The following is a 51,972-nucleotide window of genomic DNA, read 5'->3' as shown; positions in this document are numbered from 1 at the left end:
GCACCGGCGCGGCGCCACCCGGTGGGGTCAGCGCCCGCTGCGGCCCTGGGGCCCTCCGTGCCCGGACAGCGGCAGGGTCACGGTGAAGATCGCCCCGGCATCATTATCCACTTCCAGGGAGCCTCCCAGGCGCGCGACAGCCTGGCGCACCAGGGCCAGGCCCAGCCCTCGCGAGCCGGATCCGGGGACCACCGGCTTGGAAGAGACCCCCAGCCGGAAGTATTCGTCGAGCAGGTCCGGGTCCACACCGGGGCCCGAATCGGCGATCGAGATCACCACGGATTCCGCGTCTGCGGCGAAGTCCGCCCACACCCGGCGCAGCTCGGAGCCGGCCGCCGCGTCGAACGCGTTGTCCAGCAGGTTCCCGGTGATGGTGACCAGGTCCCGGGCATCCAGGGCGCCGGAGGGCAGCTGCCCGGAGGCGGTCAGGGTCAGGGCGATGCCGCGCTCGTGGGCCTGGGCGGCCTTGCCCACCAGCAGCGAGGTCAGGTACGGCTCGTCGACCGCCAGCACGAACTCGTCGGTCAGCCGCTGGGATTCCTGCCGGTCGGCCACCGCGAACTCCAGCGCCTCGCGCTCGCGGCCCAGCTCGATCAGCGTCGCCACGGTGTGCAGCCGGTTGGCGTGCTCGTGGGTCTGGGCGCGCAGCGCCTCGGTGAGTGTGCGCATCGATTCGAGCTGCCCGGTCAGCGCCTGGACCTCGGTGTGGTCGCGCAGCGTGGCCACGGTGCCCAGCTTGCTTTCCACCAGGCGGCGGCGCAGCGGCCAGCGCACCTTCGCCCCGGGACCAGTGTCGGGCTGCTCCGCGTTCTGCTGGGAGATCACCAGCACCCGGTCGCTGGTCAGGTGGATCTCGTCGACGGCCCGGCGCCCGGAGGCAAAGAGCTCGGCCACGGTCTCGGGCAGCCCCAGGCGGTCGACCGGCAGCGGGCGCAGCGACCCGGCCGGCGGCAGGCCCAGCAATTGCGCCGCCTGGTCGTTGTAGAGCACCAGCCGCCCCCTGGCATCGACCAGCACCAGGCCCTCGCGCAGCGAATGCAGCGCGGAGAAGTAGTAGGCGTAGAGCCGGCGCAGCTCCTCCGGGCCGTAGCCCAGGGTGGCGCGGCGCAGGTATCGGGCCAACGCATAGGTGAACACCGCGCCGAGCCCCGCCGCCAGCACTCCCACGGCCAGGATCGCCGGAACCAGCGCGGCCTGGGTGGCGCCCAGGGACTGCAGCGTCACGCCCACCGCCACCATCGCGGTGACGTTCCCGCCCGCATCCCGGATCGGGGCGATGGCCCGCACCGAGGGGCCCAGGGTGCCGCGGTAGTCCTCGACCTGGCTGTGCCCGGCCAGCGCCTGCTCGACGCTGCCGACGTACTTGCGGCCGATCTCGCTGGCGGTGGGGTGGGTGTAGCGGGTGCGGTCGGTGTCCATGATGGTCACGAAGTCCACCGCCGCGTGCGACACGATGTTCTTGGCAAAGGGCACCAACGCCCCGGAGGGGTCCGGCTGCTGCACCGCGTTGATGACGAAGGGGTCGTGGGACAGGGTCTCGGCGACGGAGAGCACGCGCTTGGCGGCGAATTCATGGGCCTGGGTCCGGGCGTTGAGGTAGCTGGCCGTGCTGACCACCAGCACCACCAGGGCAACCAGCGCCAGCTGCGCGACGAAGATGCGGGTCGCCAGCGAGTAGGGGGAACGCGCCGGGCTCGCGCTGCGTTCCCTGGATGCGGGGGCGGACGGGCCGCCCGGGGACCGTGGCATCGATGCCACCTTCCGTCTGAGGTGCCCGGTGCCGGGTGCATGGGCGCTGCCTTCAAGGGTGGCACGCGGGCAAGCATGCCATGACCATTATGAACACAAGAGAGATATCGATCACGTTCGCCCCCACCATGGATGAAGAAGCCCGGGCACAGCAAGCGCCACCGCCCCCGCCGCCTCCCCGCAGCAGACATTCGTTCAGAAGGAGCCACCCCATGGCAACGACGCCAACATCGACAGGAATCCTGGACCGGGACCCGATCGAGAACCAGGAAGCACCCGCCAAGAAGGACCGCACCCACTGGCTGTACATCATGGTGATCATCGCCGTGGTTGCCGGTGCCGCGATCGGATTGTTGGCCCCGGACCTCGGCAAGGCGCTCAAGCCGCTGGGCACCGGGTTCGTCGCGCTGATCAAGATGATCATCGCGCCGGTCATCTTCTGCACCATTGTTTTGGGCATCGGTTCGATCGCGAAGGCCGCCACCGTCGGCAAGGTCGGCGGCCTAGCACTGCTCTACTTCATCACCATGTCCACCTTCGCGCTGGCCATCGGCCTGTTCGTCGGCAACCTGATCCACCCCGGGGCGGGCCTGAAGCTGCAGCCCTACGAGGGGGCCGCCGGCGGAACCGAAAACGCGACCGTCAAGTTCCTGCTCGAACTGATCCCGGGCGACATCCCGGTGCTGCCCACCCTGGTCTTGGCCCTGTTCGTGGGCTTCGCCCTGCAGTCCATGGGCAAGAGCGGAGAGCCCGTCCTCGGCGCCATCAAGCACATCCAGGCCGTGGTCTTCCGCCTGATGATGATGATCATGTGGATCGCCCCGATCGGCGCCTTCGGGGCCATCGCCGCGGTCGTCGGCGCCACCGGCTGGGCCGCCATCGGCTCCATGGCCATCCTCATGGGTGCCTTCTACGCCACCTGCGCGCTGTTCATCGTGGTCATCCTCGGCTCGCTGCTGCGCGCCGTGACCGGGCTGAACATCTTCGCGCTGCTGAAGTACCTGGCCCGCGAGTACCTGCTGATCTTCTCCACCTCCTCCTCCGAGTCGGCCCTGCCGCGCCTGATCGCCAAGATGGAGCACGTGGGCGTCTCCAAGCCGGTCGTGGGCATCACGGTTCCCACCGGCTATTCCTTCAACCTCGACGGCACCGCCATCTACCTGACCATGAGCGCGCTGTTCGTCTCCACCGCCATGGGCATGCCGATGAACCTCGGCGAGCAGATCTCCCTGCTGGTCTTCATGATCATCGCCTCCAAGGGCGCCGCCGGGGTCACCGGCGCAGGCCTGGCCACGCTGGCCGCCGGCCTGCAGTCGCACCGCCCGGAACTGCTTGACGGCATGGGCGTGATCGTGGGCATCGACAAGTTCATGTCCGAGGCCCGCGCACTGACCAACTTCACCGGCAACGCCGTGGCAACGCTGCTGATCGGCACGTGGACCAAGGAAATCGACATGGAGCAGGCCCGCGCCGTGCTCGCCGGGGACCGTCCCTTCGACGAGCTCTCGCTGACCGCCAACGAGCACTAAGCTGCGCGGAACTTCCGCACGAACGCCAGGGGCCCCGGACCGGGACCCCTGGCGTTCGCCCGTTGGGCGCGCAAGTGCCTCATGGTCCTTCACGCCCATGGACGGTGCCGGATGCCGGGTGCATAGTGGTCTTGGTGCGACACCGGAACCAAGCGGACCCACCTGGGAGGATGCCATGGCACGAGCGAAGGGGCCGCGACGGCCGGCCTGGGAAAGCCTTGGCCCCGAGTTGCCCGCCCCGCAGGAGGTGCGCGACGCCGAGGACCTGTTGTGGCGCGAATTCTGTGCCCGGTTCCGCTGGTACGAGGGCGCGGCAACGCGCGCCCGCCGCGCCCACCAGGGCCTGCGGATCCTCACTCTGGGCTGCGCGGCGGCCGTCACGGTGCTGGCGGCACTGGCTGCTCCGGCACCGGTGACCGCGGGACTCGGGGCGCTGATCGTGCTGGTCGAAGGGTTGGCGCAGATCGGGCAATTCCATGCCAAGTGGCTGAATTACCGCGGCACCGCCGAACGGATGCGCCACGAGGGATTCTTCTATGCGGCCGGCGCCGGGGGCTATGCCGACCCCGGGAAGCGGCGGGCGAGGCTGGCGTGCTTCATCGACGAGGTGCTGGGCGCCGAGCACGCCGCCTGGGCGCAGTCCACGGCCAGGGCCGCGGAAAACGGCCAGCGCTGACGCGCCCCGGAAACACCCCGCACCGAACATTGGACTTCAACTTCAAGGTAAAGGCTCGCCGTGCAGCCGATTGGTCAAAGCCCGGTGCGCAACCTATACCCTTGATTGAAGTAGTCAAACAGATCGCACAACGAACGGAAGCGTGGTTCATACCGTGAGCGAGGAACAGGGCAGCAAGTCGCGAGGCGCGGGTTTGCTCAAGGAGCCAACCCCCTTGGGACCCACGGGTCGCCCGATGACGATTTTCCCCGAGCCCTTGCCACTGGAATCCCACGGCCCGGCCCGCGTGATCGCCATGGTCAACCAGAAGGGCGGGGTCGGCAAGACGACCTCCACCATCAACCTCGCCGCGGCGCTGGCCGAATACGGGCGCAAGGTGCTGCTGGTCGACTTCGACCCGCAGGGCGCGCTGTCCGCCGGCTTCGGGACCAACCCGCACGAGCTAGACGTCACCGTCTACAACGTGCTGATGGACCGCAAAACCACGATCCGTGACGCCATCATCACCACCGACGTGGAAAACGTCGATCTGCTGCCGGCCAACATCGACCTTTCTGCCGCCGAGGTCCAGCTGGTCAACGAGGTCGCCCGCGAACAGGTCCTCGAGCGCGCGCTGCGCTCGGTCACCGACGACTACGACATCGTGCTCATCGACTGCCAGCCGTCCCTGGGACTGCTCACCGTCAACGCGCTGACCGCCGCCCACGGCGTGATCATCCCGCTGACGGCGGAGTTCTTCGCGCTGCGCGCGGTGGCGCTGCTGGTCGAAACCATCGAGAAGGTCCAGGACCGGTTGAACCCGGCGCTGTCCATCGACGGGGTGCTGGCAACCATGTACGACCCGCGCACGCTGCACGGCCGCGAGGTCGTGGGCCGGCTGGTCGAGGCGTTCGGGGACACCGTCTTCGAGACCGTGATCCGCCGGACCATCAAGTTCGCCGACGCCAACGTGGCGGCCGAGCCGATCACGTCCTACGCGACCAACCACCCCGGTGCCGAGGCCTACCGCCAGCTGGCCAAGGAACTGATCGCCCGTGGCGGCGCCCCGTAATGACGGCACCCGCCGCCGACCCCCTGGCCACCGCGCCGGTCCCCGAGAAGGAACCGGCCGGTGGCTTTCGGGTTTCGCTGGAAAACTTCACCGGTCCCTTCGACCTGTTGCTCTCGCTGATCGCCAAGCGCGAGCTGGACATCACCCAGATCGCCATGGCCGAGGTCACCGACGAGTTCATTGCCTACCTCAAGGCCCTGCAGGCCCGGGGAGGCGCCAAGGCGCTGGATGAGACCACCGAGTTCCTGGTCATCGCCTCCACGCTGCTGGACCTGAAGGCCGCCCGCCTTCTGCCGAACACCGATGCCGAGTCCGACGAGGACATGGCGCTGCTCGAGGCCCGCGACCTGCTCTTTGCCCGGTTGCTACAGTACAAGGCGTTCAAGCACGCCGCCGGCTGGATCTCCGAAAAACTGCTCGACGAGGCCGCCAGCTTCCCGCGCCAGGCGGGGCTGGAGGCGCACTTCGCCGCACTGCTGCCGGAACTGCTTTTCAAGACCACCCCGGGGGAGCTGGCCCAACTTGCCGTCGCGGCGCTGGCGCCCAAGGCCCCCGAGCCCACCGAGGTCGGCATTGCGCACCTGCACGGCGGCAACGTCTCGGTGCGCGAGCAGGCCGCCATCCTGGCCTCGATGCTCAAGGAGCGCGGGACCCTGGTGTTTGGCGAGCTGGTCGCGGACGCCTCCAGCCACCTGGTGGTCGTCGCCCGTTTCCTGGCCCTGCTGGAGATGTACCGCGAGCAGGTCATCGCCTTTTCGCAGGACGCCCCGCTCCAGGAGCTGGCCGTGCGCTGGTTGGCGGCCGACACCGACTGGGATCCGGCCGCACTGCACGAGGAATACGGGCCCGGGCCCGGCATCGACTCCGAGACATCCGCCACGTTGGCACCACCCGCACAGGGGGAAGAACCATGAACGAACCCGTCACCGCCCCGGCCTCGGCACACCCCGCAGCCCCGGCCCCGGTCCCGCCGCGGGAGGCCGCCGAGGGCCAAGGCTCCGTTGATTCGCTGCCCGGGGGACTGGAAGCGGGCATCGAGGCGGTGCTGATGGTCATCGACGAACCCATCTCCGCCGGCCACCTCGCCCGCGTGCTCGAGGTCGGTGAGGAACGCGTCACAGCGGCCCTTGAAAAGCTGCGGGCACAGTATGATGGTGGGGATACACCACGCGGTTTTGAGCTGCGTGAATTGGCCGGCGGCTGGCGCATCTTCTCCCGACGTGAATTTGCTCCCTTCGTTTCACGCTTCGTCATCGACGGCCAAACGGCAAGACTTACCCAGGCAGCGCTGGAAACTTTGGCAGTGATCGCCTACCGGCAACCGGTCTCCCGCGGCAGGATCGCGGCGATTCGCGGGGTCAACGTCGATTCGGTGGTGCGCACCTTACTCACGCGCGGGCTGATCCACGAAGCACCCGACGACGGTGAAAGTGGTGCCACGTTGTATCAGACCACCTCGTACTTTCTGGAAAGATTGGGACTGGGCAGTATCTCCGAGCTGCCCAGGATCTCCCCGCATCTTCCCGGAGTGGGTGACATCGACGACTACGACGTTGATTCGCCCTGGCAATCGGCGAACCACGAAACAACATAAGGACAGATCATGACCCAGGGATCCCGCCCAGGCCGCGGCAACCAGCGCCCACAAGGCTCCGGCAACGGCCGCGGCCGTGGAGCAACCGGTGCTGGCCGTTCCGACCAAAACCCACGCTCCTCCACCCCGCGATCCGGCTCGGAGCGCGGCACCGAGTCCTCGGCCGGTTCCTGGTCCAAGGCCCACGGCGGCCCGAAGCAGTCCAAGAAGGCCGGGGCCCCGGGCAAGAAGAAGTACGGCGGCCCCCAGGCCTTCGGCAAGGAACGCTTCGGCAAGAACCTGGGCCCGGTCAACGCCGAGCGCACCCGGCCCACCCAGCGGGCACAGGCGGCCGCCGCGCACTCGGACCTCGAGGGCGTGCGCCTGCAGAAGGTCATGGCCAACGCCGGGGTGGCCTCGCGCCGCGTCTGCGAAGAAATGATCGCCAACGGCCGCGTCGAGGTCAACGGCGTGCTCATCACCGAACCCGGCATCCGCATCGACCCCGAGCACGACTCCGTGCACGTGGACGGCATGCGCCTGCAGCTGAACGCGGACATGCAGTACTTCGTCTTCAACAAGCCGCGCAACGTGGTCTCCACCATGGAGGACCCCGAGGGCCGCAAGTGCATCGCGGACTACCTGCGCAAGCAGGGCCAGACGCGCCTCTTCCACGTGGGCCGGCTGGACTACCAGACCGAGGGCCTGCTGATCCTGACCAACGACGGCGAGGCCGCCAACCGGCTGGCCCACCCCTCCCACGAGGTCCCCAAGACCTACCTGGTGCAGGTCCGCGGCCCGCTGCCTTCGGGCATCGGCGCGCAGATGAAGAAGGGCATCAAGCTGGAGGACGGCTGGCAGTCCGTCGACTCCTTCCGCCTGATCGACTCCACCCCCGGGCACGTGCTCGTGGAGGTCATCCTGCACTCCGGGCGCAACCGCATCGTGCGCCGCCTCTTCGAAGAGGTCGGCTTCCCGGTGACCCGCCTGGTCCGCGTCCAGGTCGGCCCGATCCGCCTGGGCGACCAGAAGCAGGGCACCATCCGCCCGCTGGGCAAGCAGGAAGTCGGGCACCTGCTGGCAATGGTGGGGATGTAGCCACATGCCCACCACGCACCTGGCCGGACCGATCCTGGTCATCGGCACCGGGCTGCTGGGCACCAGCGTCGGGCTGGGGCTGAGCCAGCGCGGACTGAACGTCTGGCTCGTCGACCCCTCGCCCAGCGCGCAAACCGTCGCACAGGACATCGGCGCCGGCACCATCCACGTCCCGGGGCGCCCGCTGGCCCCCGAGCTCGTGGTGGTCGCCGCGCCGCCGGATGTCACCGCCTCCGTGGTCACCGAGGCGTTGCTGGAGTACCCGATGTCCACCGTGGTGGACATCGCCTCCGTCAAGGGCTCGATCCTGGAGGCGGTGCGTGCCGATGCGCGCATCACCGACGAGCACCTGGCCCGCTACGTGGGCACCCACCCGATGGCCGGGCGCGAACGCTCCGGCCCGGCCTCGGCCCGCGGTGAGCTGTTCACCTCGATGCCGTGGGTGATCTGCGCGCACGCGGGGTCGCGCGGCGACTCGGTGAAGACCGCCGAGGCGCTGGCCATCGACCTGGGCGCCACGGTCGCGCGCATGAACGCGCAGGACCACGACGCCTCGGTCGCGCTGATCTCGCACTTCCCGCAGGTCGCCTCCTCGCTGATCGCCTCGCGGCTGCTCAACGCCCCGGGCCACTCGCTGGCGCTGGCCGGCAACGGGCTGCGCGACACCACCCGGATCGCGGCCTCGGACCCGAAGCTGTGGATCCAGATCCTCAGCCACAACGCCGGGGCACTGGTCCCGATCCTGCGCGGCATGCGCGAGGACCTGGACCGGCTTGTCGCCACCCTCTCGGACCCGACGGCCTCCGGCGCGCTGCTGGACCTTGCCCAGCTGATGGGGGAGGGCAACGCCGGGCAGGCGCGGATCCCGGGCAAGCACGGCGCCCCGCCGCAGGCCTTCGCGCTGGTCACCGTCGTGGTCAAGGACAAGCCCGGGCAGGTCGCCAAGCTGCTGGCCGACATCGGGGATGCCGGCATCAACGTCGAGGACCTCCGGGTCGAACACTCCGCCGGCCACCAGGTCGGCCTGGTCGACGTCTCGGTCATCCCGGGACGTCGCGAAGAATTGATCACAGTGCTTAGTGCACTTGGCTGGAAGGTTGCGCAGTAATGCAGAAAATCACGGTGGCCATCGACGGCCCCTCCGGAAGCGGCAAGTCCTCGGTCTCCAAGGAGGCCGCCCGCCGCCTGGGCGCAGCGTACCTGGACACCGGTGCGATGTACCGCGCCGTGACCTGGCATGCGCTGGATGCCGGCACCGACCTGGCCGATGCCGCCGCGGTCGCCGCGGCGGTGAAGGCCGCCGACCTGTTCATCTCCACCGATCCCGACGTGGAGAAGGTGACGATCCACGGCACCGACGTGACCGAGGCGATCCGCGAGCCGTTCGTCTCCGCGGCCGTCTCGGCCGTCGCGACGAACCTGGAGGCACGCGCGGAGCTGGTGGCACGCCAGCGCGCCATCATCGCGGCGCACCCGCGCATCGTGGCCGAGGGCCGGGACATCACCACCGTGGTGGCACCCGACGCGGAGGCCCGCATCCTGCTCACCGCCTCCGAGGAGGCGCGCCTGCGCCGCCGCGGGCTGCAGCTGGGCGGCACCCAGTCCGCCGCCGAGCTCGAGGCCCAGGTGCTCGCCCGCGACGCCAAGGACTCGACCGTGGTCAACTTCCAGGTCGCCGCCGACGGCGTCGTGACCGTGGATTCCTCGGACCTGGACTTCGAGGAAACGGTTGCAACCGTCCTCGAAGCCATCAAGGCCCAGGCCGCCTAGCTCCACCACTTCGATCCAGCACCAACGGATCACACCATCCCCGCCAGCGGCAGCGGTGCCCAGGCACCGAAACGCGCGGGCGGGAGACATGCTTGAATTGATACCGGCTTCCGCGTTTGGTGGAGGCACGCAACGCAAAGGAACCACACCATGAGTGAGAGCCTGCTTCCGGACGAGGGCGCCGAATACGTCCCGTTCAACGAGGACCACATCGCCGACCGCCTGGCCGAGATCAGCGACGAGGATGCCGACGCACGCGCCACCGCGCTGCTGGCCGGCCTCGACGACTACGAACTGGACCCGGAGGACGCCGAACTGCTGGCGCACCTGGGCGACGACTTCGACGACGACGCCGACGAGGTCATCCCGCCGGTGGTGGCCATCATCGGGCGCCCCAACGTGGGCAAGTCCACGCTGGTCAACCGCATCCTGGGCCGCCGCGAGGCCGTCGTGGAGGACGTCCCGGGCGTGACCCGCGACCGCGTGTCCTACCAGGCCGAGTGGCTGGGCAAGAAGTTCACCATCGTTGACACCGGCGGCTGGGAGCACGATGCCAAGGGCATCCACGCCCGCGTCGCCGAGCAGGCCGAGGTCGCAGCCGACCTGGCCGACGTCATCCTCTTCGTCGTGGACTCGCGCGTCGGCGCCACCGCCACCGACGAGGCGGTCGTGAAGATGCTGCGCCGGAAGAAGAAGCCGGTGCTGCTGGTGGCCAACAAGGTCGACGACTTCAACCAGGAATCCGAGGCCGCGTTCCTCTGGGGCCTGGGCTTCGGCCAGCCCTGGCCGGTTTCGGCCCTGCACGGTCGCGGCGCGGCCGACCTGCTGGACGCCGTTGTGGCCAAGCTTCCCGAGTTCTCCGCCTTCGGCGGCATCATCCCGCGCGGCGGCCCGCGCCGCATCGCGCTGATCGGCCGCCCGAACGTGGGCAAGTCCTCGCTGCTGAACAAGATGGCCGGTTCCGAGCGCGTGGTCGTTGATACCCTCGCCGGCACCACCCGCGACCCGGTCGACGAGCTCGTCGAGCTTGGCGGCGAGGTCTTCCGCTTCGTGGACACCGCCGGCATCCGCCGCCGCCAGCACATGGCGCAGGGCTCGGACTACTACGCCTCGCTGCGTACCCAGGCCGCCCTGGAAAAGGCCGAGGTGGCCGTCGTGCTCGTTGCGGTGGACGAGGTCCTCTCCGAGCAGGATGTTCGCATCCTGCAGATGACCATCGATTCGGGTCGTGCCCTGGTGCTCGCTTTCAACAAGTGGGACCTGATGGACGACGACCGCCGCCGTTACCTGGAGCGCGAGATCGAGACCGACCTGGCGCACGTGGAGTGGGCACCGCGGGTGAACATCTCGGCGAAGACCGGATGGCACAAGGACAAGCTCGTCCCCGCCCTGCACACGGCCCTGGAGTCCTGGGACAAGCGCATCTCCACCGGCAAGCTCAACACCTTCCTGGGCGAGCTTGTGGCGGCGCACCCGCACCCCCTGCGCGGAGGCAAGCAGCCACGCATTCTCTTCGGCACCCAGGTGTCCTCGCGACCACCCCGTTTTGTGCTGTTCACCACAGGTTTCTTGGATCCAGGGTACCGCAGGTTCATTACCCGCAGGCTTCGTGAGACCTTCGGCTTCGAGGGCACGCCCATTGAAGTGGCGATGCGGGTGCGCGAAAAGCGCCAGCGTTCGAAGTAGTCGAAAAAATAGGGTAGGGTAATCACGGAGCTTTTCGCAGACGGCACCTTCACGAGAGTGAGGGAGAACGGCTGCGAAAGCAACCGGGCTATGGCGCAGCTTGGTAGCGCGCCTGACTGGGGGTCAGGAGGCCGTGGGTTCGAATCCCGCTAGCCCGACCGAATCAGGCCCGGAAACATGCAGATGTTTCCGGGCCTGTTCCCATTCTCTGGCCTTGTGTTCCCAAGGTCGATTAAACTAGGGCACATGGCTAGGGTTCGAATCCCGCTAGCCCGACCGAATCAGGCCCGGAAACATGCAGATGTTTCCGGGCCTGTTCCCATTCTCTGGCCTTGTGTTCCCAAGGTCGATTAAACTAGGGCACATGGCTAGTCTCATACCCCGCAAAAACGCGAAGGGGATCATCACCTCCTATCAGGTGAAGTGGCGCGTGCATGGCAAGCAGGACAATGAATCTTTCGAAACACTGCCCGAGGCCGAGATGTTCAAAAAGGTGCTCGAAGCGTGCGACCATGACGCACTCAAGGCAGAGCGCCAGATTCTTGCCGCGTCCTCTGATAGCCCCAAAATTAGAGACGTTGCCGAGACTCACCTCAAGCGACTGAGCGACATCAGCGTGCATAGTCGGCATACCTATGAGCGCATGCTGGTGAACCACATCAACCCGACGCTGGGGGATATGCCAGTGAACCTGCTCACCGAAGAGGACGTAGCCGAGTGGGTGCAGTACATGCGAGGCAAGGGCCTCTCGCCAAAGACGATTGGCAACGTTCACGGGTTCCTGTACTCCATCGTCAAGACGGCCCAGTACAAGAAGTATCGAGCCGACAATCCATGCGAACACACGAGGCTTCCGAAGGCCGACCATACCGAGGATAAGGCCACGTTCCTCACGAAGTCGGAACTTGCTTTGGTCCTCAAGCATCTAGATAGGCATTTCCATCCTCTGATCCTGTTTCTGGTGGGGACGGGGCTCCGGTTCAGTGAGGCCACAGCCCTGATTCCGGGCGACTTTAGCGACGCGGGCGGGGAGTACACGGTGCGCGTCACAAAGGCGTGGAAGCGCGACGACAAGAACGGGCGCACCATTGGCCCACCAAAGACCGAGCAAGCACGCCGGACAGTCCCGATGGACTCTGCCCTAGCGCGGGCCGTTGCGCCCCAGGTGCAGGCGTGTGCGGCCGATAAGCAGGTGTTCCGGATGAAGGCCGGGGGAGAAGTCACCACGCAAGCACTCCACAACAAGGCATGGAAGCCGGCACTGAGGGCAGCCCAAGCGGACGGGCTCAAGAAGTCCCCGCGGATCCACGACCTGCGCCACACGTACGCGTCATGGATGTTGGCGGGCGATCCTCCCTCTACGATGTTCGACCTGTCCAGGCTTATGGGTCACCAGTCGATCAACACCACGTCAAAGATCTACTCGCACCTGATGCCCGAAGCACTCAAGCGTGGGGCCCTAACGATGGGCGCCGCAATGGGAGGGCTGTTCGACATCGAGCCAGTGAAGGCGATCCCCGAGAAGAAGCGCGGAGAACTCACCGCCTGATTCCGGGCACAAAAAAGAAGCCCCCGAACTGTCCGTTGCCGGATGGTTCGGGGGCTTCTTTGCGTGGTCACCGTGCCGGTCAGCTCGTTGGCAACGCATCCCGCATGTGTGCGCGGGTTTTGCGAGTGGTTGGGAACCGTGAATGAGTCGGGTTTGTGAAACTGCTACACCATGACCGGGGCTTGTTTCAATGGTGTAGCGTGGTCACGTTTCTGTAACGATTCACTTTTGACGCCGCTCTACTCGCCGCGGTATCGCTCCGGGTCCGCCTCGGTCGCGGGGTGCGGCTCGGCAACCGGGTAACCGTCCAAGTTGGCCGGGTCGCCGTCGCCACGGGCCGAGGCAGCCAGCCATGGCACGAAGCGCTGCAAGAACGTCTCAACGACCGGGAGGGCCAGCACGCGGGTAATGGCACCAGCGATGGCTAGCGCCCCCGCTGCGGCCCCGGTAGCGCCCTCGGGGTCGGCCTGCGTGATGGCCGAGTAGATCAGCGGCGCCATGGCGGCCAGCGCGATCACGGCAGCCAGTAGCGTGCGGATGACGGCCCGCCACGGGTGCGCGCTCTGTGTGGTGAGTGCGATGTGCTTGGACACGGTGTTGCTCCTTATGCTCGTCGGTTGACTTCGGCGCGGACCTTGGCGTAGGTCGCGTTGGTGACGCCGAGGGACTTCTGCCGGGCCGCGTGGCCGTTCCCGTGCTTGCCCTGGATGACTTCGGTGGCCATGTCCGCGATGCTCTTGCCCGCGGCTTTGCCGTTCACGGCGGCGCGCACCTGCGCATAGACCGCGGCGCTGATCCCGAGGGACTTGCGGCGCACGTCGTGGCCATTGCCGTGTTTGCCGGCGCGGACCTCCGCGGCCATCTGCGCCACGAACTTTGCCGCGGGCTTCGGCTTGACCGGCGCGGGCTTCTCCGCCGGTGCCCCGCCCTTGAGCTTGGCCAGCAACGCCGTGTTCTGCGCCGCGGTGCCCGAGTAGCCCTTGATGCCGTACTGGGCCGCCAGTCGGGCGCGTGCCGCGTAGGACGAATCGCGCTTGCGGGCGTTGAGCCAGTCCACAACCGACCCGCCGCCCGTGGACGGCGTGGCGGAGGTGCTCGGCTTGGTGCTGCCGACCGGCTTCACCTCGGTGTCGTCATCCACCAGATCGCCCAACACCTTCTCCCACAGCGCCACCGTGTCGGCGACACTGCGGTTCGCCGCAGCCCACGACAGCTCCACGTGCAGGTGGTCCACGTGCGGGTTCACTCCCGTGTACGTGCGCCATTCGTCGTAGTAGCCGGACCAGATCCGACGGTTCCAGATCACGCACTGGACGCCAAGCTCGGCCGAGTGCCGGCGGATCAGGTCGGCCAGCTTGGTCCCGTACGCCGCGGAGTACGGCCGGATGGCGGCATCGAAGGCCCGGCCTTCGCCGTGCAGGGACGTGGTGCGGGTGGAGCCGCGGATGGGCCGGCAGTTGTAGATGCCCGCGTTCAGGCCGCCGTCGTCCGCGTACTTGGCCAGGAACCAAGCAATGGCCCCGCGGGCACCAGTGGTCGGTCCCTGCGTGCAGGTCTTGGCGCCAACGTAGCCGCTGTAGATAGCCATGGATCAGCCTTCCTTCCGAGCGCGGGGCCGGATGCCGGCCGCGGGCTCGATGTAGTCGGGGTGTTCCGGATCGGTGACCGGCTCCGGGTTGGGGTCTTCCGCGTCGAAGTCCTCGATCGCATCCAACGGGTCTGGGATATCGCTCATGGCGAGGGCCTCCTGTTTTCGGGCATGAGAAAAGCCCGGACCAGGACGGTCACGGGCTTGGGGGTTCGGGGTGCTAGTTGCGTTTGTGTTGCTCACGGAAGATCGTCCAGCCGAGCCAACCAAGCACCACGATCAGGGACATGTACAGCCCGACGTAGATCCATGGGCGGCCCGGGAACCCGGGGAGCCAGCTAGATATGGTCGCGAGCGTGAGGATCGCCGCTAGCACCCCGAGTAGGCCCATGAGGACCCGGCCAGCAGGGAACCCGGTCCATGCACCATTGGTCATCCGGTGCCAGCCGATCATCACAACAACGGTTTCGGTGAGTGCTACGGCCATGAGGATGCCGGTAAGTGGTTGGATCGTCATACTGGCCTGCTCCTAAACGACCTGTGCAGGCCTTCACTGAAATGGTTTGCCGCGTTGATTTCGCGGATCCGTTCGGACTGTGCGCCGACCTCGCGACGGATTTCCTTCACCGCCGCAAGCTCAACACCTGCCTGGATCTTCGCGGCCAACGCTTCAAGGGCTTCACGGTCGGCTTGCTTCCTGCGCTTGCGGGGGAAGATCATGGCGCGTCACCTGCCCGCGTCGCATCCTGCACAGCCGTCATGACCTTCGCGACGGTTTCCGCGACCACAGACTGGTCCCGGATCGCTTCGGCCTGCGTCTGGATGATCTCCTGCTTTTTCTGTGCGGTGGCTTGCCAGTCGTCGCGGGCCTTCACCATCACGTCATAAGTTGATTTGGGGATGATGCGGCCGGTGAGGACCATCCAGACGACCAGTGTCACGATGCCGCCGGGAGTGAGCCCCCCAATCGCGGCCCACGGTATAGCGTCCATCACGGGGTTACCTCCGGGAGTGGGTCGGGTCAGGCATGGGCGGCACCTTCCGGCGCGAGGATGATGGGCATGGTTGCCTTTCGGGAGGGAGGGTTGCGCCCGCGGAGGGCATCAAAGATGCGCCCCCGCGGGCGCTTGGTTGGCTCTGGTTAGGTCTAGCTTGAGTACAGGTGGGACTCCGAGATGGTCAGCCCACCCGACACCACTGTCAGCTTCGTGCGGATTGGCTGGGACTGGTTTAGGGGAATCCCGAAGGGCAAGTGGATTTTCCGTTGCCCCGTGGCAAGCTGAACGGTGCGATCGGTAGTCCATGTCCCGTTCGCCGAGGCCGCCGAAACGGTTACCGTTGCAGTGCTACTGACATTGACCTTCCACTGCGCCTCACGCACGCCCCCGCGTGCCCACGTCTTACGCGTCATGGGAACGTCATGATAAACAGACGCGCCCGCCGAACTGGAGGTGAACGCTCCAGCCGTTAGCGTAAAGCCGGATCCCGTCCAAGACGCTGGAGTGGAGAGGAGGGGGTCGAGGTGAAGGTCATGCCGGAAGGAAGAGCCAGAGTCTGCGCAGGCCAAACCATCCAGGGTGAGAGGAATGAGTACGCCCTCATCCCGCTTCTGCGCCACGTAGGCAAGGCATTCTTCCACCTGCTCCCAGGTCATCTTGTTGGTCCTGCCGATGAACTCGGGATGGAACATGACCGCCAGGCCAACCTTTTCGGAGATGGCCTCATCGAGCATCGCCTTGAACTCGGCAGGGGTCGCTTCCTCCATGGTCCAGTGAGCCAAGCCTTGCATTGGGCGACCGTGCAATGGCCGAAACTGACCCCCTCTGTACCCGGAAACTAGTGCATGCGACGACAGTGCCATTCGCCCGGCCAAGGTGCCCACGATTGCGTCGTGCGAGTTTGCCGCGTTGAATCCGCCGTAGCGATCGAATCCTACCGACCCGTGAGGAATGTACTGCTCGACCGGGACGGTGGGCATCAGGCTCTTTAGGGCTGCCGCTGAACCGATGGTTCCACCTTCCCACCCGCCTGCGTCTGGCTTGTCCAAGTGGTCGTCTGAGTGGTTGCCGAAGCTCATGCCATGGGTGCGATGCCATTGCTCAACGATGCTCCACTCAACACCGTTGTTGTCCGGGTTGACCTCTCGCTGCTTGGAGTAGACCGCCATAGTCAATGGGATACCGTATTTTTTCACAAGTGGCCCAAGGTCGGACTGGAATGCGTCGGTCCCGTGGTCAACGCGGAGAGCAAATCCGGCACGTCCGCCCGTCCCGATTGGCCCGCCCTTGCGCTGTACGAGCATGTCCAGCAGGTCGGCATTCTTCATGCCAGCGGCTACGGGCTCATAAGGGTCACCGCCCCCGCCGCCGCTATTGGTGCCGAGCGCCTTCCACGACCACCATGCCCCCACGCCAGCGAGCGAGCGCCAGTACACGGCCTGCTCATCGATGTTCCCCGACGTGAGGTAGACCTGGGCGGTATAGCTGTACCCCGGGGGGCCTGAGAGCACCAGCAGGTTACCCGGGAGCCGGGAGGGCAGCCCGACAATTGTTGCCGCATGCGGGCCTGTGGGGACGTACCAAGACCCGGCGCGCTCATGCCCTGACCAGTCGTCCAGGCGGGTTCCCTCGGCAAGGATCCTGCCCGTGGTGAGCATCGTCTGCCATTCGGACCACAGTTCGGCGCTGAGCATCGTGCGGGTGTAAGTTACGGGGCGCGGCCCGGACTGCATCAGCACCTGCGTTACATACGAATACCCGGCGGGGCCAGCATGAATAGCCAAGTTGCCGCGGGTAAAGCCAGTCGGCAAGCCAGTAATCGTAGCGGCTGATTCGGGCGAGGCAATGAACCACCCGCCCACATATGCCGCGGTCTTCCAACTGTCGAGATTGGTTCCGTCTGGAACCAAGCCTCGGGACCAGCCCGGGCCGGCGGGGCCGATCGGTCCTTCGGGGCCTCGAAGTGATGCGACGTGGACGACTCGTTTTGCTAGTGCCATGGGTCATGCCCCCCTAAAGAGTTTGCCGGTGTTTAGTGCCGGGTTCGGGCTTGCGTAGGAATCGGGTGCCGCCTGAAGCCAGAGCTGGCCCGCTTGCAGGTTCTCCGGCTGGGTCAGGCTGACGAGCACCAGGGAAAGGTTGGCCAGCGGGCCGCCCCACCCGCCATGCGGGGGACCGAGCACGACCATATCCAGCAGGGTTCCGCCGCCGGTGACCCGGATCTGCCACTCGGGGAAGTCGGTGTTCGGCATGCTCGCGTCGTTCCACTCGATGCTCAGGACGTACCAGGCATCGGTGAGCAGTAGGTCGGTTTGGGTCAGTTCCACCGAGAACGATCCATCGGACGAGGGGGTGACCGGGTGCTCAGCGGTGGGCAGGACACGGGAGGCAATGGCGCCGGCCGTGCCGATGTTGGGGGTGTTGAGCCGGAAGACCAGCTTCCCGACCCGGGAGGTGAGCGTGGCGCCCACGATGTCTCGAAGTTCCCCAGTGATCGTTGGCAATGGGGCACCGCCTTTCGGGCAATAGGAAAGCCACCGTGCGATCGGTGGCTTGGGGTGGGTTGGGGTTAGCGGGAGGGAGGCGGGCCGGGTTTCGGGGAAGCGTCACCCGCTGGCCCGTGGGGCAAGGACGGACCCCGGGCCGCTACCAGCTGGCGCTCCAGCTCGGCATTGCGCTGGTCCTTCTGCGCGGACTGGGCGTTTGCCCGCGCCAGCTCGAACTTGAGCCGGTGCACTTCCTGCTGGTACTCGGCGAGGATGTGATTGTGGAGGAATAGTTCGTCGGGGTCCATGCGGTCATCCTTTGGCTTGTGGTGGGTGGGGTGCCATAGACTTCGGCACATGATGAAACATGGGGGAATGATTGTTGCCGTGGCCGCGCTTGTGGCCCTGACCGGGTGCTCGGCATCCCCGAGTGAACCGTTGACGGCCGAGACCAGTGCGCCTGCGTCGGCGAGCGCCAGCCCCAAGGCGGAGGTAGCGGCTGCGCCGTCGGAGAATCCGAATGCACAGATCGAAAAGCAGTTCGTTGAGTTCGCCGAGACCCGGGCCAACGCCCACGGCATCTCGGATGATCCCTCTGCGAAGAAGGTTGTCGCGGGGCTGCATGCGTTCTGCGATGAGGGGAAGCCGTTCAAGGTTTCCAAGTCCGCGGTGTTCAACAAGAACTTGTCGTACGCAGCCGACAAGGCTTACTGCGACTTCCTCGCGAAGTAGTCCGCCGGATCTACGGCACCCAGGTGGACTTGTAGATCCTGCCATTCGAGGCAATATGTAGGTTGGGGCGGTTGGCGGTCTCCGGCAAAAGACCCGTGAATCGAAGCGTCGCCGACTGGAGCGTGACCTCTCCAGTAACAACCATCTTTCCGTTGACGCTGATCTGGGGCGCGTTGAGGTTGATCAACCCCGCTTCAGCCCGAATCGTTGAAGAACCTAGATAGTTCAGTTCCGCGTACGAGCTGTTGAGATTGACGCTAGATGTTGACGATGACGATAGTCCCATCTGGTCTATGCCGTCGCTGAAGAGCCATCCGCCTGGTGCCTGGATCAGCTTGTTTGATGCCGGGTCGATGATGAAGGTCCCGAACGTTGCCTTGCCGGTCGGTTCGATCGATGTTTCGCCGGCCTTGAACAGGCCGCCTGCCAGCAGCTCCAAGTCGTTGCTGATCGTGGTCCTGCCGGTGATGTCCAACAGGCCGGTGATCGAGGTGTCCCCGGTGATGTCCAAGGTTCCTGCGAGGGTTGTTGGCCCGGTGACATCCATCGAACCTGCGATGGTCAGCGCTCCGGTGATGCCGGTTGGGCCCGCGATGGTCGTGGCACCGGACAGCGTTGTGGTCCCGGAAACGTTCAGGGCGCCACTGATGGTCGTCGTACCGGTGACGTCGAGCAGGCCCTCGATAACGACTGTGGACCCACTGAGCCACCGTGTAGACCCGCGCTCCACGGCCGTCGATGAGAGCGGGGTTTCGGTGCCATAGTCGGCAACCCGCCGCTTCTGCTCCTTCACCTTCGAGGAACGGAGATTGATCTTCTCAGCCATGGAACCTCCTACTGCAATTCAAGATGGATCCAGTTCGATGCCGTATCCCCGGAGTATTCGATGATCTTGTGCTGCTTCCAGCCATCCGCGATCACCGGGTTTCCGCTGGTGTACCAGCGCAGGTACGCGCCGGGCTTGAGCGTCCACAAGTTCCCGATGACCGGGGAGAGGATGTTCAAGTCCATCGAATACTGGGTGATATTCATGTTGCGGGTGTACTGCTTGCCGTCCGCGAAGTCCTGCAAGTCGGTCAGGTTCTTCACGTTCTTGGCCTGCTCGATACGTTCCAGCTCAAACGGCCCGGGGTCGGTGCTGGCGCGGACCTTGATGTCCTTGCCCGACCCTTCGCCCACACCCATGATGCGGGTGGAACGTTCCCGGGCGGACCGCTTGCGCTTGATACCCTTCACCGCCGCATGGTCCGCGGACACCACAACCTCGATGGTCTTGGAATCCGGGTTCATGTTGCCGGTCCGCAGCGTCCACTGGAGCGTGGAACTGGCGGTTGCCCACTCGGGGCGCAGATCCACGTCCGGACCACCGGGCAGGTTCGCGATCTCCGTGATCGCGTCGATGGCGGTGTCCAGGTTGTACCCGTAGTAGGTGCGAGACCGACCACCGGAGTAGTCGGCTTCGTACTGGATCGGGAGGGTTCGCCCGGCCCCGGTCGTGGCAAGCTGCATCAGCCGCTTCACGATGGTGTCGTATTCCAGACCGGAGTACGTTTGCTTCCACGCGGGAATGGCCCCGGTACGGTCCGCCGCGACCAGCCGCAGGGCAAGCAGCGACCAGATATCCTCGTGGGATACGGTGAGCGTGCGCGCATCGTCGTCGTAGTCGTCCTCCCAGATGATCCCCGCATAGAGGACCACGCCGTCGTGCTCCACGACCAGGCACCGCTCCACCGGAGTCAGCGCACCAGCCCGGGCCACCGCGGCGACCTTTGGATCCGACAGCTTGAAGGTGGCCTGCAATCCGCCGGCGGACTCGTTGAACGTCCGCTTCCACGGTGCCGCCTTCGCATCCACCAGCTGCCGGTCGCCCCACGTACTCGTGGAGACCGTATAGACCTTGTACCCGGCCATGGGGCCTCCTTCTAGATATAAGTGTCAGTCACGTCGAGCTTGACCGTGCCCGTGCCAGTGCTCTTGGCCACCGCGTAGACCGACTGCGGCATGCCAGGGTTCACCCGGAACAACTCGGCAATGCCCAGCCCGTTGATCGCCACTGCACCGTTCACCCGAAGGATCCCCGTGCGCGTATCAATGGTGTGCGGGTTGCCCGTCGTGAGCGCCCGGGTGACCTCGATAAGCTTCCCGCCGATCATCACCTCATACCCGCCCGGCATGGACCCCGTCACCGTGATGAACGGCCATGCCGGAACCGTGCCACGCTGGAACACATCGAACGCCGTGCCGGCCGCACCCGAGAATGAGGTCTTCTCGCCGTACTTATACGGGTCGGTGGCCTTCAAGCGGACTTGCCATCGGATCGCACTCGTCGTAGTTGGAGTGAAATCCACTCCCTGCAATTTCACGTTCGCGAAACGGCTCAAGCCAAAGTCGGTCACAACCAGCTTGCGGGAGTTCAGCGAGGCAGCAACAGCCAGCCGCTCCAGCGCCTGCACCGCTCGCCCCCGCCCTTTGTGGAATAGAATCCCGTCAAGGGTGACCATGCGGGCTGCGTAGTAGAGCTGCGCGTCATAGTCGCCATCAGCCAGCGCCCGCTCCTCCTCGCCACCCTTTGAGTTCGGCGGCTCGTACCAGCCGGAAATCTTTTCCGTGATCCATTCACCCTCACGGGTTGAGCCGTGAAGAACCTGATCCGCGAGCATGATCTGTTTGGTTGGCACGAGCCACCGCCTCTCTACATCTGTCCGGTTTCACGTAGCCAAATCTCGAACTTGCCCCACAGCTCCTGAATGACTTCATCCGGGTCTGTGGTGTTGGCCGTGGGCGCGAACGTCACGCCACCAGCAGCAGCCTGCGCGGCAGGCGCAACACTGTCGGGCGCAACCGAACTAACTGCGCCCGCCATTGCCGGCACAGCGGCCGACACGCGAGCACTCACGCCCGCTTCAAGCTCCGGGTCGATCCCGTTCTGGATCATCCACGAAACATCGGAGAGGGTGGACCCAAGCGCGGGCATCGAATCCTCGATGCCCGACCCAAGGCCATCCATGATCCAACCGCCGGCAGGAACCAGCAGCGCCAGGTCGTAGGCCTTCGGCCCCTTGTTGTCAGCGATCCATGAACCGATGCCACCAACAAAGTCCTTGACCTTACCGAAGCCGGCCAGAAGGCCGTCAAGCAGGCCCTTCATGATCTGCCCGCCTGCGCCCAGAAGCAGCCCGCCAAGATCACCGAGGGCGCCGAGGATCTTCCCGGGCAGCTCACCAAAGAACTGCGCCGCGAAAGTAGCAATGCCGCCCAGGATCGTAGAGAAGATAGAGCCGATGGAATCCCAGAATGTGGACCAGTCACCCGAGAGTGCCGCGGTGAATGCCCCGATGATTCCTTGCACCACGCCGAGCACGGTGGTTATCACGGTTTGGATCAGACCAAACACGGTGATCACTACGGGCATTAGCGCGTTAATGACACCGGTAAGGATCGGGCCAAGGATTGAAACCAGTGGACCAATCGCCGCGACCAGCAGGCCAACGATGGCGATCACCGGAGGCAGGACAGCGCCCACCAGCTGCATGAACACGGGCATCAGTTGCGAAAGGATGCTCTGCACCAGCGGGATAATGACGCCAAGCACCTGCACGACAGCCGCCGCGATACCCATAAGCATCTCGGCAATCTGCGGAAGGAACGGGGCGATCATCTGGAAGATGAGCCCCAGCGGCGAGATCGAAGAAACTAGTTGAAGAATCTGCGGGATTAGCGCCATGACCGACGGGCCGAGGGCTTCCCACCCGGCAGCGAACACGTCAACCGCGTTGCGCGCCGAAACCCCGATGCCCTCGAAGATCCCAGCGAGACCCGAGGACGTGATGTGGTCCTCGCCGTCCATGAACGCGGCAGCCATCGCCTGCACTCCACCGCTAATCTCGGAGAATGTGGGGCCGACAGCGTCAACCACGTTGCGGGCAGCTACCCCGATGCCCTCAAGGAATCCGGCGAGGCCAGACGAAGTTATCTCGTCTTCGCCATCAGAGAATGCAGCGCCCATGGCCTTAAAGCCACCGGATATTTCCGTGATGAGGATGGGCAGGTTAGAGCTTGCCCACTCGCCGAAGGCTGCCATGACAGGCTTGAGCGCCCCGTTAATTCCGTCGAGCACTGGAATAAGGACGCCCATGCCCTGCTGCATCATCGTCAAGAATGGGACGACAATGGTTTCACCGATACGGGAAAGTGCCGCTTTGGTGTTAGCCAGGGAACCCTTGAATGTGTCGCCAGACTTGAGCGCGGCGCCGCCCATTCCCTTTTCCATGGCGTTCTGGAATGTTGCAAAATCGATCTTGCCAGCGGATGCCAGCTTCTTGACCTCCGCTGACGACTTGCCCATCTCGTCGCCAAGCAACTGCAAGATCGGGATTCCGCGGTCACCGAGTTGCGCGAGGACATCGCCCTGCACCATGTCGGATGAAGCGACCTTGTTGAAGATCGCGCCCATCTCGCCCATGGTCGATCCGGCGATTGTTGCACCGTCGCCCATAAGCTTTAGGGTGCGCTCAAGATCCTGGCCCGGCTTCACTCCGGCAGCAACAGCTCCGGCGGCGACAGCCGCGGCATCGCCGAGACCGAACGCGGTACCCTTCACCGAGGCCGAGGCGTTGTTCATGATGCCCTCGACGGCCTTAGCCGAGTGACCGAGACCGGAGAGCTTGGCCTGCGCGTCCTCGATGTTCAGCGCACGGGATACACCACCAGCAATGGCCATTCCAGCGATGGCGCCACCGACGATGCCGACCGCGCCAAGAGCAACCTTGCCCACGCCGCCAATGACGCCGCCCATGCCGCCAAGGAACCCTTTGGAGGCTTTCTTGCCGCCAGTCTCACCAATGCCGCCGAGCTCGGACTCAATGCCCTTGCCCATGCCTTTGGCTGAGGGGATGATCGTCACCCAGGCTTTTGCGATTTCAGCACCATCGGCCACGCGGTCACCACCTACTCTTAGGAGCCATCGCCCCAGAAATCAGCCCACTCGGAAGCAGGGATTGGCCCGCTGCCGACTTGCTTGGAATTGGATTTGGACCATGGCCGTTTGATTGGCTTGGGCCTGTTGCGGTTCTTGCTGCCGTCCTTGGACTGCTGCCACACCTGCGTGTTCCCGACATCGACCAGAGCGGCCAAGAGGTTCGGGACACCCTCGGATCCGAGCCAGAATGCGTACTCGGGGTTTGTGACCCGCATGTAAGCCGACTCGGGACCGAGGAACTGGATGAACGAAAAAAGCGCCCGCCACGATAAGTGGTGAGGCGCGTCGGCGAGGGTCCAGCCTGCTCGCACGAGGTCCGCTTCGATGGCGTCCCGCTCTCGTTCCGGCAGGGTGAGCAGCCAGATTATTTTGGGATCGAAGTACCCGTGAACCGCTGGTAAGCCGTGGTGAACGCCTGGAGCTCATCGAGAGCGAGGTCGATCTTGTCGGCGACCTCACTCGGGAATCCCGAGGTGATCAGGTTGAACGTTGCTGCCAGTGCGGCAATCTCACTCCCTTCCCCTTCTGATTCCATCGCCGCGGCAAGCTTGGACACTGCGCGAGCGGACGGAACGTACGGGGTGCCGGCGGGGATCCGGATGGTCGTGCCGGTCTTGGACTTGAAGATGAATGGCTTGTCCTCGGGACCCTGCGCGTCCTGCTGGTTTGCCTGCTGCGGGCGTCGGTTGCGGTTGCGGTTATTCGACATGAGTGGGTGCTCCTAAAAGCTTGTGATGGGTGCTAGAAAAGAACGTGCGGGCAGCGCACCCACTGAACTGCCCGCACGAGTTTGTTGCTACGCGGCAGTCGCCGTGTAGATGTAGATCTTTTCGCCAGCGTCATCAACGAGGGCAGTAAGCTCGATCTCCAGCGGAGTCGATTCGCCCTTCACAAAGGTGATCTCGCCCTGCGAAGAGAGAGCCCCATTCGGCACCACGACGCGGCGCTTGCGGTTCATGTCCTTGAGGTTGAACACCCACGCCCGGTTGCCGATGTCGCGGCCGTTGATCTTGACCACGATCTCGCTTGCCGACTCGGTGACGTTCTCATCGCCGAAGTACGCCTTGAGCCCCGCCACGGTCCACGAGATGATCGTGAACGTGAGCGTTGCCGAGTGTTCGGTCAGCAGCAGGCGAACGTCGTCCAGGTTCCAGTCCCGGATCGGTTCGGTGCTTCGGTCGGTGGAGATCGCCAGCCCATCCTCGGACACGTAGCCGAGGTCTTCGGCGCCTGCCTCAAGGGCGGTGGTCGTATCAGTCGGAAGCGTCGCGTCGGTCGGCAGGGTGTATGCATACCCGACCACGCCCGCAACGGTAGATCGGTCAGGTGCGCCAATCAGAACATCATCAGTAGTCGTCATCGAGACGGCCCCCTTAAGCTAAGAAGCCCGCACATGGCGGGCGTGAATGATTGCGTTGAATTGATACCGGAACAGGGTCGGCTTATCCGGGTGGGGAAGGTTCGCCGGTAGGGTCGCGGTCACGTCGTAGAGCTGGACCCCGCCGATCATTCGGCAGTCCAGATCCTTGACCAGCCCGAAGGCCTTCTGCGCCAGCGTCCAAGCCTGGGCCTCACGTTCGCCGTAGCAGTCGAAGACCAACCGCGGACGACCGGACACCAACGTGGCCTCCGAACCGCCCACAGAAAAGGCGACCACCTGACTGGCAGTCGCCCCGAGACTCGATGACACCGGAACCGTGAGCAGTGGCTTCAGGTACTCCCTGACCGCGTACTCGACATCAGCGGGAACAAGCATCAGCCACCGCCCAAGGACCGCAGCAGGGTCGCGTTGCGGGCATTGTCGTTGTACGAAGACCAGTCAGTCGCCGCGATAAATGCACGCGTGCGGTTGCCGCCAGTCTCGCCAGCACGAGCCTCGTACCCCTTGCCATCAGGAACCCGCTTGGAGGCTTCGCTGAGCATCGCGGCCTGCATCTCCGGTCCGGACAGCAGGGCCCTCATGCCGGCCCGATTCATCTGCACCTTGACCTTCTTTGCCATCAGAGCCCATCCCTTCGCCGTTCAAGCTCGACCGCGAAGCAGTCGATGCGCAGGCCGTAGATCCACCGCTTCACTTCGCCCTTGAGACTGAATGTCTCGGGGCTGTCGGGAAACCGGATCCGGAACAGTGCCGGCGGCTCCTGATCGGGCGGGAAGTAGACCGTGCGGTCCACCTTCAATGCCGCGGCGTGCTGCCAGTCGGATGAGATGCCGCCGTCGTGGGCGATGCACCCCGGAGCCGGGGTTTCGAGCGGGGCGGACCAGTCAGCGACCAGTTCGCCCCGCTCATCAACCATGGCCGGGGTCAGCACCACGACATCGGTGCGCGCATGGTTCGGAAGGAAATCACCAGGGAAAGGCACGAGGTGCCTCCTGGTGTCCGGCGATGAGGTCCACCACAAAGGCTTCACCGGGCCGGAACCCAGAGAGTAGGTCCGTTTCCTCACTCGTCATGACCAGTCCGCCCGGAGTGTCACCACCAAAGGTGGTTGACTCCGAGAGGGGTCCAGACGCGCTCTGGATCGAACGCTTGCCCTCCGGGTTTCGGAACACCCGCGTGACCATGCCAATGACAACGTCACGGGTGAGCTCCAGAAGGTCGGTCGATGACGGGATGAGTTCCGCTTCGGCATCCATCCGCTCTTGCAAGTCGGGGACGCTTCGGCGAACCATGCGCTCAGAGCGACCAATCCACGTATCAACAAGCGCAGTGTCGTTCGGCGCTCCCGGGCCAATCCATGAATCGATCACGTCCGCAGCAACAACCCAAGCCATGGTGCCCCCTATCTGGTTGTGCGGCGAGTGCTCCGGCGAGTTACCGGCTTACTCTCAACTTCTGCCTCTGGCTCTTCCGGGGCCGCCAGTGGCGCCTCAGCCTGAGCGTCAAGCTCTGGCCAACCGCGGGCGCGGTAGCGCTCTTCGAGGTCGCCCTCGACGCTAACTACCGTGCCCGTGACCGGGTTCTGCAAACGAGCCAAACTTAGACAGCGCCCTCGGTGAGCTTCACGAAGGAAGCGGGGTCGTTGACGAGCCAGCCATATTCGGCCTCGGCGCGGATCGCAACAAGGTTGTGCTCCCATAGCGAGGTCAGTTCACCGTTGATGGTGACGGTCGCCTCGGTGGACACGTCGTAGGAGATGCCGCCAACGGCACCCCAGACAGCCTGGGACCAGTCGCCCGCGAAGCCGATGGTAGTGGCATTTGCAACACCCTCGCTGTAGAAGGCGGGGCGGCGCAGCAGTCGCCCACCCGAAAGTGCCGACTCTTCGTAGACGGCATCCACGAAGAGCGGGCGGCCATTGAGGTCCACTGCGGCGTTCAGCAGCGGCTCGGCCGTATCATCGAACGCCCAGCCGGTCAGCTTCTTCTTGTCATCGACAAGCAGCTTGAGCGCGCCGTTCAGGTCGGCGTAAGTGCCGCCGTTCGCGGCGGTTGCGGTGCCCAGCTCAACAGCCTTGGTGGTTGCGCCGACGAAGTTGCCGGCCCCGAACGGAGTGGACGTGCCATGCAGGGTTGCAGCATCGAATGCGATAGCGAACGCTTCGGCGATCTGGTCGCGGAACATGGAAACGTAGTTCCCTGGATTGGCGCGAACAACTTCCGCGGAGACGACGGTGATAGCCGCAATCTTCTTCGGAGAGATGGACTTGAGGCCAAGCGCGCCGCTCGTGGTCGGCTTCTGGCCGGCCTCGGCAACCCACGAAGCAGTCGGCTTCGAAGTGACAACCGGGATGTCCTGACCGTTGATGCCCAGCGGCACGCGGCGGACGAGGGACTGCACGACAGACTGGCGTGCAGCCTGGGTGAAGTATGCCTCAGCCTCGGCGGGCTTGAGGAATCCTGCAAATTCGGACGTGTTTGTTGCGGCGGTCTGCGCCATGGTCACTCCTTGGAGCGGTAAAGGGATTACTTGATCCCGAGCTTGGATTTGAGTGCTTCTTCGATGCCGCTGCCGTTCAAGGCGAGGGTTTCGGACCCGTCGCCATCGAGGTTCACGCGGTAGCTAACGCCCGGCTTGCCGTCACCCGAGGACTTGGCCAGGATGGCCTTGACCTTCTGGGCAGAGGCCGAAAGGGCCTCCGCGGTTTCGCCATGCACAAGGTCGTGATACTCCGCGGGGATACCCTCGGTAGCGATCACTTCCAAACGCTGGGCCTTGCGGGCCGTCGCGTCGCGCTCCGTGGTCAGCGATGCAAGCTGATCCTGGAGGCGCTGGGTGTCGGTCTTTTGCGACTGCTCCCACTCCGCGAACTTGTCAGCCTTCGCCTTGAGTTCGTCGTAGTCGGCAGGCTTCGCACGCCGGATCCGTTCGCCGATGACCTTGTTTAGGTCTTCCTGCGAAGTGATCGGCGTGAACTCCGTTGCACCGGATTCGGTTGCACCAGATTCTGCACTCATGATTTATTCCTTCCGTAAGCCCGTCGGCATTTGATCCAGACCGTTGACCGCCGTCTGTGACGCGTAAAATTAGGGAGCCCGAAGGCAGTGTTTACCAACGTAGTGATATGCTAGGTTTATGAGTGAAATCAACATACCCAAGCGAGTGGTTGACCGAGTGTTCGATCGAATTGAAAAGCAGCCGGATGGCGGCTGTTGGACATGGCCAGGCGCTCTCGCCAGCGGGTACGGGCGCGTCGGTTGGCGCGAGGCTGGAGTCCCCGACTGGGCCGCGGTTCATCGCGTCGTCTGGCAGGAGACTCGAGGGCCAGTGCCGGAAGGGGCCGATTTGGATCACCTGTGCCACGACCCAAGCACCTGCCGAGTGCCCAAGGACTGCCAGCACCGCAAGTGCTGCAACCCTGACCACCTTGAGCCAGTAAGTCGAAAAGAGAACCTCGCTCGCGGCGGGACAATCCCCGCCGCGAACTCGATAATCACCGAGTGCCCGAGCGGACACTCATACTCCGGAACCAACGTGTTCAACGACAGGCAAGGTCGCAGGTACTGCCGCGAATGCGTGCGAGCAAGGAATCGCGAGTATTACCACAAGAACAAAGAACGCCGAAGCGCTTACAACAAGGAATGGCGCGCAAAGAACATCGGCACGAAGCCTGCTATTTTACGCCGAGATCCTCACGCATCGCGGCGATGATCATCTTGGTTCGGCCTTCCGGTGAGATTGGCTTGCCGTCGTTTGTGGCCCACGAATACTTGTTCTTGTAGTCGCCGGGACCAATCTTGTAGGACTCCACGACGCGAACCAACCCCTCATCGGCCTTCTCGTAAGCGTCACGGTAAGAGTCGTAGTACTTCTCAGCACCAGCTTGAAGCTCGACTTCGTTCTTCTCCGTGACAACTACGATTCGGCACCGGCAATAATCATGGAACTTCTCGCCGATGGCGCGAGAGCCTCGCGTCTTGATGCCTCCGCCGCGCCCCTTGACGCCCTTGCCGCGGCCCTTGCCGAGCGGAACCCCGCGACCGGTAACAGTGCCAGCCGATGCTTCCGAGGTGTACCCGGCAAACCGAGAAGCGAGAACCCCGCAAAACGCGCAGCAGCCTGGCCGCGGCACCCGCTGGGATCGCATATCGCCCTGCAACTCGGCGTTGCCAATCATCGTGTCCGCGGCGGATTCGGTCAGGATCTTCGTCAGCCCACCAGCCAGCATCGAATAGACGAGGGCGGCGCCTCCCTGCTCGAAGATGGAAGGCTGCGTGCCCCAGCGCGCCAGCGAATGCCAACGCCCCGTATCGACGCCCTCCAGCACCTCGGCGGCGATCGGCTTCCGGATCTCGTTCATGGCTTGCAGCTCGGTAAAGAACTCGGCAGATACCAGCGACGAAGCGCCAACGTACTGATCCCCCAACAAGGGCAACAAGTCCATAAGCGCCTCCCGCTGCACCTTCGGCGACTCGCTCGACACCGAGGCCATTACGCGATCCAACTCCAAAAGAGCCGAATCGCTCAACCGCTCCAGCAGCGTCGAATAGCCGAGTGTCGCACTAAGCGGGATCACTGGCCGGCGCATTCTGTGAACCGGCCGCAATCGCAGTCTCGGCGCGAGGTGAGGCAGTCTCGGAAGACGTCACGATTCGATCCATGAAGGAAGAAATTGAAGCCTTCCGCATGTCCGACCGAAGCCGAATAATCTGCTCACGAGAGAAGCCGGCGTATTCCAGACCAACCTCGGATTCAGCCAAGCCGGGCACGTGCGGCGCCAACTGCCCGAAAGCAACCGCCTTATCCGTCGGGGACACAGTGCCCACAGGAGTGAAGACCGCGCTTAGCTTGTTGATGCCTTCCGGCTTGCCCCCGTCGCGCCATTCAACGGCCATAGCGAGTGCCTCAACGGCGCCGTCACCCCATGACTTGTTTGCGTTGTTAGCGTCATTCAGAAGGTCTTCCTTCGCGGCATAGATTGCCTGCGCAGAGGATGGGTTGTCCTGAATGATGCCAAGAGATGACATGGGCACGCGCTGATCGCCAGCGAACAGGCTCGCATACATCCGAAGGTGCGCAATGTGAGCATCTGGCGTCGCGCCTTCAAAGCGCTTCACGTCAGGAACTTCCTGCGTCTTGGGATCTTCGGTCAAGCCGAACACGCGGCCCATTACAGCCTTGAAGCGGTTGTTGCCGGCGAAACTCTTAGCGTCAGCGCCGATGAGCCAATACTGTGGCCCCGCGTAGCCTTCGCCCTGGACCTCGGAGCGTACAACAGTGCGCAAGGCCGAGTCCGTGAGGAACATGGCCGGACGAGTCACCCGCGAGTGCCCGAAGGGACGCTTGAGGGTCGGCTTGTGAGGCAGTGCAGCAACCGAGACGCGCCCTAGTGGGTTATCGAAACGCTCGACGCTTAGGCGTCCACCAGGGGACACCTGAATGCGCACAATCTTCTCGTGAAGATACATGGCCATATCAATCGGTCGGCCGTCCTTGACCTCGATAATGGCAAGGTAGGCGCCGATCTCCATGCGCTCCGAGTCCCAAATCGCCGCGGACATATCAGCGAGGTGCGGACGGATCCGCAACTCGCCGGACATCTCATCAACACGAAGGAAAGAGCATGAGTGGATCGCCGACGAAAGCGTGGCGCCCGGGAAGAACTTGAGCAGCTTGGAATCCGAAATCAGCTCGTCAATTCCGAACGGATCATCCTCGCCGTCAAGCGATACGAAGCCCTCCAGCACCGAGCGATCGGTCAGGGCGCGGACACCAGTCTCAACCCAACCCATGACTGGATCGATCTTCTGCAAGATCTCCGGCGGAATAGCGATGCCAAGATCCTTGAAGGCATTCTTTCCATCAAAGTAGACCTGCCGCATCACGTTGCGTGGAACCTTAGCCTCATGAACTTCCAAAAGCTTCTGGAGAACAAGCGCCTCTTCTTGGGTCAGCCCGTTCGGAGAGATCAACAAACAGATACACCTCCTGTAGCTTCTGCATCAGCCGCAATCTTGCGGGCAAACTTCACGGCACCGAAGTGCGCACATGTCACGGACATAATCTGAGTAAGGTCAACATCCAACTCGTCGCGAGTAAAGGCCCACGCGCCAGCCTTGCCGACAGCCTTCTTCGTGGCGCCGGCAACCGAGCTATTCAAGTGCTCCTGGTCAAAGTGCGACACCGAGCCCTCCTTCACCGCATCATGCAAGCCCATGCAGGCCTGAGTGAACTCGGCAGAACCCAAGATCCGGACCATGCACTTCTCTTCCTTGAGCAACGGCTCGAACGTCCGGGCCGGGCTGAACCCATCGATAACCACCGGCGTCCGCCGACGAGCCATCTTCTTGATCCAACTCACAAGCTCCGCCGAACCGGCATCGTTGAACGACTCCGTTTCAGCAACCTCAAGGTGGATCCCGTCATCGGAAAACATCGCCAATGACACCGACACCCACGTGCGCTCCGGATTCATGTCAATCCCGATAGCCGCAATCGGCCAATCGTTCGACGGGTTCTCGATGGCGCGCTCTTCCCACTTCCCCGTCGGGAACGCGGTCTTGCGGTTCGCCAGCTCATCCCACACGCCCAAGGCCTCACGCTTGAACGACTCAGGCGTGAGCTTGCGACGCATCCGAAGCATCGCCTTCTCCTTGGTGCGGTGAGGGTAGGAGGGGTTCGCCTTGCGCCACTGCTTCCGGTCATCCGGATCAGCCTTCTCATCTGCACTGAACTCGATATACAGGGCATCCGGGGCATCTCCAGCAAGAGCAGCACGGCGCGCTTCCTCGAATATCTCGGACGGATCAATCGGCTTCGGCGGCGTACCGATCATGACCGTCAGCGCATTGGCCGAAGCGTTCTGCGCTGGGACCATGTCATCAACAGCGCGCTCAGTGAGGATCTGAGCCTCATCGAAAACCGCAATATCCACCTTGGTGAAGCCGCGGCCGAAGCCACGCTCACGGGCGCCAAACACCACACGAGAGCCGTTCTTGAACTCGATCTTCTGCTCAGACCCGTTATCCGGCGTACGGTCAATATGCGGAACCATCCTGGGAGTCGCGGACATCGACTTCATGCCGCCAAAAGCCTCGTCCGCAGTGTCCTTCTTGTGCGCACTCCACGTGACCGTCAAGCCAGGGAAGATGATGCACAGCGCAAAAACGATCCAGCCAATCATGAACGTCTTGCCAACCTGGCGAGGGATGCTCATCGTCACGCCACCAACAGTGGTCGCGTAAAACCCCTCAGCATCCTTCGAAAGAATCAACTGAGCGGCGCCGCGCTGCCAAGGATCGAAAGCAATCCCAAGTAGGGCCAAGGTGTCACGCACAGCCGGCCACCCAGTGTGATCGATGCCCTCAGGAAGAATCACATGCCGAGCCAAATCATGAAGAGTGTCAGACTGCCCGGGGGTTGAACTTCTCGTCACCAGTATCAGCCGCCTTGCCCAAGTCATCCTTCTCACTAGACGGAGACAGGTTCTCGATCTCCCTGGAGATGTCCCGCAGCTCCACCGACAACGACTTCAAATCTCGGGCAAGAATGTTCTCGCTTTGGATATGCGCCGAAATAATCAAGCGCAACGCAATAAGCTCATCCAACCGAGTGCCAGACTCGATGGCCTCAGACAGCGACTTGGGCGGCGAAGGCACATCCGCATCAGTAGCAATGCGCACAGGTGGGAGTTGCTTCTGGCCAGCCATGAGAAACACCGCCTTGCTGTGGAAAACTTCGGCCCATCTGTGGAAAACGGTCCATGAGTGAAAATGGCACTAGGCCAGAAGGGAAGCTCGGGGGTGGGGTGGGGGCATGGCGCCCCGGGTCACGCTTTGGTTCTAGTCAGCGCCATTGCCGACTGGTCTTCAAGGGCTTCATTCGCTCGACTCGGTAGTTGCCGATGTCTTTGTTGCCGCGTTTTTGGTTGCATATTCGGTGGCTAAGTCGGATGTTCTTGCGGTCGATGTGTGATCCGCCTTTGCTGACGGGGATTATTTCGTCTGCTTCGGGTGATAGTGGGTCGAGTATGCATCCGGTGCATCGGGGATTATTGCAGGCCTTGGCGTGTTGGCCTGGTGTGAACTTGATGCTCTTGTCCACTTCGTTGCCGCATAGCCAGCAGTTGGTTTCTTCGCGGATGACGCGGGCCCTGATCTTGTCCCGGGTGTGGCCTTGGACCCGGCGGGGGTTGATCTTTGGCATGGCCCCCTCCATAGCATGTGCAGGGTCGTCAGTGGTAGGGCCGGCGTGTGCGCGCCAGCACCGGCCCCACCGTTGCAGGGCTCCAGTCCGCCTGCGTGACCCCAGTATCGGGTGGTGTTGGGGTGCCTCGCCTGACTCGCATCTGGTGTTGGCTCAGGGGCACCCCAAGTGTTGCCCGGCGTGTGGAAGGCAGCGCCGGGAAGTGTTGGCCCGCACGTTAGGTGATTGGACAGTCATGTACCAGTCGGCTTGCGTGCGGGCTCGTGGGATGATCGGTCGCGAACCGTCGAGGACATACCTGTCATCCCTGATCCGTTACGTGGATCAGTCGGCGGACTGCGCGCTCGGGCGAGTCTCCGCGTTTCGGCAGGTGTGCGTCACGGAAAAGGATGACTGCCTCGCGGATACCCACAGCATCCGGTCTTGGGCGTGCACACCTTGGTTGGTTTGTTCCGGCGTGAGCACCGGGCCTGACCTTGACCGAAGTGTTAACGAGCGAAAGGCGCTCACCTTGGGGAGTGAGCGCCTTCCGTCCGGGCATGAAAAAAGCCGGGCCCTTGTGGACTCCGGCTTGGAAACTTCGACACGTATCCGAAGTTGTCTCAAGATTAACACCTATGCGGCCAGTGACGCAACCAGCCATTCCATCTTGTCGGCGCCCCATTCAGCGCCACATCCTCGGCAGCTCGCGGTCCACGATCCGATGGGCCTCAGCTCCCGCCCGCCTCCTGGTTTGTAGCAGTCCACGGCAACACATGTCTCGCGCTGGTCGCCGTAGACCTTCTGGCCGCAACTCGGGCACTCCACATTATCCAAGCGCCTCACCTTGGCCGGTCGAACCATCGCGTCTATCTCTTGGCACCACTCCATGAAGATCCGCTCGAACCATGCCGCAAACTCGGCCGGGTGGTCGTCCTCGGCGATCTTTTGCAGTAGCCCTTCGAGTGTCCCGAAGAACCGCTCATCATACCGGCGATAGTGATCCTCGCCAGCCATGCGTCCGATGCTATCCAGCAGCTCCAGAGCGGTGCTGTTGAGTGGAAGTGGCTTGCCAGTTGAGCTCGACGTGCGGTCAAGGTCACCGCTGCCTGTCACCGCCTCTCGCAGCTCATCCAGCAGGCTAGGCACTTCGCCGGCGCGTCCGTCCGGCATGAAGCTGAGGTGGGCACGGGTCAAGCGGTGTGCGTACTGGGCAATTGTCAAAGCTTGTCCTTTCGTGGTGGCATGTAGCCGCGCAGGATCTCGGGCTGAGGGTGTCCATTGCCCCCGGGCTGGCAGTATGACTCGTGGCGTCGCGGGAGTGAGCAGTCTTCGAGGTGACCGCCAAACTCTTCGTTTGCTGGCCGCGTCCAATGGCTGAGCGACCAGCACTTTCCGCACGTCCCAAGGTCTTCATTCGGGCCTTGTGGTCCTCGGTGCGGCGCGTCCGGGCATTCGGCCGGGTCGATCCGACTGAACATGCTCAAAACTTCCTCCTGTGGTCGTTGTTGAATCCGGTTCGATACACGCCGCTGTCGTCGTCATCGATGGATTGGCGGTTGTGGTCGCCGTGCATGTGCATGGGTTCGTGGCGTCCGTCGAGTTCGGCGCTGGCGAAGTTGTTGCCCTCGGGCACGGGTTCGCCGCCTCGTGCCTCGGCATCCGCTTCGAGCCAGCTACACACCGCGTTATAGAGCCGCCTCATTGGCTGGCCTTTCGTTTTTGTTTGGTGGCGTGCCATCCGGAGCACCAAGGGCAGTGGTAGACGTTGCGGGCTTTTTGCGTGTGTTTGGGTGCGCGCTTGTTGGCCCGGTTCTTTTCGATGCGTGCGGTTTCTTCGTCGGGGTGTCGGACTTTGCCACTGACGCAGGTCGTTCGGTCTGTCACCGCGGCCTCCGGTCTGGCTCGGTTCGTTCGCGTCCGTCGAGTGAGTGGTGAGTGATGAGCCACGCGTCTCCGTTTGGCCGTTCAATGAGCTCGGGTGCTGGACCGCAGACGCACTCGGGCGCTTCGACGTGCGGCACTTCATCGTTCATGGGAATGACGTGTGCCTCGGCGGTCTCCGGGTCGTACATGGATAGCCATTCCTTGCGCTCGTCCCAGCTCTCGCGCATCTGCCCGTCCCCCGGCGGTTCACTTTTGGCCTGCCCGAAGATGGTACGGATGATCCAGCTGCGGATGTGTTTCATCGGTTGCCTGTTCTTTCGCGGTATTCGGCTTTGGCTTGTCGGTTGGATTCTCGGCAGGGCTGGCAGGTTGGTTCGCCTTTGCGTCGGTGGTCGCGACATCCGGCAAGGGTTCCGCATTCGACTACCTTGGGTGTGAACACTTTCCCTTGGGCGGCGAGTCGTGCGGCTCGTGCGGCGGCGTTGGCAGCGTTGTAGGCCTCGCGACAAGGCGTGCACACTTCTTCCCCGCGGCGCTTGTGCTGCCCCCGACCTTTCGCGGTGCCGTGCTCGATGGGGTCGGTACGTTTGGCGCGAGGTGCTGGCTGCTTGCCCTTGCGTTCGGCATACCGTTCCCGGTTCCGCTCGTTCCAGGCTTCACGGCACGGGTCGCAGGTTTCGGTGCCGTAGTACTGGTGGGCACTAAAGCCTTCCGTCGTGCCGCACACCGCCTGCTTGCGCGGGGTGCGCACCTTCGGCTTCTTCGGCGCCTTGATGGGGGCGACGACAACCGACCCCTCCTGGTCTTTCCGATGCCACTCCTTACACCAGAAGCAGGCTGGCTCGTTCTTGGACTTGTGCTGGCCGTACCCTAAGCGGGTTCCGCAGTTCATTTTGATTTCCTTTCGGCACGAAAAAGGGACCACGCGGCTTGCGTGGCCCCTCTCGGGTTTTGGCTATGCGGCTACTCGGTCCAGCAGGTTATGGGTAAACAGTTCATTGCGCTTTGCCATTGCGGCGGCCTTGGCCTCGTCAAGAGTGGCGAAGCATCCGACGTGAATCTGCTTGCCGTGATGCCCTACGGCAACGCGCCATTTGTTTGAGTTCTTGATCGGGTACACCCCGCGGGCTCCAGACTTGCTTCTGAGCTGCGGTCCGGACAAGTTCTCCAGGTTCTGCTTGCTTGTGACAACCCTGAGGTGCGCAGGGTTTGCGCATCCCGGATTGTGGCACATGTGGTCCAACTGCATCCCTTCGGGGATTGGTCCATTTGCCATCTCGTAGGTAAATCGGTGAGCGTACCCTTGGCGACCGTCAAGGGCTGTCATCCCATAGCCTCCGACTGGGTGCTTGTAGCCGGTCCAGTTCCAGCACGTATCGGTCTTTTCTATCTGCGCCCAGAAGTTTTCACTTGAGCTTCGGTGCTTCGTCGGGTCTCCGAGTGGATCGCCCGTGCGCCCCCAGCGCTCGTAGTGCATCCTGCACCAGCCGCGAACAATTCTGTCGGTGCGGCCACAGTCGGGGATGGAGCAAATCTTGATAGGCTTCATGAAGCCCTCCAATCGTAGTAGCGATTCTTGGGTCAGGCCCCGGCGAGTGTTTCCAGCACTTTCCGGGGCCGTTCTATGTCTCCCAGTATACCAAACTTCCGCGTGATTACGGGGATTTTGAGCGGTCGCACAGTCGTAGTTGCTCATCGTTTTCTCCTTGCCCACGGTGGGGTGCTGGTTGGGTAGTGGTTTTGTTTGCTCATGCGTGATCGGTTCAGCGCCTTGATGTTGTCTTCCTTGATGGCGTCGGCGGCCCACTTGGCAACTCGCTCGTACATGTCCGCGGACTCTTCAAGTGACCAGCCGGTAGTGCGGGATAGTTCCTGGACTTCTGCCGAATACTTCGGGTACAAATCGGAACGCTCAACCCACGTCGCCAGGCTTGGGAGTGTCATTGCCCGTGCGATCCGATCCAAATTTGCCTGCATCGCGGACAGCCACTCGGTACGCCCAGCACGCCGACCACCAACACGCATCCCGGTTAGGAAGTTCGTTGTGTCGGGCAGGATCTCAACAGAAACGGTGCCCTCTTCCGGGAGTGCCCAGATGTGCTGGCTGGTGCTGCTCCACTCTTCGGGGGTGCACTGGTCAAGGCCCAGAAGTATCCGCGGCGGCATCCCGTACCATTCGTATTCGAGCGCGAGACGGTCATAGATCGGGGTGTCGCTCATTGGGTTGCCTTTCGTTTGCACATGTCAGCTTCTGCCTCTCGCCGGGTGAATCTTGGCGGGGCGTCGGGATAGTCGGCGTGATACTGGACTGTCAGGTCTGGCCGGAAGAGGTTGATTGCTCGGGCCCAGTTGCTTGCGTGGACGTACCCGCAGACGCTGCATGGCGGTTTCAGCATGGCGGCTCCTGCATGGCTCGGGCTACGGGGTTTTCGGGTGGGATGGTGAAGCAGGCGGCGAGGGCTTGGCGTGTGGCCTGCTCATGCGCGTAGGTGATGGCCTCGGCGTGGGTGGGGAAGCGAGTGGACCCGTCCGCCTTTGCGAGGACTTCGCCGCGGTCATTCATGACGGCCCAGCAGGATTCGTCGGGCTCAAAGTTTCCGCCCCAAAGAAGTCCCATGTTGACGACACCGAAGCGACCGGGCGATCCCTTGGCCCAATTCCGAGAACCAATGTGCGGCTCGCTCACTTCGCCCCCTCGCTAACGACGAGCACGACGACCTCGCCGCGGGTCAGATCGTGGCTGCCAGCGAGTGACAGCGTGACCTCGGTGCGATCCAGGAATGTTTGGTAACTGGCCTTCTCGATGCGGGCTCTGATTTCCTTGCTCAAGGTGTCCTCTTCTCAATTTGGGCGGTGTACTTTTGGCCCAGTCGGGCGAAGTGCATGGCCCGTTCGGCGGCATGGTTGAGCTCCTTCTGGAGCCGGTCGCCGCGTGTGGATGACTTGTTGCGGGCTTTCAGATCGACCTGGAGCATGCCGTGGTCGAAGCGTGGTTGCGCGGCGTCGTGGTTCGATAGGTCGCGTTGGGTTGTGATGACTTTGTTTGCCCACCAGCGAGCTTTGCTCTGGGCCTTGTCTCGCAACCGCTCGATCTCTTCCAGCGACCGGCCGGCACGCTTGGGCTGCGGCGTCGCGGTTTCAGCCGGGCAGCACTTGTGGGGGTGGTCGGCTTCGGTCCAGCCGGCAGCGATGGCCGACTCAGCCTCGGCCTTGCGTTCGGCTTCGATGCGGCGGATGGTCTCGCCGAAACTGTTGAGATTCACTTGGCGGTTCCGAGTCCGAGGCGTGCGCGGATTTCATTCACGACGGGGATTGTTGCTGAGGTGTCATCAATTCCAACCACGTACGCGATCAGGTTGGCGGTGCGCTGTTCGTAGGCAAGCGCGAGGGTGGCGAGGGCTTCGATGCTGTTGCGCGGGTCGGTGTAGTCGGTCAGTGCGTCGGCGTAGGGGTTGCCGGGAAGGTTGCTCATTTGGTTTTCTCCTTGGGAATAGCAGCGCCCCACAGAATCGTCTCTGCGGGGCGTAAATGGTTGGGGTGGGCGGAAGTGCCACTTGGGGGCTGCGCGGCCGCTGATGGCGAGTGCTGAGGTCAATCAGCGGGCGTCTTGCCTGCGCCCATGATCACCAGCAGGTTGTCCAACGTTAGGGTCACATACGTCTCGCCCATCTGCGCCGGACCTTTCCCGACGCGCTTATGGATCACCAGCCCGATCTGCGCGTCATCGTTCATGCGCTCCGTTTCGGCTTCGGTGATCCAGCCAGCCAGGTTCAACTTGGCGACGTTCTTGAGTTCCGCAACGACGCGCATGCCTTGGTGACGCCAGCCGCTCAAGTCGCCGCGGTCCTTCGCGCCAGACTTGGCCCGCCGCTCTATCCGGTCATCGAGGCGCGCTTGCAGGTACGTCACGACATGCGACTCGAATTGGGAACCGGCCGCCTTGGCTGAGGCTCTACTTCTGGTCACTTGATATCCCTTCTATGAACGCTTGGATCTTGTCCATGGCGATTAGGTATCCGTCCGCAGCGTCGGCGTTGAACCACTTCGGCGCCTTGGTATGGGCGATCTCGGTCAGTCGGTCTAGGTGCGCTTCGGTGAGGCCGGCGAGGGCGTCTAGCTGGCCGCTCACGAGTAGTCCTGGATGCTGGCGTAGTGTCCACTGAATTGCATGGACGTTGATCCGGTGGGTCCGTTGCGGTTTTTGCCGACGAGCATGTCGATTTCGCCTTTCTTGTCGGTGTCGATTTCTCGGTGCAGGAGGATCACGGCGTCGGCGTCCTGCTCCACAGCGCCACTCTCGCGTAGGTCGCTGATCTTGGGCCGCTGGTCATCCCGTGCGGTGGATCCTCGGTTGAGCTGGGACAGTGCGATCACCGGGACGCCGAGCTCCATGGCCATGACCTTGAGTTGCCGGGACATGTCCGCGACGAACTCGTGCCGGGCCCGCTTGTCTCCGGGCTGCTGGCTCATGAGTTGCAGGTAGTCCACGACGACGCCGGCCAGTGGTTTGCGGCGGTGGACGTTGCGCACGAATCGCTTGATGTCCGCGATGCTCGCCCCGGTGTTGTCGTTGACGGCGAGTGGCATGTTCCCGCGGTCTTGCATCCATGGGCCGATCTTGTTCCAGTCGCCGGGGGTGAGTTCGTTGCGCATGAGTCGGCGCATGTCGATCTTGAGGTCCGCGGCCATGAGTCGCACGTTCACGTCGTGCACGCTCATTTCCAGTGACATGAACGCGACGGATCCGTGTTCGGCGAGTCCGCGGGCGAGTTGCAGCCCGACGACGCTCTTGCCCACGGATGGTCGGGCGCCGATGACGTAGAGCGCGCCGGGCTTGAGTCCGTCGATGATCTGGTTCAGGGATGGCCAGGGGGTCGGCGTGAACGCGATGGGCGACTCAAGGTAGTTCACGGTCGCTTCCATGGTGTCGGCGACGAACTGGACGGGCTGGGACTTGGTGCTGGATTGCGCGCCGTCAATTTCCTTGCGGGATGCTTCCATGATCTCGTCAGCGTCACCGCCGCCGTCGATCATCTGCTTGACGCGTTCGGCAGCAACACCGAGACGGCGCATGGTCGCCGCGTCCGTGACGATCCCCGCATAGAGTTGCGCGTTCGATGCGGTTGGCGTGACCTCCATGGCTTTGTGCAGGATCAGCGGGTCGATGCGTTCGCCAGACTTCATCACGGAGTCCATGACGGTGAGCTGGTCGATTGCCTTGCCCGCGTTCTTCATGTCCTGCACGGTTCGGTGAATGAACTCGTAGGCGGGTTGCCGGTAGTCGGTCGGTGCGAAGTCCAGCTCTTCGAGGATCCGGCCGGACGTGAGCAGTAGTGAGCCGAGTACGGATAGTTCGGCGGTGTCGAGGTCGATCATTTAGTGGATTCCTTTGCGATCCCATGGGGACGGTGAATTGGTCTGCGACTTTTCGGCCTTGAGTAGCCAGTTGCGAAAGGCTGCGTCCCAGTCTCGGTATCGGGCATCTTTGGCTGTTGCCCAGTTGGTGAATCGTTCGGCCTGGAAGGTGAGGTTGATTCCCTCGGTCCTTGCGAATCCTTTGTGTGTGTCGTTCGGTGCCCAGTCGGCAGGTAGTGGCCGCTCGGGCTTTCGACGGCCCCCCCCTGCACCCCCCTCCGTAGGAGGGGTAGTAGTAGGAGTAGGTGTAGTAGTAGCACCTGGGGTAACCTCATCTGCGTTTATGGCATAACCCATGCCATACCCAATGCCTTGAAGCACGCCTTGACCGTCACTGTTGCCCATGGCTTTCATGTCTTCGGGTGGCTCCCGAAGGATGCTTTGAACACGGGGCTCTTCCCAGCACTTCATGTCTGGATCCGATGCATGGATGCGGCTTAGCTCGTGCACGAAGTAGCGTCGAATCTCGGGGGATGAAATGTCGGCATAGGCGTTTGCCATTGCGATGGGCAGGCGGTAGCGGGTGAGTAGCCCGTCGTGGCGGATGAAGGATCGGATGAATACTTCTTCGGTCTCTTCGTCCACATAGACGTATGCGCCAGCCTGTAGTTCCTTAGCTGCGGTTCGCACGTCATGGGCGGTGATTCCGCGGGTGATCTTGGCGATGCGCCCCGGCCGCCAGTCCGCGACGCCTGCATAGTTCAGCGTGGGGTGGATCAGGAGCAGCTTGTAGAGGTGCTGTGCGGCCATGCTGAGGTCCCGGTATTCGGTGTTCGCCAGCATGTCTACACGGATGTTTGCGCGGTCCCTAGCCATCTACTTCACCGAGCGCTTGATGAGTGAGCGGACAGCTGCCTCGGTGACGCCGTATTCGTCGGCGATTTCCTGGTTGGTGAGTCCGTGCTCTTTGGCGATTCGGGCGTAGTAGCCGCGGTGGAGGCGGTGCGTTTGGTATGCGGCGTTTTCGATGCGCAGGAATATGCGGGCGGCCTCGCGCCGGGAACTTGCGGGGGTGGGGGTGCTGTCGGCTAGCATGACTAGCAGCCCTCCTTTCTGGCGTAATCAGAAGGACGGTTAGAAGCCCTGAACAGCGTCAACTGTTTGGGGCTTCGTTGTCCTTCTATTGTATCGAACTTTTGTGCGACTCGGGCCTGATTTGGGCCATTTCCCGGCATGGGTTTTCCTGCTCTCACTTGGAATATCTCCGCTCACGCCGAACGGTCTCCGCATCCATTTCGACGCGCAATTGTTGCCGGTGTCGTTCCCGGATGAGTCCGCGTTCACTTTCGGCTTGTACTCGTGCACGGGTGATGATTAGTTCGGCTTGGTGTTCGGCGTGTTTGATGATGTCGTTGGCGCGTTCTTGCGCCCGTGCGAGGATCCCGCTGGGGGACGCTAGAACGGTCATGGGGTGCTCCTGGGGGTTGGGTGCCGCGCTGGGTGGGTCAGCGCGGCACCGGGTGGGGGTTAGGGTGTGCGGTAGGGGTTGTCTTGGGCATATTCCCAAGGCTCGTAATTGCTCATGTTGTGGGCGCGCTCGAACTCGTCGCACCCCTCTTGCCATACGTCGGCCTTGATCTGGGCAATGGCGCGGTCAAACTCGGCGAAGCTCTGCTCGTCGCTGGGCCGCTCGACGCCTATCATCTGGGCCTCGAAGTCAATGCGATCCACGTATGCGTTGCGCAGGCGGTCAATGCTCGGCGTGTAGTCGCTCACGTCGCCAGCTCCGATCCCAGCGCCAGGTACCCGCATCCGTCTACCCATGAGTCCGCATGGTCGGGCGTGACGGCGAGGCGTGACAGCTTGAGGTGGGTCAAGGCCAGTGCCACGTCGGTTGCGGTGAACTTGGCGTTGAGTTTGTGCCCGAACTGCGCGTTCCACAGCTGGGCGATTCGGGTGAAGTTCTCCGCGGGGTCACCATAGGTTGCGGCCCGGTCGCCGTTTATCAGTTCCTCGGCGGTCGTGAGGGTGGTTGAGCGGGTGCGGGTTTCGGTGCCCGTGGTCAGTTCGTGCACCAGTTCTTCCGGGTCGTACCAGCCTGAGCCTCCTGATGGCCAGCGAACATTCACGCTGCCATCGGTGGCCACTTCCTTGACGACGCCCACGACTAGGGCTAGCTGGGCGTCGTGCCAGTGGTACACAACCCGGTCACCCTTCTGAAACTTGCTCATCACTTCTCTCCTTTTGGTCCTGAACCTGCGATGTTGTTGATGTGCTCGGTGAGTTCTTCTTCGAGCTTCCGCCGGTCCTTGCCGCGGTCGCCGTCGGGTGCGTAGGTGGTGTCGTTGTCGAACTTGTACCGGCGCTGCATGACTCGCAAGGCTTCCTCGAAAGCATCGACACTCACCCGCTTGTTGATGCGGGCTGAGAGTGCGGCAATGGGGACTTCCTGGCCCAAGTTCTCGACCCATTGCCCGTACTCGCGGAAGTGGTCAGTGAGGGCCGTGCGGACGGCAATGCGGGCTTCGGTGCGGGTCATCGTTTCCTCCTGGTGTTCATGATGTTGGCTATGGCTTGTCGGGCGGTGGGGTCAGCGTGTGCGTCTCGGCCGCGTGCTTGCTGGTCTAGGGCGGCTTGTTCGATGTGGCACCAGCACTCGGACCAGCGGCACAAGTAGAACGGCACGGCACCTCGGCAGCCGGGGCAACACTTCACAGGGCGTCGGGTTCGTCGTGGTACAGCACGCCGCGGGTGGGTACGCCACGGGCACGGCGGGCAGCTTCAAAGGCCTCACGCTCGGCCTTGAGGCGTTCAAGGCTTGGGCGGGCACCATGACGGCTTGGACGCGGCACATGGTCAGTCGTGGCAGTAGCAAAAGCACGGGAAGACAAGGGGTGTTCCTTTCGGGACTGTGGCCGCGACTTGGGAGGGTCGCGGCCACAAAAAAGGCCGCATCGATTGACGCGGCTTGGGGTGAGGGGTGTTTAGTCGTTGCGGGTGAGCCAGGCGATGCCCATGAATATGATGACCGCGGCGGCTAGCAGGATCAGGTGCGCCATGAGGCTCATCAGAAGGCTGGGCCTTCGCCCGGGTTGCCCCAGCCGCCGGACGGGTTGCTGGCGGGAGTGTTCCAACCGCCGCCCTGCTGCTGGCCACCGAAGCCACCCTGCTGCTGCTGGCCGAAACCGCCGGACTGCTGCTGCTGGTTGTTGCCGCTCGGCTTAGTGAGCACCTGAACGCCCCACGCGGTCACGTCCATAGACACGCCCTTAGTGCCATCCTTAGCGTCGTACTCGCGAGACATGAACTCGCCCACGATCTTGACTCGCACGCCCTTGTCCAGCTTCTCCGCCAGCATCTGCCCAAGGTCGCCCCAGACTGAGACGCGGAACCACTGAGTTGCCAGCGTCTCCCAGTTGCCATCTGGCAGCTTCTTGGACTTGGAGTCCGCAACACTGAACGACAGGACCGCATTGCCGTTCTGAGTGAATTTTAGTTCTGGGTGGTTGCCGATGTTGCCGGTGATGATTGCGTCCTGCATTAGATTTGCTCCTTCTTCTGGGTGCTAACCCATTCGGTGATGTGCGCGGGTGCGCCTTGTTCAGTGATGTGCGCGAGGTAGTCAGCGAGCACACCGGGATCGGTGATGCCCTCCACGGTGTCGCGTACCTGCTGCGGGATCTCGGTGGACGGGGCAGCGGGCGCGGCTTCCTTGATGGGCTCCACCTTGAACTGCTTGCGCTTGCCTCGGGTCGCGGTGAGTGCCACGGTCAGCGGCTTCTCAAGGTGGCTCATGGCGCCGATCTCGATGCCACCAACCTTGTCCCGGCCGAACGTGATTTCGGGGTTCCGGTAGAGCGTCAAGCGATTCCCCGCGTAGGCCGATGCATCCTTACCCCATGCCGCGACCATGATCCGTCGCATGGACTTGCTGGGTCGGTAAGCGCGCCCAGGGAACTCCACGAGGTGAACGTCCACCGGCTGCTCGGGCGTGCCCTTGGATACCTCGCGGATGGTCACTGTCACGGGGCCGGCCATGAGGTCGTCCGCGTTCAGCTGGTCAGACTTGGGGGCGATCGATTCGGTCATGTCTAGGCTCATTATCAGAACTCCATTTCGTCGTCTAGGAAGTGGTCTAGCCGCTCGGTTGGCGGCATGTCGGCGGTGGCGGTGAGGTAGCGGCTGATGATGTCCTCGGCGGTGGCTTCGAATGCGTAGAGCGCCTCGGTGATCGCGGCGAACCAGCGCTCGTCGGGATGGACGCGCTTCACGTAGAGCGGCATCCCTGAGCAGAAGGAAACGTAGTCGCACCACTTGCGACCGGATACCAGCATTCCTGCCTGCATCTGCGCCATGTTTCCGATGGGCGCGGCGTCTTCTAGTACGGTCTGCAACTGGATCCGCTGATTCCTGGACTTGATTTCGATTAGCCCATCCGAACCGACCAGCCCATCGGGTGAGTAGCCGAGACGATGCCCGTTGATCGTACGGACCATGAAGCCAACCTCAGCGGCCAGCGCGTGGTGCTTGCTGTAGTAGTCACGGGCGAACGGCTCATCAAGGGTGCCGCGCTCCATGGATCGGGACGGCTGGATGGGCTCAACGTGGCCCGTGATGCGTTCGGCGATCAGCGTGTTGGCGAGTGACCGCGCCGTGTCATTGGCGGCGGCCTTGATGGTCTTCGGCGTGATCATCTGGCCGACGACTGAGGCGGTCAAGATCCCGCACCTTGCTGCCAGCCATTCCGGGCTGCCCTGCTCCAGCTCTTCGTAAATCTTGAGTGTCATCGCTTGTTCCTTCTCTGTCGTGCCAGATCGCCGGCCCATGCGGGTTTGATGTCGCGGGCCATGATGACGGGCTTGTCGCTCTTGGCCCATGCATCGTTGGGGCGGTCGGGCTTCGGCAGCAGGCTCGCGAGTGTGCCGGGGTAGCGTGCGGGGGTCATGGTGTGTCCTTTCGTGTGCCGCGCCCTACTCGGGGCGCGTACTGGTCAAGTTGTTGGGCGAGACGGTCGGTGCGGGCGGCTTCACGGCGGGCAGGATCCCACGCGGACTCCATCAGGTCACACGGGTTGCTCATGACGCATCCAGGCTGTCGGCGCGGTTACGCAACCAGTCCATGTATGGGCCTTGCGACTCCCACGCTTCCTCGATGTGACCCCATGGGAGCGGCCCGCGCTTGGACAGCTCGGCAAACTCTCCGACGCCGATGAATGATTCGAAGTCGCTCACAGCTTCCCGTAGTGCTTCCACCTTGGCCTCCCGGATCACCGGGGCCAGCATCGCGGCGGTGACGCTGGCAAGATGTTCTCGCAACTGGTCTCCGGTCTCGCGGGAGGAGTCAACCGCCACGACTGTTCCGCATTTGCAGCGGCCCCAGTAGACGATGTGATGCTCGGCCAGCACTTCCGCGATCCGCGCTTCAAGGGTGGTCATGAGAGGTCGCCTTCCATGATTAGTCCGTCTTCGATGAGGTCGGCGATGTCATTGCCAGACCATCCCGCAAGCTTGCGGACGGCGTGGGATAGGCGTTCGATGCGCGCTTCAAGTTCAGTGATCGTCACGGCGCTGGCTCCTGCTAGTAGGTTGACGGATGGGAAGTCTTCGGGGGTAAGATCGGCCCAAATGCCAACGTCACCGGTGCGCCTTGCGCTCATGGTGTCTCCGTTTCGGGGGTGTGGTTCTTGCATGGTGCTGGGTAGAAGTCGTCGGCTTCATGGCCGCGCTGTTGCCCTACGAATGCCCCGCAGCGGTAGCATCGGAAAGGCAGGTCGTCCGCGCTCATGCCCCACCGTCCAGTGCGTGGGTCACGTCGGCTACTGCGCGTTTCCACCCGCATTTGATCGGGTCGTCCTCGGTGTGCCTGTCGCAGGCCTTGGGGTGAGCTTCGAGGGCTTCCCGTACCGCCGCCACTTTCGCTTCGGCGGCTTCGGCGCGTTCCTCTGCCTTGATCGCTCGGAAGCGCTGTTCTGATTGGCGGGATTCCAGCCAGTCGATTTCGCTCTTGCCCGCGTGGTCGCAGGCCCCGTCGAGCGGGAACGTGCGGTCGTGAGTCTCGCACTGCTTGAAGTCGTAGGGCTGCTCGTGCGAGGTCTTGCAGGGATAGACGGTGGTCCAGGGGTTCCCGGCTTCCGCGAGGTCGAGCAGGGCCAGCACGCTGTCCAACTCGAATGCGCCGTTCACGTAGCCGCCGCACCGTCGCCTTTCGGCATATTCCCGTAGTGCGGGCAGGTCAAGCGGTGGGGTGGTCATCGGGTGAACCTTTCGTTTGCGTCCTTGCGTATTCGCTTCACTTCTTCTTGGGTGAGGTAGTTTCCCTCGCGTTCGCACCCGTTTCCAGGGCAGTAGGCCATGCCGTTGAAGTTGTCCGCACGGAGCCAAGCGCCACACTCGGGGCAGTGCGCGTACGGGCGGCTCATTCGGTGCCCCAGTGGATGACGCGGGCGGGGAGGTAGCGCTTGGCCACGTAATCAAGCCCTAGCGAGTCTGTCTCTGGATAGTGGACGTAGCCACATTGCACGATGCCGATGTCGCCGGCAGTGTCGATGAATGCCGATCCGTCCGGCAGTGCGCCAAGTTGGGCCAGTGTCGTGATGGTTTCGGCTCTGTCAGCAGCAGCAAGAGCGGCGATCGCGTCGCCGTAGTATTCCTCTGGAAGTGCTGGATTCTCCTTGTGCGCGTCCTCCCAGCGCTCAACACGACCTTCTCGCTCGTATAGCGCCTTCGCTGCGGCTTCGATGCGTGGGTCACTCATGGTTCCTCCTGGTGATTCGGATGGTGGGGATTGCCCGGAAGTAATATGCGAGGGATAGGGCAGCGATGGGGAGTAGCCACAGGTCGATGCCGGTGAACGTGTGCGAGAGTAGCGCGTCGATCATGGGGTGACCTCGTACAGGTCGCACACAACCCGGTCGGCAGACGCGTAACGCCAGCTCACGGTGCAGGTAAGCGTTACCGCCTTGCCCTCCAAGTTCACGGCCCGCTCGTTATCCAAGGCCACAGAGACTGGCAGGGTGTCCAGCTCCACGATTGGCGAGCCAGTCAGCGAGCCGCTTGCATCCACGAGAACGTTTGAAACCTTCGTTACCTCGCCGCTCACCCGGTAGAGCTGGTAATACTTCGACTGGAAAGGGATGCACATAAGGATGAGCACAATGGCAACGCAAGCCGCGCTGCCCGTGATGAACCATCCGGCCATGCGCCATCCGTCACCCTCAAACTCTTTGAGGTAGCCGGATGCTTTAGCGCGGATTCGGTAGCCCTTGACCAGCAGAGGGATTCCGGCCAGAGCCAAGACGGCCACGACGATGAGCGGCACAAAGAGCACGGGCCGAATGCCGATTGAAACAAGTTCCTGCATGTGTTTTCTCCAATAGGAAAGGCCCGCAAGATGCGAGCCATAGGGTGGGGTGAATGGGGGTGGGTGGGTTAGGGGGTCCTGTCCTCGTGCTCGATTACCTGGGCCCAGACGCGGAGTACTCCACCGCGGCGGGACTTGGTGCGGGATAGCTGGAATCCCATCGGCTTGATGCGGCCCGCCTTGTGAGCCGCACCAAACAGTGACCCCCACCAGTTCGGGTGAGCCGGCGCGGGCAGCTTGTCGCGCAGATCATCGGCGCTGAACAAGTGCCGGGTGTTGATGAGGATGTCCAGCTCATCGTTCGCGAGGTCGAACCAGTCGGCGCGGTCATCGAGGGTGAGTGCGGCGGGAGTGGTCATAGTGTCCATCCTTCGAGTGGTAGCGGGTCGGGCATGGGGTCAATGCGGAGAGTGGCTTCGAGAGCCACGAAAGCGACCGTGACCGAAGCGGCGATGGTGAGGACTAGGGCGCTCACCTGCGCACCGCCGTCTGGTCGCCACTCACGGGCAGAGTCACAGCGAAACCGTCAGTGTCGTGGAAGTCGTTCAACTCCTGCGCGGAATAATGCGTGAAGTCAGACGCAGGCCAAGTGGGGTAAGTTTCGGTGCCGGGGGTGTGGGCTTGGGTGCTCATGGCTGCAACCTGACGAACTTTCCAGCAATACCCGCGCATTCGAGTGCTTCGGCGTCGGCGGCTCCGTATGCGATAAGTACGCTCGGTGCGCCACTGTTTGCCTTGGCTGCCACTCCCTCCGCATCGAGGAACGTCACTCGGCCAGCAAGGAAAAGGATTGCTGAAGCATTAGGCCAGATGTGGTTATGCCAAGTGCGCGTCTCGGTGCGAGCGAACACAAGCGCAGTGCCCCGACCGTGCGCAGCCATCTTCGCCATGAACGGGTCGGCCTGTTTGCCGTATGGCGGGTTCAGCCAGACGCGGCCCTCCCATGGGTCGCGCAGGCCATCGTCGCCGTTCTCCAGTAGATAGGTGCGCGTCGCCAGCTCTTGGCCGGGAGCGCCGCACGGGTCAAGGTCGAACGGGCCAAGCGGGGCGATCAGGCTAGGCGGGGTCAGCCAGCGGGTCTCGCGCTGAGCGCCGCCCATGTTCTGGTTCTCGCCGCCCAACCAGCCGTTGGACTTCTTCTCAATCAATTCGGTGGTCATAGTGTCCATCCTTTGAGGGGCAGGGGGTCGGGTTTCGTTTCAGTGCGGAGAGTGACCTCAAGGAAGCCGAACGCGAGGACCATGGATGCGACGATGGCCAGCACGAGGGCGATCATGCTGCGCGCCTCGTCTGGTCGCCACTCACGGGGAGGGTCACATCGAAACCGTCCGTGTCGTGAAAGTCGTTCAACTCAGCCGCGCTGTAATGGGAGAAGTCAGTCGCCGGCCACGTTGGGTAGAGCTCAGTGCCGGGGGTGTGGATGGGGGTGCTCATGCTGGGGTGCTCTCTTTCTGGTTGGTGAGTCCAAGGTCGGTGCGGTGGACTGTGTTCAGGTCGGCATCGTGGGGATGCGGGGTGTTGTGGTTGGGTTAGGCGCCGGGCTTGTCGATCCCCCATCTGGGGAAAGACCGGTTCTTTATTGGGCTAAACCTGGAAACGAACCCGTTTTTTGCGCAAACGCTCTTGATTCCACTGACACTGCGCCCGGTTGCTTCGGCTTTTTCTGCGTAGGTCAGCGACGGGCTGGCCAGTATTTCCAGATCCGCGGACGTGTACTGCTTCCCGCGGTTTTCGGCGCGTAGCAAGGACTCGGACTGCTTCGTGTGCGCGATTCCCTTGGCGGCCTCCCATGCTTTCGCCTTGGCGATATCGGGGAGCTTCGAGTAGTAGTCCGTTCGCCACTCCGTCAGGCAGTACGCGCACTTCCCCCGCCAGGACTTGCCGCTTAGGAGATATGCCGCTGCGTCGCGGAGAGTGCCGCATCCTGTGCACGACTTTGCAACTAGGGGCCGTCCGGATATGGCGTAGGGGCTGTACTTAAACCCCCCTTGCCCATCTGAATCTTGGAGGCCCAACCTTCGCCGCCTATGCTTCACTGAGTTCAAGCTTCTCCCGAGTTCTTCGGCTATTTGGCGTGCGGGGAGCTTGCCGTTTAGTTGAGCTAGGGCAGCGTCGTCAGCGTCACTCCATGCACCATCGTGCGGTCGGCCATCCTTCGACGCGGTCCGCTTCACCTTTCTGTAGTGGGCGCTGCAATAACCTTTTGCTTCATGCTTCTTGTGGCAGCCCGTGACCGAGCATGACTTCATGCTGCAACCAGGCTCAAGCGGCGGGCGGCGCCGTGGTTGCATTCCTCGGTGCCCATGACGTGAGCAACTGCCTCTTCGCCCGTGGGGTCGCCGTGCACGATGGTGCGGAACAGCTCTAGCACCTCCTGCTCGGTCGGCTCGTGAATGAATGCTGCGTGGCGACGGCTGATGGTCTTGGCGAGCTTTTTGACCGCGCTACGGGGGAGATCGTTGTTTGGGTCGTACTCGCGGACTCGGTTTTCCCAAGTGGCAAGGCTGATTTTTGGCATGACAAATAATCCTTACTCCGAGGGACGAACCCAGGGGTGAGAGAAGATACTGCGGTGGGGTGGTGGGCAGACTTGGCCCGGGGTGCCGGCTACTTCACGGCGGGTGGTGCGGGTTAGGCGATTGATTTGAGTGCTGCGCGGAGGCGGGTCTTGTTGGTCTTGCGCTGGGGGGTGTTCGTTCCGGCTTCGATTGCGGAAACCTGGGCTTCACTGAATCGGTAGATCCGGGATCCGAGCTTCGTGCATTCCCATTCGCCGGAGTGGATCTTGCTGTACACGGTTGCGGGGGAGATCTGGAACTTGTCCGCGAGCTGTGGGGGAGTCAGGTACTTCACCGCTAGGCCGCTTTCGACTTCTGCGACCCGAGCCCTGCGTTGATCATGAGGTCCGGGAGTGTGGTTCCGAGCCAGATGCAGGCGGTTGCGGCTTCGTCCCATGAGAAGGCGCGTTCTCCGCGCATCTTGAAGCTTGCTGATCGTTGGGTGATGTGGAGTACCTTGCCAAGTTCGCTGCCGGTTTTCAGCTGGCGGCCCATCTCGGCTCGAATCTCACGTGCTATTACGTCTGCTGTTGTTCTAGTCTGCATGTACTTAACCTAGTTGGAAATGACTAGGGATACAAATCCACTTCCCAAAAAGGCACAAAACGTTCTAAGATGTTCCCATGACTACTAACGCAGGGGCAGGGCCATTCGCAGCAGCCATATCCGCCCAAATGCGCGCTGAGCTGGGGAAACAGCGCATTAGTGCCAACCAACTGTCAAAGCTCGTGCCAATTTCACAACCGACACTAAGCAAGCGACTCCGAGACGATGGGGCGTTCTCGATGGATGAAGTAGAGGTGATTTGCGCAGCCTTGGGGCTCGACGTATTCGAGTTCGTAGCAGCAGCGCACGCCAACTACCACCCCGAGCTTGCGACTCAAGAGAAGTTCGGCCTCGCCGCATCCGTGCGCAACAACCACCAGGAAGAAGCTGAGCAGCAATTGCCATAAGGGGGAGCATGGAGCGGCTCATGAGTATCGCCGCCGAACTTGGGGTTCGCGTGATGCACGGAGCGCTTCCGGCCGAGAATGGAATCTACTACCGAGACCTCGGGCTAGTGGTCCTGCATGTGGGCCTATCCGAGACGCTGGAGTTGTGCACGCTGGCGCACGAGCTGGGCCACGCCCATCATGGGCACACGGATACCAGCGAGGCGTCGGAATTTGCGGCCAACCGTTTCGCCGCAAGACTTCTCATCGATGACCGTGAGTACGCGGCCGCCGAAGGCATGTCAGACAGTCCACTTTTTATTGCACAGGAGCTGGGCGTCACGCTGGCATTAGTGCGGGCGTACCTGCCATCTGGGGCCAGCGTGCGGGCTTAGCTGCTAGCCGGATGCTGTTCCCAGTGGGAACAGGCTGGTTTTTTCCATTGGAATCAAGCGGCTCTATTCAAAACGAACGGATGGACTAATGGGGCAATGTTTCGCCCAACTTCCGCGTAAACAAAGGGATGCAGGCGAGTTCTGGCCGCCCAACCTAATCGGGTTCGAATCCCGCTAGCCCGACCGAATCAGGCCCGGAAACATGCAGATGTTTCCGGGCCTGTTCCCATTCTCTGGCCTTGTGTTCCCAAGGTCGATTAAACTAGGGCACATGGCTAGTCTCATACCCCGCAAAAACGCGAAGGGGATCATCACCTCCTATCAGGTGAAGTGGCGCGTGCATGGCAAGCAGGACAATGAATCTTTCGAAACACTGCCCGAGGCCGAGATGTTCAAAAAGGTGCTCGAAGCGTGCGACCATGACGCACTCAAGGCAGAGCGCCAGATTCTTGCCGCGT

General features: G+C 63.1%; 75 protein-coding genes and 1 tRNA gene. 16 read left to right on the top strand and 60 right to left on the bottom strand.

Annotation, left to right across the window (positions count from 1 at the left end):
• Positions 1–27: 27 nt before the first annotated feature.
• Positions 28–1,749 (bottom strand): sensor histidine kinase, encoded by a 1,722-nt coding sequence (locus tag BLJ79_RS21735; RefSeq protein WP_083411546.1) that lies wholly within the window; start codon positions 1,747–1,749, stop codon positions 28–30.
• Positions 1,750–1,961: 212 nt separating this feature from the next.
• Between BLJ79_RS21735 and BLJ79_RS21730 the strand changes: the two genes are divergently transcribed.
• The 11 genes from BLJ79_RS21730 (at position 1,962) to BLJ79_RS21680 (ending at position 12,681) form a co-directional block, all read left to right on the top strand.
• Positions 1,962–3,278, top strand: coding sequence for a cation:dicarboxylate symporter family transporter (locus BLJ79_RS21730; RefSeq protein WP_286135896.1), 1,317 nt, complete (start codon positions 1,962–1,964; stop codon positions 3,276–3,278).
• Positions 3,279–3,453: 175 nt separating this feature from the next.
• A complete protein-coding gene (locus tag BLJ79_RS21725) occupies positions 3,454–3,954 on the top strand; it encodes a DUF4231 domain-containing protein (RefSeq protein WP_071216902.1) in 501 nt (166 codons plus the stop codon).
• 154 nt (positions 3,955–4,108) lie between these two features.
• Positions 4,109–5,005 carry a ParA family protein gene (locus BLJ79_RS21720; protein ID WP_071216901.1) on the top strand — a complete coding sequence of 299 codons (897 nt, stop codon included), beginning with the start codon at positions 4,109–4,111 and terminating at the stop codon, positions 5,003–5,005.
• Complete coding sequence (locus BLJ79_RS21715) at positions 5,005–5,919, top strand: segregation and condensation protein A (protein WP_071216900.1); 915 nt, start codon at positions 5,005–5,007, stop codon at positions 5,917–5,919. The genes BLJ79_RS21720 and BLJ79_RS21715 overlap by 1 nt, the downstream gene beginning before the upstream one ends.
• Positions 5,916–6,599 (top strand): SMC-Scp complex subunit ScpB, encoded by a 684-nt coding sequence (gene scpB, locus BLJ79_RS21710; protein WP_083411544.1) that lies wholly within the window; start codon positions 5,916–5,918, stop codon positions 6,597–6,599. The genes BLJ79_RS21715 and scpB overlap by 4 nt, the downstream gene beginning before the upstream one ends.
• Before the next feature lie 9 nt (positions 6,600–6,608).
• Complete coding sequence (locus tag BLJ79_RS21705; protein ID WP_071216899.1) at positions 6,609–7,676, top strand: pseudouridine synthase; 1,068 nt, start codon at positions 6,609–6,611, stop codon at positions 7,674–7,676.
• 4 nt (positions 7,677–7,680) lie between these two features.
• Positions 7,681–8,784, top strand: coding sequence for a prephenate dehydrogenase (locus tag BLJ79_RS21700; protein ID WP_071216898.1), 1,104 nt, complete (start codon positions 7,681–7,683; stop codon positions 8,782–8,784).
• Positions 8,784–9,446 carry a (d)CMP kinase gene (gene cmk / locus BLJ79_RS21695; RefSeq protein ID WP_071216897.1) on the top strand — a complete coding sequence of 221 codons (663 nt, stop codon included), beginning with the start codon at positions 8,784–8,786 and terminating at the stop codon, positions 9,444–9,446. The genes BLJ79_RS21700 and cmk overlap by 1 nt, the downstream gene beginning before the upstream one ends.
• A gap of 150 nt (positions 9,447–9,596) precedes the next feature.
• On the top strand, positions 9,597–11,132 hold the full coding sequence (der, locus tag BLJ79_RS21690; protein ID WP_071216896.1) for a ribosome biogenesis GTPase Der: 1,536 nt from the start codon (positions 9,597–9,599) through the stop codon (positions 11,130–11,132).
• Between the two features lie 84 nt (positions 11,133–11,216).
• A tRNA-Pro gene (locus BLJ79_RS21685) sits at positions 11,217–11,290 on the top strand.
• A gap of 206 nt (positions 11,291–11,496) precedes the next feature.
• On the top strand, positions 11,497–12,681 hold the full coding sequence (locus BLJ79_RS21680) for a tyrosine-type recombinase/integrase (RefSeq protein WP_175475571.1): 1,185 nt from the start codon (positions 11,497–11,499) through the stop codon (positions 12,679–12,681).
• A 239-nt stretch (positions 12,682–12,920) separates the two neighbouring features.
• Here BLJ79_RS21680 and BLJ79_RS21675 read toward each other — a convergent pair whose 3' ends face one another.
• The 9 genes from BLJ79_RS21675 to BLJ79_RS21640 form a co-directional block, all read right to left on the bottom strand.
• Positions 12,921–13,274, bottom strand: coding sequence for a hypothetical protein (locus BLJ79_RS21675; protein WP_071216894.1), 354 nt, complete (start codon positions 13,272–13,274; stop codon positions 12,921–12,923).
• 11 nt (positions 13,275–13,285) lie between these two features.
• Positions 13,286–14,269 (bottom strand): VldE C-terminal domain-containing protein, encoded by a 984-nt coding sequence (locus BLJ79_RS21670; RefSeq protein ID WP_071216893.1) that lies wholly within the window; start codon positions 14,267–14,269, stop codon positions 13,286–13,288.
• Between the two features lie 3 nt (positions 14,270–14,272).
• Entirely contained in the window at positions 14,273–14,416 is a 144-nt protein-coding gene (locus tag BLJ79_RS23505) for a hypothetical protein (protein ID WP_175475570.1), read from the bottom strand.
• A 73-nt stretch (positions 14,417–14,489) separates the two neighbouring features.
• Entirely contained in the window at positions 14,490–14,786 is a 297-nt protein-coding gene (locus tag BLJ79_RS21665) for a putative phage holin (protein WP_071216892.1), read from the bottom strand.
• Positions 14,783–14,989, bottom strand: a complete 207-nt coding sequence (locus BLJ79_RS21660; RefSeq protein ID WP_071216891.1) for a DUF7620 family protein — start codon at positions 14,987–14,989, stop codon at positions 14,783–14,785. The genes BLJ79_RS21665 and BLJ79_RS21660 overlap by 4 nt, the downstream gene beginning before the upstream one ends.
• The gene (locus BLJ79_RS21655; RefSeq protein ID WP_071216890.1) at positions 14,986–15,261 is read right to left on the bottom strand and encodes a hypothetical protein; all 276 of its coding nucleotides are present in this window, start codon (positions 15,259–15,261) and stop codon (positions 14,986–14,988) included. The genes BLJ79_RS21660 and BLJ79_RS21655 overlap by 4 nt, the downstream gene beginning before the upstream one ends.
• Positions 15,262–15,416: 155 nt before the next feature.
• Positions 15,417–17,267: a pyocin knob domain-containing protein gene (locus tag BLJ79_RS21650; protein WP_139195015.1), complete on the bottom strand. Its 1,851-nt coding sequence runs from the start codon at positions 17,265–17,267 to the stop codon at positions 15,417–15,419.
• A 3-nt stretch (positions 17,268–17,270) separates the two neighbouring features.
• Positions 17,271–17,771, bottom strand: coding sequence for a hypothetical protein (locus BLJ79_RS21645; RefSeq protein ID WP_139195014.1), 501 nt, complete (start codon positions 17,769–17,771; stop codon positions 17,271–17,273).
• 65 nt (positions 17,772–17,836) lie between these two features.
• Entirely contained in the window at positions 17,837–18,061 is a 225-nt protein-coding gene (locus BLJ79_RS21640) for a hypothetical protein (protein ID WP_071216887.1), read from the bottom strand.
• A 67-nt stretch (positions 18,062–18,128) separates the two neighbouring features.
• On the opposite strand from BLJ79_RS21640, the gene BLJ79_RS21635 reads away from it, so the two are divergent.
• Positions 18,129–18,485: a hypothetical protein gene (locus tag BLJ79_RS21635; protein ID WP_071216886.1), complete on the top strand. Its 357-nt coding sequence runs from the start codon at positions 18,129–18,131 to the stop codon at positions 18,483–18,485.
• A gap of 10 nt (positions 18,486–18,495) precedes the next feature.
• On the opposite strand, the gene BLJ79_RS21630 is transcribed toward BLJ79_RS21635, so the two are convergent.
• The 13 genes from BLJ79_RS21630 to BLJ79_RS21570 form a co-directional block, all read right to left on the bottom strand.
• Positions 18,496–19,311: a hypothetical protein gene (locus tag BLJ79_RS21630; RefSeq protein WP_071216885.1), complete on the bottom strand. Its 816-nt coding sequence runs from the start codon at positions 19,309–19,311 to the stop codon at positions 18,496–18,498.
• An 8-nt stretch (positions 19,312–19,319) separates the two neighbouring features.
• Positions 19,320–20,396, bottom strand: a complete 1,077-nt coding sequence (locus BLJ79_RS21625; protein WP_071216884.1) for a hypothetical protein — start codon at positions 20,394–20,396, stop codon at positions 19,320–19,322.
• A gap of 11 nt (positions 20,397–20,407) precedes the next feature.
• A complete protein-coding gene (locus BLJ79_RS21620; RefSeq protein ID WP_071216883.1) occupies positions 20,408–21,163 on the bottom strand; it encodes a phage tail family protein in 756 nt (251 codons plus the stop codon).
• A 14-nt stretch (positions 21,164–21,177) separates the two neighbouring features.
• Positions 21,178–23,421, bottom strand: a complete 2,244-nt coding sequence (locus BLJ79_RS21615; RefSeq protein ID WP_071216882.1) for a phage tail protein — start codon at positions 23,419–23,421, stop codon at positions 21,178–21,180.
• 17 nt (positions 23,422–23,438) lie between these two features.
• Entirely contained in the window at positions 23,439–23,678 is a 240-nt protein-coding gene (locus tag BLJ79_RS23990; RefSeq protein ID WP_353615496.1) for a DUF5361 domain-containing protein, read from the bottom strand.
• A gap of 149 nt (positions 23,679–23,827) precedes the next feature.
• Positions 23,828–24,172 carry a hypothetical protein gene (locus tag BLJ79_RS21605; protein ID WP_071216880.1) on the bottom strand — a complete coding sequence of 115 codons (345 nt, stop codon included), beginning with the start codon at positions 24,170–24,172 and terminating at the stop codon, positions 23,828–23,830.
• Positions 24,173–24,259: 87 nt separating this feature from the next.
• Positions 24,260–24,823 (bottom strand): phage tail tube protein, encoded by a 564-nt coding sequence (locus BLJ79_RS21600; protein ID WP_139195012.1) that lies wholly within the window; start codon positions 24,821–24,823, stop codon positions 24,260–24,262.
• Between the two features lie 18 nt (positions 24,824–24,841).
• Positions 24,842–25,219: a hypothetical protein gene (locus BLJ79_RS21595; protein WP_071216878.1), complete on the bottom strand. Its 378-nt coding sequence runs from the start codon at positions 25,217–25,219 to the stop codon at positions 24,842–24,844.
• Positions 25,219–25,464: a hypothetical protein gene (locus tag BLJ79_RS21590; RefSeq protein ID WP_071216877.1), complete on the bottom strand. Its 246-nt coding sequence runs from the start codon at positions 25,462–25,464 to the stop codon at positions 25,219–25,221. The genes BLJ79_RS21595 and BLJ79_RS21590 overlap by 1 nt, the downstream gene beginning before the upstream one ends.
• Positions 25,464–25,826, bottom strand: coding sequence for a hypothetical protein (locus BLJ79_RS21585; RefSeq protein WP_071216876.1), 363 nt, complete (start codon positions 25,824–25,826; stop codon positions 25,464–25,466). The genes BLJ79_RS21590 and BLJ79_RS21585 overlap by 1 nt, the downstream gene beginning before the upstream one ends.
• Positions 25,810–26,238 (bottom strand): Gp19/Gp15/Gp42 family protein, encoded by a 429-nt coding sequence (locus BLJ79_RS21580; protein WP_071216875.1) that lies wholly within the window; start codon positions 26,236–26,238, stop codon positions 25,810–25,812. Before BLJ79_RS21580 ends, BLJ79_RS21585 begins: the two co-directional genes overlap by 17 nt.
• 205 nt (positions 26,239–26,443) lie before the next feature.
• On the bottom strand, positions 26,444–27,349 hold the full coding sequence (locus tag BLJ79_RS21575; protein ID WP_286135880.1) for a phage major capsid protein: 906 nt from the start codon (positions 27,347–27,349) through the stop codon (positions 26,444–26,446).
• A gap of 20 nt (positions 27,350–27,369) precedes the next feature.
• Positions 27,370–27,861 (bottom strand): capsid assembly scaffolding protein Gp46 family protein, encoded by a 492-nt coding sequence (locus BLJ79_RS21570; protein WP_071216873.1) that lies wholly within the window; start codon positions 27,859–27,861, stop codon positions 27,370–27,372.
• Positions 27,862–27,979: 118 nt separating this feature from the next.
• Here BLJ79_RS21570 and BLJ79_RS23985 point away from each other — a divergent pair, with 118 nt between their 5' ends.
• Positions 27,980–28,555 (top strand): HNH endonuclease signature motif containing protein, encoded by a 576-nt coding sequence (locus tag BLJ79_RS23985; protein ID WP_083411543.1) that lies wholly within the window; start codon positions 27,980–27,982, stop codon positions 28,553–28,555.
• Here BLJ79_RS23985 and BLJ79_RS21565 read toward each other — a convergent pair.
• The 37 genes from BLJ79_RS21565 to BLJ79_RS21410 all read right to left on the bottom strand — a co-directional run bounded on the left by BLJ79_RS21565 (position 28,518) and on the right by BLJ79_RS21410 (position 50,733).
• Positions 28,518–29,420: a VG15 protein gene (locus BLJ79_RS21565; protein WP_071216872.1), complete on the bottom strand. Its 903-nt coding sequence runs from the start codon at positions 29,418–29,420 to the stop codon at positions 28,518–28,520. The two genes, BLJ79_RS23985 and BLJ79_RS21565, sit on opposite strands and share 38 nt — an antisense overlap.
• The gene (locus BLJ79_RS21560; RefSeq protein WP_071216871.1) at positions 29,407–30,819 is read right to left on the bottom strand and encodes a phage portal protein; all 1,413 of its coding nucleotides are present in this window, start codon (positions 30,817–30,819) and stop codon (positions 29,407–29,409) included. Before BLJ79_RS21560 ends, BLJ79_RS21565 begins: the two co-directional genes overlap by 14 nt.
• Positions 30,813–32,180, bottom strand: coding sequence for a terminase large subunit domain-containing protein (locus BLJ79_RS21555; RefSeq protein WP_139195011.1), 1,368 nt, complete (start codon positions 32,178–32,180; stop codon positions 30,813–30,815). Before BLJ79_RS21555 ends, BLJ79_RS21560 begins: the two co-directional genes overlap by 7 nt.
• Before the next feature lie 67 nt (positions 32,181–32,247).
• Complete coding sequence (locus BLJ79_RS21550; protein ID WP_071216869.1) at positions 32,248–32,553, bottom strand: hypothetical protein; 306 nt, start codon at positions 32,551–32,553, stop codon at positions 32,248–32,250.
• 136 nt (positions 32,554–32,689) lie between these two features.
• Positions 32,690–33,049, bottom strand: a complete 360-nt coding sequence (locus BLJ79_RS23155) for an HNH endonuclease (RefSeq protein ID WP_217641955.1) — start codon at positions 33,047–33,049, stop codon at positions 32,690–32,692.
• A 615-nt stretch (positions 33,050–33,664) separates the two neighbouring features.
• Positions 33,665–34,252, bottom strand: coding sequence for a hypothetical protein (locus BLJ79_RS21545; protein WP_071216868.1), 588 nt, complete (start codon positions 34,250–34,252; stop codon positions 33,665–33,667).
• 259 nt (positions 34,253–34,511) lie between these two features.
• Positions 34,512–34,733 (bottom strand): hypothetical protein, encoded by a 222-nt coding sequence (locus tag BLJ79_RS21540; protein ID WP_139195010.1) that lies wholly within the window; start codon positions 34,731–34,733, stop codon positions 34,512–34,514.
• Between the two features lie 178 nt (positions 34,734–34,911).
• Positions 34,912–35,217, bottom strand: a complete 306-nt coding sequence (locus BLJ79_RS23600; protein ID WP_217641954.1) for a hypothetical protein — start codon at positions 35,215–35,217, stop codon at positions 34,912–34,914.
• On the bottom strand, positions 35,214–35,807 hold the full coding sequence (locus BLJ79_RS23150; RefSeq protein ID WP_139195009.1) for a hypothetical protein: 594 nt from the start codon (positions 35,805–35,807) through the stop codon (positions 35,214–35,216). The genes BLJ79_RS23600 and BLJ79_RS23150 overlap by 4 nt, the downstream gene beginning before the upstream one ends.
• 63 nt (positions 35,808–35,870) lie before the next feature.
• Entirely contained in the window at positions 35,871–36,464 is a 594-nt protein-coding gene (locus tag BLJ79_RS21530) for an HNH endonuclease signature motif containing protein (RefSeq protein ID WP_175475569.1), read from the bottom strand.
• 143 nt (positions 36,465–36,607) lie between these two features.
• The gene (locus tag BLJ79_RS21525; protein ID WP_071216866.1) at positions 36,608–37,135 is read right to left on the bottom strand and encodes a hypothetical protein; all 528 of its coding nucleotides are present in this window, start codon (positions 37,133–37,135) and stop codon (positions 36,608–36,610) included.
• A gap of 462 nt (positions 37,136–37,597) precedes the next feature.
• Complete coding sequence (locus BLJ79_RS23500) at positions 37,598–37,744, bottom strand: hypothetical protein (RefSeq protein ID WP_175475568.1); 147 nt, start codon at positions 37,742–37,744, stop codon at positions 37,598–37,600.
• The gene (locus BLJ79_RS21515) at positions 37,741–38,178 is read right to left on the bottom strand and encodes a hypothetical protein (protein ID WP_071216864.1); all 438 of its coding nucleotides are present in this window, start codon (positions 38,176–38,178) and stop codon (positions 37,741–37,743) included. Before BLJ79_RS21515 ends, BLJ79_RS23500 begins: the two co-directional genes overlap by 4 nt.
• Entirely contained in the window at positions 38,175–38,387 is a 213-nt protein-coding gene (locus BLJ79_RS21510; protein ID WP_071216863.1) for a hypothetical protein, read from the bottom strand. Before BLJ79_RS21510 ends, BLJ79_RS21515 begins: the two co-directional genes overlap by 4 nt.
• A 119-nt stretch (positions 38,388–38,506) precedes the next feature.
• Positions 38,507–38,824: a hypothetical protein gene (locus BLJ79_RS21505; RefSeq protein ID WP_286135872.1), complete on the bottom strand. Its 318-nt coding sequence runs from the start codon at positions 38,822–38,824 to the stop codon at positions 38,507–38,509.
• A gap of 43 nt (positions 38,825–38,867) precedes the next feature.
• The gene (locus BLJ79_RS23495; protein ID WP_175475567.1) at positions 38,868–39,044 is read right to left on the bottom strand and encodes a hypothetical protein; all 177 of its coding nucleotides are present in this window, start codon (positions 39,042–39,044) and stop codon (positions 38,868–38,870) included.
• Positions 39,041–40,291 (bottom strand): replicative DNA helicase, encoded by a 1,251-nt coding sequence (locus BLJ79_RS21500; RefSeq protein ID WP_071216861.1) that lies wholly within the window; start codon positions 40,289–40,291, stop codon positions 39,041–39,043. The genes BLJ79_RS23495 and BLJ79_RS21500 overlap by 4 nt, the downstream gene beginning before the upstream one ends.
• Positions 40,292–41,113 (bottom strand): hypothetical protein, encoded by an 822-nt coding sequence (locus BLJ79_RS21495; protein ID WP_139195008.1) that lies wholly within the window; start codon positions 41,111–41,113, stop codon positions 40,292–40,294.
• Positions 41,114–41,146: 33 nt separating this feature from the next.
• Entirely contained in the window at positions 41,147–41,365 is a 219-nt protein-coding gene (locus BLJ79_RS21490; protein WP_071216859.1) for a sigma factor-like helix-turn-helix DNA-binding protein, read from the bottom strand.
• A gap of 154 nt (positions 41,366–41,519) precedes the next feature.
• Positions 41,520–41,738 (bottom strand): hypothetical protein, encoded by a 219-nt coding sequence (locus tag BLJ79_RS23145; RefSeq protein ID WP_139195007.1) that lies wholly within the window; start codon positions 41,736–41,738, stop codon positions 41,520–41,522.
• Positions 41,739–41,797: 59 nt separating this feature from the next.
• Positions 41,798–42,046, bottom strand: coding sequence for a hypothetical protein (locus BLJ79_RS21485; RefSeq protein ID WP_071216858.1), 249 nt, complete (start codon positions 42,044–42,046; stop codon positions 41,798–41,800).
• On the bottom strand, positions 42,043–42,501 hold the full coding sequence (locus tag BLJ79_RS23595) for a DUF6378 domain-containing protein (protein WP_217641953.1): 459 nt from the start codon (positions 42,499–42,501) through the stop codon (positions 42,043–42,045). Before BLJ79_RS23595 ends, BLJ79_RS21485 begins: the two co-directional genes overlap by 4 nt.
• Complete coding sequence (locus BLJ79_RS21475; RefSeq protein ID WP_071216857.1) at positions 42,501–42,809, bottom strand: hypothetical protein; 309 nt, start codon at positions 42,807–42,809, stop codon at positions 42,501–42,503. The genes BLJ79_RS23595 and BLJ79_RS21475 overlap by 1 nt, the downstream gene beginning before the upstream one ends.
• 528 nt (positions 42,810–43,337) lie before the next feature.
• Positions 43,338–43,811, bottom strand: a complete 474-nt coding sequence (locus tag BLJ79_RS21470; RefSeq protein WP_071216856.1) for a single-stranded DNA-binding protein — start codon at positions 43,809–43,811, stop codon at positions 43,338–43,340.
• Entirely contained in the window at positions 43,811–44,371 is a 561-nt protein-coding gene (locus BLJ79_RS21465) for a hypothetical protein (RefSeq protein ID WP_139195006.1), read from the bottom strand. The genes BLJ79_RS21470 and BLJ79_RS21465 overlap by 1 nt, the downstream gene beginning before the upstream one ends.
• Positions 44,372–44,373: 2 nt before the next feature.
• Complete coding sequence (locus BLJ79_RS21460; RefSeq protein ID WP_071216854.1) at positions 44,374–45,057, bottom strand: lambda exonuclease family protein; 684 nt, start codon at positions 45,055–45,057, stop codon at positions 44,374–44,376.
• Positions 45,054–45,215 (bottom strand): hypothetical protein, encoded by a 162-nt coding sequence (locus BLJ79_RS23490; RefSeq protein ID WP_175475566.1) that lies wholly within the window; start codon positions 45,213–45,215, stop codon positions 45,054–45,056. The genes BLJ79_RS21460 and BLJ79_RS23490 overlap by 4 nt, the downstream gene beginning before the upstream one ends.
• A 130-nt stretch (positions 45,216–45,345) precedes the next feature.
• A complete protein-coding gene (locus BLJ79_RS21455) occupies positions 45,346–45,705 on the bottom strand; it encodes a flagellar biosynthesis anti-sigma factor FlgM (RefSeq protein WP_071216853.1) in 360 nt (119 codons plus the stop codon).
• Entirely contained in the window at positions 45,702–45,926 is a 225-nt protein-coding gene (locus BLJ79_RS23140) for a hypothetical protein (protein ID WP_139195005.1), read from the bottom strand. The genes BLJ79_RS21455 and BLJ79_RS23140 overlap by 4 nt, the downstream gene beginning before the upstream one ends.
• Positions 45,927–46,050: 124 nt before the next feature.
• The gene (locus tag BLJ79_RS21450; protein ID WP_071216852.1) at positions 46,051–46,521 is read right to left on the bottom strand and encodes a hypothetical protein; all 471 of its coding nucleotides are present in this window, start codon (positions 46,519–46,521) and stop codon (positions 46,051–46,053) included.
• Positions 46,522–46,684: 163 nt separating this feature from the next.
• Complete coding sequence (locus BLJ79_RS21445; RefSeq protein WP_071216851.1) at positions 46,685–47,023, bottom strand: hypothetical protein; 339 nt, start codon at positions 47,021–47,023, stop codon at positions 46,685–46,687.
• A gap of 120 nt (positions 47,024–47,143) precedes the next feature.
• Positions 47,144–47,629: a hypothetical protein gene (locus BLJ79_RS21440; RefSeq protein ID WP_071216850.1), complete on the bottom strand. Its 486-nt coding sequence runs from the start codon at positions 47,627–47,629 to the stop codon at positions 47,144–47,146.
• A gap of 68 nt (positions 47,630–47,697) precedes the next feature.
• Complete coding sequence (locus BLJ79_RS21435) at positions 47,698–47,988, bottom strand: hypothetical protein (protein WP_071216849.1); 291 nt, start codon at positions 47,986–47,988, stop codon at positions 47,698–47,700.
• 270 nt (positions 47,989–48,258) lie between these two features.
• A complete protein-coding gene (locus tag BLJ79_RS21430) occupies positions 48,259–48,789 on the bottom strand; it encodes a DNA N-6-adenine-methyltransferase (protein ID WP_071216848.1) in 531 nt (176 codons plus the stop codon).
• Between the two features lie 1,085 nt (positions 48,790–49,874).
• Positions 49,875–50,147, bottom strand: a complete 273-nt coding sequence (locus tag BLJ79_RS21420; RefSeq protein WP_071216846.1) for a hypothetical protein — start codon at positions 50,145–50,147, stop codon at positions 49,875–49,877.
• A 113-nt stretch (positions 50,148–50,260) separates the two neighbouring features.
• Positions 50,261–50,482, bottom strand: a complete 222-nt coding sequence (locus tag BLJ79_RS21415; protein WP_071216845.1) for a helix-turn-helix domain-containing protein — start codon at positions 50,480–50,482, stop codon at positions 50,261–50,263.
• A 2-nt stretch (positions 50,483–50,484) separates the two neighbouring features.
• Positions 50,485–50,733, bottom strand: coding sequence for a hypothetical protein (locus BLJ79_RS21410; protein WP_139195004.1), 249 nt, complete (start codon positions 50,731–50,733; stop codon positions 50,485–50,487).
• A gap of 77 nt (positions 50,734–50,810) precedes the next feature.
• Here BLJ79_RS21410 and BLJ79_RS23135 point away from each other — a divergent pair, with 77 nt between their 5' ends.
• The 3 genes from BLJ79_RS23135 to BLJ79_RS21400 all read left to right on the top strand — a co-directional run.
• The gene (locus BLJ79_RS23135) at positions 50,811–51,140 is read left to right on the top strand and encodes a helix-turn-helix domain-containing protein (protein WP_139195003.1); all 330 of its coding nucleotides are present in this window, start codon (positions 50,811–50,813) and stop codon (positions 51,138–51,140) included.
• A 20-nt stretch (positions 51,141–51,160) separates the two neighbouring features.
• Complete coding sequence (locus BLJ79_RS21405; RefSeq protein WP_175475565.1) at positions 51,161–51,514, top strand: ImmA/IrrE family metallo-endopeptidase; 354 nt, start codon at positions 51,161–51,163, stop codon at positions 51,512–51,514.
• A gap of 271 nt (positions 51,515–51,785) precedes the next feature.
• On the top strand, positions 51,786–51,972 hold a 187-nt coding region (locus tag BLJ79_RS21400), incomplete at its 3' end, for a hypothetical protein (RefSeq protein WP_139195002.1).

Origin of the sequence: Arthrobacter sp. UCD-GKA, from assembly GCF_001863355.1 — a bacterium.
Taxonomy (GTDB): Bacteria; Actinomycetota; Actinomycetes; order Actinomycetales; family Micrococcaceae; genus Paeniglutamicibacter.
This window is presented reverse-complemented; position numbering and strand designations above follow the sequence as displayed.

What these genes read in the sequence shown, in the direction of transcription:
- BLJ79_RS21550 (WP_071216869.1), bottom strand. Translation starts at nt 32,553, where the DNA reads ATGGCTGGCCAGAAGCAACTCCCACCTGTGCGCATTGCTACTGATGCG.
- BLJ79_RS21435 (WP_071216849.1), bottom strand. Translation starts at nt 47,988, where the DNA reads ATGACCACTCCCGCCGCACTCACCCTCGATGACCGCGCCGACTGGTTC.
- scpB (WP_083411544.1), top strand. Translation starts at nt 5,916, where the DNA reads ATGAACGAACCCGTCACCGCCCCGGCCTCGGCACACCCCGCAGCCCCG.
- BLJ79_RS21500 (WP_071216861.1), bottom strand. Translation starts at nt 40,291, where the DNA reads ATGATCGACCTCGACACCGCCGAACTATCCGTACTCGGCTCACTACTG.
- BLJ79_RS21665 (WP_071216892.1), bottom strand. Translation starts at nt 14,786, where the DNA reads ATGACGATCCAACCACTTACCGGCATCCTCATGGCCGTAGCACTCACC.
- BLJ79_RS21490 (WP_071216859.1), bottom strand. Translation starts at nt 41,365, where the DNA reads ATGCTAGCCGACAGCACCCCCACCCCCGCAAGTTCCCGGCGCGAGGCC.
- cmk (WP_071216897.1), top strand. Translation starts at nt 8,784, where the DNA reads ATGCAGAAAATCACGGTGGCCATCGACGGCCCCTCCGGAAGCGGCAAG.
- BLJ79_RS21455 (WP_071216853.1), bottom strand. Translation starts at nt 45,705, where the DNA reads ATGACCACCCTTGAAGCGCGGATCGCGGAAGTGCTGGCCGAGCATCAC.
- BLJ79_RS21530 (WP_175475569.1), bottom strand. Translation starts at nt 36,464, where the DNA reads ATGAAGCCTATCAAGATTTGCTCCATCCCCGACTGTGGCCGCACCGAC.
- BLJ79_RS21650 (WP_139195015.1), bottom strand. Translation starts at nt 17,267, where the DNA reads ATGGCACTAGCAAAACGAGTCGTCCACGTCGCATCACTTCGAGGCCCC.
- BLJ79_RS21590 (WP_071216877.1), bottom strand. Translation starts at nt 25,464, where the DNA reads ATGGCAAAGAAGGTCAAGGTGCAGATGAATCGGGCCGGCATGAGGGCC.
- BLJ79_RS21525 (WP_071216866.1), bottom strand. Translation starts at nt 37,135, where the DNA reads ATGAGCGACACCCCGATCTATGACCGTCTCGCGCTCGAATACGAATGG.
- BLJ79_RS21405 (WP_175475565.1), top strand. Translation starts at nt 51,161, where the DNA reads ATGAGTATCGCCGCCGAACTTGGGGTTCGCGTGATGCACGGAGCGCTT.
- BLJ79_RS21445 (WP_071216851.1), bottom strand. Translation starts at nt 47,023, where the DNA reads ATGAGTGACCCACGCATCGAAGCCGCAGCGAAGGCGCTATACGAGCGA.
- BLJ79_RS21680 (WP_175475571.1), top strand. Translation starts at nt 11,497, where the DNA reads ATGGCTAGTCTCATACCCCGCAAAAACGCGAAGGGGATCATCACCTCC.
- BLJ79_RS21450 (WP_071216852.1), bottom strand. Translation starts at nt 46,521, where the DNA reads ATGACCACCCCACCGCTTGACCTGCCCGCACTACGGGAATATGCCGAA.
- BLJ79_RS21420 (WP_071216846.1), bottom strand. Translation starts at nt 50,147, where the DNA reads ATGCCAAAAATCAGCCTTGCCACTTGGGAAAACCGAGTCCGCGAGTAC.
- BLJ79_RS21670 (WP_071216893.1), bottom strand. Translation starts at nt 14,269, where the DNA reads ATGGCTATCTACAGCGGCTACGTTGGCGCCAAGACCTGCACGCAGGGA.
- BLJ79_RS21440 (WP_071216850.1), bottom strand. Translation starts at nt 47,629, where the DNA reads ATGCAGGAACTTGTTTCAATCGGCATTCGGCCCGTGCTCTTTGTGCCG.
- BLJ79_RS23145 (WP_139195007.1), bottom strand. Translation starts at nt 41,738, where the DNA reads ATGACCGTTCTAGCGTCCCCCAGCGGGATCCTCGCACGGGCGCAAGAA.
- BLJ79_RS21705 (WP_071216899.1), top strand. Translation starts at nt 6,609, where the DNA reads ATGACCCAGGGATCCCGCCCAGGCCGCGGCAACCAGCGCCCACAAGGC.
- BLJ79_RS23985 (WP_083411543.1), top strand. Translation starts at nt 27,980, where the DNA reads ATGAGTGAAATCAACATACCCAAGCGAGTGGTTGACCGAGTGTTCGAT.
- BLJ79_RS21700 (WP_071216898.1), top strand. Translation starts at nt 7,681, where the DNA reads ATGCCCACCACGCACCTGGCCGGACCGATCCTGGTCATCGGCACCGGG.
- BLJ79_RS21625 (WP_071216884.1), bottom strand. Translation starts at nt 20,396, where the DNA reads ATGGCCGGGTACAAGGTCTATACGGTCTCCACGAGTACGTGGGGCGAC.
- BLJ79_RS21605 (WP_071216880.1), bottom strand. Translation starts at nt 24,172, where the DNA reads ATGTCGAATAACCGCAACCGCAACCGACGCCCGCAGCAGGCAAACCAG.
- BLJ79_RS23505 (WP_175475570.1), bottom strand. Translation starts at nt 14,416, where the DNA reads ATGAGCGATATCCCAGACCCGTTGGATGCGATCGAGGACTTCGACGCG.
- der (WP_071216896.1), top strand. Translation starts at nt 9,597, where the DNA reads ATGAGTGAGAGCCTGCTTCCGGACGAGGGCGCCGAATACGTCCCGTTC.
- BLJ79_RS21475 (WP_071216857.1), bottom strand. Translation starts at nt 42,809, where the DNA reads ATGACCCGCACCGAAGCCCGCATTGCCGTCCGCACGGCCCTCACTGAC.
- BLJ79_RS21595 (WP_071216878.1), bottom strand. Translation starts at nt 25,219, where the DNA reads ATGCTTGTTCCCGCTGATGTCGAGTACGCGGTCAGGGAGTACCTGAAG.
- BLJ79_RS21495 (WP_139195008.1), bottom strand. Translation starts at nt 41,113, where the DNA reads ATGCTGGCGAACACCGAATACCGGGACCTCAGCATGGCCGCACAGCAC.
- BLJ79_RS23135 (WP_139195003.1), top strand. Translation starts at nt 50,811, where the DNA reads ATGACTACTAACGCAGGGGCAGGGCCATTCGCAGCAGCCATATCCGCC.
- BLJ79_RS21430 (WP_071216848.1), bottom strand. Translation starts at nt 48,789, where the DNA reads ATGACCACCGAATTGATTGAGAAGAAGTCCAACGGCTGGTTGGGCGGC.
- BLJ79_RS23990 (WP_353615496.1), bottom strand. Translation starts at nt 23,678, where the DNA reads ATGCGGGTCACAAACCCCGAGTACGCATTCTGGCTCGGATCCGAGGGT.
- BLJ79_RS21630 (WP_071216885.1), bottom strand. Translation starts at nt 19,311, where the DNA reads ATGGCTGAGAAGATCAATCTCCGTTCCTCGAAGGTGAAGGAGCAGAAG.
- BLJ79_RS23140 (WP_139195005.1), bottom strand. Translation starts at nt 45,926, where the DNA reads ATGAGCGCAAGGCGCACCGGTGACGTTGGCATTTGGGCCGATCTTACC.
- BLJ79_RS21725 (WP_071216902.1), top strand. Translation starts at nt 3,454, where the DNA reads ATGGCACGAGCGAAGGGGCCGCGACGGCCGGCCTGGGAAAGCCTTGGC.
- BLJ79_RS21465 (WP_139195006.1), bottom strand. Translation starts at nt 44,371, where the DNA reads ATGAGCCTAGACATGACCGAATCGATCGCCCCCAAGTCTGACCAGCTG.
- BLJ79_RS21570 (WP_071216873.1), bottom strand. Translation starts at nt 27,861, where the DNA reads ATGAGTGCAGAATCTGGTGCAACCGAATCCGGTGCAACGGAGTTCACG.
- BLJ79_RS21655 (WP_071216890.1), bottom strand. Translation starts at nt 15,261, where the DNA reads ATGGACGCTATACCGTGGGCCGCGATTGGGGGGCTCACTCCCGGCGGC.
- BLJ79_RS23595 (WP_217641953.1), bottom strand. Translation starts at nt 42,501, where the DNA reads ATGAGCAAGTTTCAGAAGGGTGACCGGGTTGTGTACCACTGGCACGAC.
- BLJ79_RS23155 (WP_217641955.1), bottom strand. Translation starts at nt 33,049, where the DNA reads ATGCCAAAGATCAACCCCCGCCGGGTCCAAGGCCACACCCGGGACAAG.
- BLJ79_RS21470 (WP_071216856.1), bottom strand. Translation starts at nt 43,811, where the DNA reads ATGCAGGACGCAATCATCACCGGCAACATCGGCAACCACCCAGAACTA.
- BLJ79_RS21640 (WP_071216887.1), bottom strand. Translation starts at nt 18,061, where the DNA reads ATGGACCCCGACGAACTATTCCTCCACAATCACATCCTCGCCGAGTAC.
- BLJ79_RS23600 (WP_217641954.1), bottom strand. Translation starts at nt 35,217, where the DNA reads ATGAAACACATCCGCAGCTGGATCATCCGTACCATCTTCGGGCAGGCC.
- BLJ79_RS21460 (WP_071216854.1), bottom strand. Translation starts at nt 45,057, where the DNA reads ATGACACTCAAGATTTACGAAGAGCTGGAGCAGGGCAGCCCGGAATGG.
- BLJ79_RS21410 (WP_139195004.1), bottom strand. Translation starts at nt 50,733, where the DNA reads ATGCAGACTAGAACAACAGCAGACGTAATAGCACGTGAGATTCGAGCC.
- BLJ79_RS23150 (WP_139195009.1), bottom strand. Translation starts at nt 35,807, where the DNA reads ATGAACTGCGGAACCCGCTTAGGGTACGGCCAGCACAAGTCCAAGAAC.
- BLJ79_RS21715 (WP_071216900.1), top strand. Translation starts at nt 5,005, where the DNA reads ATGACGGCACCCGCCGCCGACCCCCTGGCCACCGCGCCGGTCCCCGAG.
- BLJ79_RS21540 (WP_139195010.1), bottom strand. Translation starts at nt 34,733, where the DNA reads ATGAGGCGGCTCTATAACGCGGTGTGTAGCTGGCTCGAAGCGGATGCC.
- BLJ79_RS21600 (WP_139195012.1), bottom strand. Translation starts at nt 24,823, where the DNA reads ATGACGACTACTGATGATGTTCTGATTGGCGCACCTGACCGATCTACC.
- BLJ79_RS21635 (WP_071216886.1), top strand. Translation starts at nt 18,129, where the DNA reads ATGATTGTTGCCGTGGCCGCGCTTGTGGCCCTGACCGGGTGCTCGGCA.
- BLJ79_RS21510 (WP_071216863.1), bottom strand. Translation starts at nt 38,387, where the DNA reads ATGAGCAACCTTCCCGGCAACCCCTACGCCGACGCACTGACCGACTAC.
- BLJ79_RS23490 (WP_175475566.1), bottom strand. Translation starts at nt 45,215, where the DNA reads ATGACCCCCGCACGCTACCCCGGCACACTCGCGAGCCTGCTGCCGAAG.
- BLJ79_RS21580 (WP_071216875.1), bottom strand. Translation starts at nt 26,238, where the DNA reads ATGGCTTGGGTTGTTGCTGCGGACGTGATCGATTCATGGATTGGCCCG.
- BLJ79_RS21660 (WP_071216891.1), bottom strand. Translation starts at nt 14,989, where the DNA reads ATGATCTTCCCCCGCAAGCGCAGGAAGCAAGCCGACCGTGAAGCCCTT.
- BLJ79_RS21730 (WP_286135896.1), top strand. Translation starts at nt 1,962, where the DNA reads ATGGCAACGACGCCAACATCGACAGGAATCCTGGACCGGGACCCGATC.
- BLJ79_RS21735 (WP_083411546.1), bottom strand. Translation starts at nt 1,749, where the DNA reads ATGCCACGGTCCCCGGGCGGCCCGTCCGCCCCCGCATCCAGGGAACGC.